Raw genomic sequence first — 56,190 nt, 5'->3', positions numbered from 1 at the left:
GAACCGATCCCACGGACAGTTTGTCGCTCATTTCGCCTGCCTCTTGAACACCAGGACTTCGGAAACCACCATCTCAGCATCATATGTCTGTGAAAGGTGGTGCTGCGTCATGTCGCGGGAGACCCCTGCCGCCGCGTTGCTGCCGTCCGGAGTCCCGGTGCGGTTCCTCGCCGAGGACGGCACGCGCGTCGACGAGCACGGCGGCTACGCCGAGCCGCCGTCCGATCGGCTCGTCGAGGCCTACCGGCTGATGGTCCTCGGCCGCCGGTTCGACGCGCAAGCGACCGCGCTGACCAAACAGGGTCGTCTCGCGGTCTACCCGTCGAGCGCCGGCCAGGAAGCCTGCCAGGTCGCGAGTGCGCTGGCGCTCACCGAAGCCGACTGGCTCTTCCCCACCTACCGCGATTCGGTCGCCTTGGTCGCCCGCGGGCTCGAACCGGGCGAGATCCTGACGCTGCTTCGCGGTGACGCGCACTGTGGCTACGACCCCGCCGAGACCCGTGTCGCGCCGCAGTGCACCCCGCTGGCCACCCAGACCCTCCACGCCGCCGGGCTCGCGCACGCGATGCAGCGCCGCGGCGAAGACGCCGTCGCGTTCGCGCTCATCGGGGACGGCGCGACCAGCGAGGGCGACTTCCACGAGGCGCTCAACTTCGCGGCCGTGTTCAAGGCACCCGTGGTGTTCTTCGTGCAGAACAACGGGTTCGCGATCTCGGTGCCGTTCGAGAAGCAGAGCGCCGCACCCGCACTGGCCTACAAGGGCGTCGGCTACGGCGTCCGCTCCGAGCAGGTCGACGGCAACGACGCCGTCGCGGTCCTGTCGGTGCTGGACGACGCCGTCGCGCACGCGCGTGCCGGTCGCGGACCGGTCCTGGTCGAGGCGCACACCTACCGCATCGACGCGCACACCAACGCCGACGACGCGACCCGCTACCGCGACCAGGCCGAGGTCGAGAAGTGGCGCGCGGCCGACCCGGTCCGCCGCCTCGAAACCTATCTGACCGGCCGGAACCTGGTGTCCGACAACGATATCGAGCGGTTCCGCGCCGAGGCGGAGACGTTCGCGGCCGGGGTGCGCGACACCTTGAACGCCGACGTGGAGCCGGATCCGATGTCGCTGTTCGAGCACGTGTACGCCGTTCCGACCCGCCAGCTGGCCACTCAGCGCGCGCTGGTGGCGGCCGAACTGGAAGCCGTGGAGGGCTGATGACCGAGATCTCGATGGCCCAGGCGCTCAACGCCGCCTTGCGTGACGCGGTCAAGGACGACGACCGTGTGCTGATCTTCGGCGAGGACGTCGGCCCGCTCGGCGGCGTGTTCCGGGTGACCGACGGCATCACCGCCGACTTCGGCGAGGAGCGCTGTTTCGACACGCCGCTCGCGGAGTCCGGCATCGTCGGCTTCGCGGTCGGAATGGCGATGGGCGGATTCCGCCCGGTCGTCGAAATGCAGTTCGACGCCTTCGCCTACCCCGCTTTCGAGCAGATCACCTCGCACGTCGCGAAGCTGCGGAACCGCACACGCGGCGCGCTGTCGCTGCCGATGGTCATCCGGATCCCCTACGCGGGCGGGATCGGCGGCGTCGAGCACCACTGCGACTCGAGCGAGGCCTACTACACCCACACGCCCGGCCTGCGCGTCGTCACGCCGGGCACGCCCCAGGACGCCTACGACCTGCTGCGCGACTCGATCGACTCGCCGGATCCGGTGATCTTCCTCGAACCCAAGTGCCGCTACTGGTCGAAGGAAACCGTCTCCTTCACCCGAGACGGCGCGGCGATGGACCGCGCGGTCGTGCGCCGCGAGGGCAAGGACGTCACGCTGATCGCGTACGGCCCGATGGTCGCCACCGCGCTGGAAACCGCGGAAGCCGCGAAGGCCGAGGGCTGGGACGTCGAGGTCGTCGATCTCCGGTCCCTGAGCCCGTTCGACGATGAGACCGTCACCGCCTCGGTGCGCCGCACCGGGCGCGCGGTCGTCGTCCACGAGGCGGCCGGCTTCGGCGGCTACGGCGCCGAAGTGGTCGCCCGTGTGACCGAGCAGTGCTTCCACCAGCTGCACGCACCCGTCCTGCGCGTCACCGGGCTCGACATCCCTTATCCGCCACCGAAGCTGGAGCGCCATCAGCTTCCGGACGTCGACCGGATCCTGGACACCGTCGCCCGGCTGCAGTGGAACGACGAACCGGTGGTGGCCGGTGCCTGACTTCCTGCTCCCGGACCTCGGCGAGGGCCTGACCGAAGGCACCATCGTCACCTGGCTCGTCGCGGAAGGCGACACCGTGGGCGTCGACCAGCCCGTCGTCGAGGTCGAGACCGCGAAGGCCGCGGTCGAGGTGCCGGTGCCGTTCGCCGGCGTCGTCACCCGTCTTCACGGCGAACCCGGTCAGTCGCTGCCGGTCGGCGCTCCCCTGCTCACGATCGGCCCGGGGTTCGCCGAACCCGGCGTGACGACAGCGAGCGAAGGCAGCGGCAACGTCCTCATCGGCTACGGCACGACCACCACGACGCGGCGACGCCGGACGCGCACCGTCGTCACCACCGCTCCGGAGAAACGGCCGAAAGCACCGGGCGTGATCTCGCCGTTCGTCCGGAAGATGGCCTCGGACAACAAGATCGACCTGACGAAGCTGACCGGCAGCGGACCGGGCGGCGTCATCCGCCGGGCCGACGTCGAAGCGGCGCTCACCGTCCCCGAGCAGCGCGACGGCGAGACGCGGATCCCGCTTACGGGAGTCCGGAAGGCGGTCGCCGACAAGCTCACGACCTCGCGGCGCCAGATCCCCGAGGCGACGGTCTGGGTCGACGTCGACGCGACCGAACTCGTCACCGCGCGCAAGGCGCTGAACGCGTCGGCGCCGGATCGCCCGGTGAGCCTTCTCGGCCTCGTCGCCCGGTTCGCCGTCGCGGGCCTGCGGAAGTACCCGGAGCTGAACTCACGGGTCGATGGCGACGAAATCGTCCTGCTGCGGGACATCAACCTCGGCTTCGCGGCCCAGACCGACCGCGGCCTCGTCGTCCCGGTAGTCCGCGACGCGGGTTCACTGTCCACAAGGGACCTTTCGGCGGCGATCGGAGAGCGGACCGCGCAGGCCAGGGAGGGCAAGCTCGGCCCGGCGGGGCTCACCGGCGGGACGTTCACGGTGAACAACTACGGCGTGTTCGGGGTGGACGGCTCCGCCGCGATCATCAATCACCCGGAGGCGGCGATCCTCGGCATCGGCCGGATCATCGACCGCGCCTGGGTGGTCGACGGCGCGCTGGTGGCGCGGAAGGTCTGCGAGCTCACGCTGGCGTTCGACCACCGGGTGTGCGACGGCGGGACCGCCGGCGGCTTCCTGCGGTTCGTCGCGGACTGCGTCGAGTCGCCGGTCACCGCGCTCGGGGATCTCTGAGCGGGTCGCACAACCCCCGGTTGTGACCCGCCAACGACCCGTTGTTCGACTTGGGCGCCCCGGCTTGCTTTGATCTCGCGGGTGGGTGGGAGATCGCTGGGGCGACGGTTCGGCTGGCTTTGGGCGGCATACGCGGCGAGCGCGTTCGGCACGAGGTTCGCGTTCGACGCGTTCAGCCTGATCGCCATCGTGGCTCTGGGCGCGGGCACCACCGAGGTCTCGCTGCTGGCGTCCGCCGGTCTCGTCGTGGGCGCGGCGGTCGCGCTGCCGCTCGGCCCTTGGGTCGAGTTCCGCCGCAAGCGACCGGTGATGATCGCGATGGACCTGGTCCGCTTCGGGGCTCTGCTGACCGTCCCGATGGCGTACGCGCTGGGACTGCTCGGCTTCTGGCAGCTGCTCGCGGTGTCGGTCGTCGTCTCGGCGGCCGACATCACGTTCCTGGCCGCGAGCGGGGCCTTCCTGAAAACGCTGCTGCCGCGGGAGGACCTGCTCGTCGCGAACGCCCGTTTCGAGTCGACGACCTGGACCGCGACGGTGCTGGGCCCGCCGCTCGGCGGGTTCGCCGTCGGCCTGTTCGGACCGGTGATCACGATCGCCGCCGACGCCGTCAGCTACCTGCTCTCGGCGGCCGGGATCCGCGCGGTCGGCGGCGCGGAGCCACCGCCCGCGAGGCCGGACGGCCCTCGACTGACCGGCCGCGACCTGCGGGAAGGCTGGCGGTTCATCCTCACCCATCCGGTGTTGCGGCCGCTGTTCGCCAACACGATCGTGGTCAACGGCCTGATCATGGCGACAGCGCCGCTGATGGCCGTGCTGATGCTCGGACAGCTCGGCTTCGCCCCATGGGAGTACGCGGTGGCTTTCGCCGTGCCTTGTCTCGGAGGCCTGATCGGATCGAGGATCTCCCGGAACGTCGTCGCCCGGTACGGCCGGGACCGGGTCCTCTTCGTCACCGGGTGGCTGCGCGTCTGCTGGCCCGTCGGGCTGGTCTTCATCCAGCCCGGTATTCCGGGGCTGGTCCTGGTCATCGTCGTCGAGTTCGCCCTGATCACCTGCATCGGCGTGTTCAACCCGGTGCTCGCCACCAGCAGGCTAGAACAGGTGCCGCTGGATCGCGCGGCGCGCACGCTGTCGGCCTGGTCGATCGCCGGGAAGCTCACCACCGCGGCCCTGACCGCGCTGTGGGGCCTGCTCGCCGCGTTCACCGGCCCGCGCGCCGCCGTCGGCATCGCCGGGGTGCTCATGCTCGCGACACCGCTCCTGCTCCCCCGAAAGCGTCGGACCCCTGTGCCAGGATCGGCGCATGTCGATCAAGAGAGTGGTCACCGACCTCGAAACCCGGACGCTGGAGCAGACGAAAGCCTTCTACGTGCGGGTTCTGGGGTTCACGGTGGTGATGGACCACGGCTGGATCGTGACCCTGGCGGATCCGGACCGGCCGGAGGTCCAGCTGAGCCTCATGACCCATGACGAAACCGCGCCGGTCGTGCCGGTCGCCTCGATCGAGGTCGACGACGTCGACGCGGCGTACGCGGCGGCCAAAGCCGCCGGAGCGGAGATCGTGCACGAACTGACAGACGAGGAGTGGGGCGTCCGGCGGTTCTTCGTCCGTGATCCCAGCGGCCACGTGGTCAACGTGCTCTCCCACTGACGCCGTTCGGCCCAGTTCGTTGGGCCTGACGGCGGGTTTCATCAAAATTTCATCACGCATCCCTAACGTTCGAACACGCACCGTAGTCGAGCGGAAGGGATGATGACTGTGAAGAAGTTCAGGGGGGTCCTGGCGGCGGCCGCACTGGCCACCGGGCTGGCCGGCGCCGTCGCGCCGTCGGCCCAGGCCGAGACGGCCGACCAGGCGCATTACTACATCCTCATCGGCGGCACCTGCGACGGAGCCGCGACCGTCTACAACGACGCCTGGTTGCGAGGCGGGATCAAGAAGGTGGTCCACTACCCGGCAGGGGCCGCCGGAGCACCCAACTGCGACCAGACACCGATGGACCAGAGCGTCGCGCGCGGCCACGAAGAAGCCCGCCGTGTCGTCCAAAGCTCCTTCGACGAGAACCCCGGCGCGGAGTTCACCGTCGTCGGGTACTCCCAGGGCGCGCTGGTCGCGAACAAGGTGCTGAACGACATCGCCGACGGGAAGCTGGCCGTCGACAAGTCCCGGTTCAGCGCGAAGATCTTCGCCGACCCGATGCAGCCCGTGGGGCCGCCCGGACGCGGGATCAGCGCGGTGCTCCCGGCGGGCACCGGGGCGCCGTCACCGTTCGGCGGCTACGTCTCGTTCGGGCCCGGCCGCACCGATTTCGGCGGTATCCCGTTCATCCGCTACTGCATCGAGACCGACGGCGTCTGCCACTTCGACACCCTCGAAGCGCCTGGCGGGTACTTCGCCCAGCACCTTTGCTACCAGTGGGCCCGTCCCACCGATCACCGCTCGATCATGGAGGACACGATCGCGGACGGCGTGTACACCAACGGTTCGCACGCCCTGCCGCGGCAGAACTGCCGCCCGCCGCATCCCGTTCCGTGACCGGGTGAGGACCGCTGTCACCCCGGCGCCCGATCGCCGGATGACACGGAGGAGCGCCGGCCCGCCCACGGGTTCCGTGAGCGGGCCGGCGTCCGTCTACCGGACCGGCTGCCCCGCCGGCGCCGGGGCGTGACCGGTCGGCCGGGCGGTGAACGTGCCGCGGCCCTGGGTCCGGCTGCGCAGCCGCGTCGCGTAGCCGAACAGTTCGGCCAGCGGCACGGTCGCGGTGACCACCGTCGTTCCCGCGCGCACCACCGATCCCAGCACCCGGCCGCGCCGCGCGGCGAGGTCGCCGAGCGCCACGCCGACGGCGCTTTCGGGCACGGTGACGGTCACTTCGGCGATCGGCTCCAGCAGCGTCATCGCTCCGGCCACCAAAGCCGCCCGGAGCGCGAATCGCCCGGCCGCCCGGAACGCCAGCTCCGACGAGTCCTTCGAGTGGGTCCCCCCGTCGGTCAACGTGACCCGCACACCGGTGACCGGATGCCCGCCGAGAGGGCCTTCGGCCAGCGCGTCACGGCAACCCGCCTCGACAGCGCGGACGTATTCCCGCGGCACGCGGCCACCGACCACAGTGGACTCGAACTCGAACTCCCCTTCCGCCAGCGGTTCCGTGTCGATCACGACCTGCCCGAACTGCCCGGCGCCGCCATCCTGCTTGACATGCCGGTACACGAAACCGGACACGCCGCGGGCGACCGTCTCGCGGTAGGCGACCCGAGGCCGCCCGACGCCGACGTCCAGCCCGTGGTCGCGCCGGATCTTCTCCACCGCCACCTCCAGGTGCAGCTCGCCCATCCCCGACAGCAGGGTCTGACCGGTCTCGCGATCGGTCCTGATGACCAGCGACGGATCCTCCTCGACCAGTCTCGCCAGAGCGGCCATCAGCCGTTCCGTGTCGGTTCCCGTCCGCGCCTCGACGGCGACCGACACGACCGGATCGGCCACGACCGGCGGTTCGAGCAGCAGCGGTTCCGACGGCGTGCACAGCGTCGCGCCCGCCCGGGCCGACTTCAGCCCGACCACCGCGACGATGTCGCCCGCGACGGCGCTGTCCACCCTGGTGTGCCGGTCTGCCTGGACCCGCAGGATACGGCCGACGCGCTCGCCACGACCGGAGCCCACGTCCATCACCGCCTCCGAAGTCCGGATCGTGCCCGAATACACCCGCAGGTAGGTCAACCGCCCGGTGGCCGTCGAGGTCACCTTGAACACCAAGGCAGCGAACGGCGCCGACGGATCGGCGGGACGTTCGTGGACCGTGCCGTCATACTCGCCCCGGACCGGCGGAACGTCCGACGGCGCGGGCAGATACGCCACCACGGCTTCCAGCAACGGCTCCACACCGCGGTTGCGGTACGCCGAGCCGCACAGCACCACGACGCCGTCGCCCGTGCGGGTGAGCTCGCGCAGCGCCGAGACCAGTGTCTCCGCCGAAACCGCCGACGACTCGCAGAACTCCTCCAGCGCGGCCGGGTGGACTTCCGCCACGGCCTCGTCGAGCAGTCGGCGACGCCGGTTCGCTTCGTCCACAAGGCACTCCGGAACCGGGCCTTCCTCGGCAGCCTCGGCCCCGTCCGCCCAGACGAGTGACCGCATCCGGACCAAGTCGACGACGCCGACGAAGCCGTCCTCGGCCCCGATCGGCAGCTGGACCACCAACGGACGCGGGTGCAGCCGGTCCCGGATGGACGCCACGGCCGCGTCCAGGTCGGCGCCCGCGCGGTCGAGCTTGTTGACGAACGCGATCCGCGGCACGCCGTGCCGGTCGGCCTGGCGCCACACCGATTCGCTCTGCGGTTCGACCCCGGCGACGCCGTCGAACACCGCGATCGCGCCGTCGAGGACCCGGAGCGACCGCTCGACCTCGTCGGAGAAGTCGACGTGGCCGGGCGTGTCGATCAGGTTGACGAGATGGCCGTCCCACGAACAGCTGACGGCGGCGGCGAAGATGGTGATGCCACGGTCTCGCTCCTGGGAATCGAAGTCGGTCACGGTCGTGCCGTCGTGGACCTCACCCCGTTTGTAGGTGGTTCCGGTGACGTACAGGATCCGTTCGGTGAGGGTGGTCTTTCCGGCGTCGACATGGGCGAGGATGCCCAGGTTGCGGACGGCGGACAGGGGGACGCGGTGCGGGTCGGTGCGCATGGCGCGGGCCTTTCGAGGTGTACTCCGGAAACTCCGACGGCGCGATTCCGGCGAACGCGGGCAGGCGCCCTCACCGTTGCGGCGCAACGGAAAGGACGCGAGAAAGCAGGCGTTCGTCAGGCGGGCCGGTGCGTGCCGCGCGGCAGGCACCGGGAGCGCGGAGACACCAGGATCACCTCGTAGCGGGCGGAGGGGACGACGACGGCGTGGTGATGACGCACGGTCCTGTCCTTCCTCGCCGGGATGATCCGTGGCCAGCGTAGCGGCTCCGAAGTGGACCGGAAACCGGTTTTCGACGGAGCCGGTGAGTGCCCGGGCCGTGACCCGGCCCGGGCACTTTCCTCACTTGCAGAAGGCAGTGTCCACAGTGGCCATGACGGCCTTCGAGGCCTTCGCCCCGTCGCCGAACGTCCCCGGCACCGCGGTCACCGCGAGCCCGACGCTACGGCCGTCTTCCGTTGCCCCACCGCGGGTTTCGAAGCCGGGAATGTCCCCGCCGTGCCCCCAGTAGACCCCGCCGCAGCTGAGCGGGTTGCTCATCAGGCCGAGGCCGTACTTCGCCCCCGGGAACACGGACGCGTCGACCGTCTTGCGCATCTCGGCCAGCTGCGCGGCGGGCAGCAGCTTCCCGTCGAGCAGCACCCGGATGACCTTGCCGAGGTCGCTCGGCGTCGAGATCAGCTGGCCGGCGGCACCACCCCAGGACGGATCCAGCTCGGTCGCGTCGACCACGGTGCGGGTGGTGGCGTTGCCGGTGGCGTAACCCTGCGGGTGCCGCCCCCGGATGGTCTGGTCGCCGACCAGCGGCCAGTAGGTGTTCTTCAGCCCGGCCTTCTTGATCACGCGTTCGGTGATCTGCTCGTGGAGCGGACGTCCGGTCACCTTCTCGATCACCATGCCCGCCAGCAGGTAGCCGGTGTTGCTGTACTCCCACTTGGTGCCGGGTGCGAACCTCGCCGGGTGGCTCAGGGCCGCGGCGAGCAGTTCGTGGTTCGGGATGTACCGGTGCTGAACCTGCTGCTCGAAGTTCTCCATGCCGATGTAGTCGGCGTAATCCGGCAGTCCGCTCGTGTGCTGCAGCAGCTGCCGGACGGTGATCCTGGTGCCGTCGATGCCCTCGCCGCGCACGATCCCGGGAAGGTACTTCTCGATCGGTGCGTCCAGCTCGACCTTGCCTTCGGCCACGAGCTGCAAGACGACGACCGCGGTGAACGTCTTGGTGTTGCTGCCCGCGCGGACCGTGCCGTCCCGGGGGACGGGGACCTGGCGATCGATACGCGAGGACCCCGCGACCAGCGACGTCGTGCGCCCCCGGTCGGTCACGAAGGCCAGCGCGGCTGGGAACTTCTCTTGACGCACCAACGAGTCGAGGCTTTTCTGCAGCTCCTGGCCCTTCGCCGGGGCCGCGTCCGCCGTCGTGGTCCACGCGGCGCCCACCAGCCCCGCCACCGTGAGGACCACGACCCCCTTGCGTACTGTCATTCGCACTCCTTGCTCGCTCGGATCGACATCGACAACCCTGGTCGGATCGGCCACGAAGGTCAGGAGTGCACGCCGCCGAATCGCGGGTAGCGCCAGCGCTACCCCGGGAAATATTTTCGGGCCATAATTCGTCCCACCATTGTCCGCACAGGACATGGCTCGCTAAAGTCAGTTAGATAAGTGGACTAGACCACCCGAGGCCGGGAGGCGACGATGCCCCTCGACGAACAGCAGACCTGGGCACTACTGCGAGAACTGGACGAACCCGGTCACTGGGAAGTGCCGCACGACTTCGACGGACCGGCCGCGCGGGCACGTTTCGAACGGCTGGCCGCGGGACTGGAACGGCGGTTCGCCTGCTCGTGCGAAGTCGACCGTCATGTCCAGGACGCCAGCCACCTCGGCAGGATCGTGATCCCGGCGAGCGCGACCTCCGCACAGGACCAGGTGACCGTCACGGTCAGCAATTTCGGCGGCCTCGTCGCGGTGACGCTGGGCAATCCCGGCAGCTACGACGAAGACGAGGAACGCGACCTCTTCCCGGCACGGGATCGAAGACGGGTGGAGGACGAGCTGGAAACGCTCGGCTACCTGCCCGTCTCCGAACACCCGCTGTGGACGAAGTACACCGGGATCAGCGGATTCGACGCCCTCTACCCGCCGGACCGGCCACCGTCGTGGTGGGACCGGTTCTTCGACTACCTCTAGGCGTTGCTCGGCACGAGCGCGCCGGCGAGTTCCGCCGCGTTCCCCACACTGACGAGCACCTCGTCGAAGGGGAGCCCGGCGGCCTGACGATCGATCGCGATCCGCAGCCCCGGAACTCCTCTGCGGACCGACACCAGCTGACGGACGCCGGTGCCCAGCCCCCAGTAACCCACCTTCAGCACTCCGCTGACCAGCACTCCGGCCCGTCCCCCGCGCGCCCGCCCCACCGGCTCGTCGACGAGTTCGACGGCCTTGATCGCCGCCTGCGGCACGACCGCTTCGTCACGCCACACCGCCAGCCTCTCCCAGGCCGAGAACCTCACTCGCACGCCGCCATCGGCGATGTCGATCGTCGCCATCCTGACCACCTTCCCCTGATCGCTAGCTGATCTAGTTGTTATAGCAAGTGTATAGCAGATATCCTTGCTGGGTGTTGCTGACTCTCGACCTCGACAGCGAGGTTCCGATCTACCAGCAGATCCGCGACCGGATCGTCGAAGCCGTCGCCGACGGCACGCTGGCCGAAGGCACCGCCCTGCCCTCCACCCGGCAGCTCGGCGCCGATCTCGGGATCAACTTCCACACCGTCAACAAGGCCTACGACCTGCTGCGGACACAGGGATTCATCCGGATCAACCGCAAGACCGGCGCCGTCGTCCGGCGGGACGCGTCGTCCGGACCGGCGGAGGACGGCTACGCGGACGAGTGGCAGGAACGGCTCCGCACCCTGCTCGCGGAAGCCGTCGCGCTCGGCCTGGGCCCGCGCGAGGTGACGAACCGCTGCGAGACCGTGCTGGACTCCTTCGCGGTGAGCACACGGCGATGATCGGGCCGGTTTGGCTGCACCTGGCCCTGATCGCGTTCATCGCGGCCGCGTTCGGCTCTGGACCCGCACTGGCCCGGCCGACGCTCCCCTTCGGCGTCCGGATCCCCGCCGGACGCGTCGGCGAACCCGCCATCGCGCTCGCACGCCGTCGCTACAACCGGGGTGTCACGGCGGGCGCGGTCGCGGCCTGTGCCGTCGTCCTCTCCGGCTGGACGGCACGCATCGACCTCGTCATCGTCGGTCTCGGTGTGCTTTACGCGGTGCTCGGCAGCCTGGCGCATCGAACTGTCGCCGCCGCGAAACGCGACGGCGATTGGTATGCCGGAACACGGCAGGCGGTCGCCACCGACACCTCGCTGCGGTCGGATCCCGTTCGTCCACAGTGGATTCTTCTGACGCCGTCGGTGTTGCTCGCCACCGTCACCGCAGTCATCGGCCTGGCGAACGACACGGCGAGCTTCTCGACGGTGTTCGCGCAGGTTCTGGTCGTCGTCCTGGTCTCGCTCCTGACCTTCGCGATCTCCCGTGCCCGCCCCGAGATCGACGCAGCGCGGCCGTCGCGGTCGGCTTCGCGGTACCGGGAGTACCTGCACGGCGTGCTCAGCCTGCTGCTCGTCTCGGCCGGATGCGTCAACGCGACGCTGCTCGTCGTTTCGCTCCAGCTGTGGGAGGTGATCGAAACGACGGTGCCGGTCACGATCGTGGCCTACCTGCCCCTTCTCGCCGCCTCCATCGCCTGGCTCGGCTTCTCGCTCAAGTCCGGTGACGCCGGGCACCGCCTGTCTCCCGCCGACGGCGAACCCGAAACCCGGTACGAACAGCGGGACGACGACCGCCACTGGTACGCGGCCGGGATGGTCTACCTGAACCGGGACGATCCGGCGCTGCTGGTGCACCGGCGGGTCGGGACCTACTGGACGCTCAACCTCGGGCATCCGGTGTCCTGGCTGGTTCTCGCCGCCGTTGCCGTCGTCGGGGTGCTCGCCGGATTCGGCTTCGTGGCCCTCCCGAGCAAGGGCGGCTGACGGTATCCCGGCCGTGGGTGAGGGTTCATGGCCGTGGTGCCGGACTTCGTGGGGAAGCAAGCGCTCGATGCCTGGTTGTCCGGGCACGACGCGGGCTTCCTGCTGCAAGGCCCGGATCCCGACAGCCCGTACCCCCTTTTGAACGGCGTGGTCGTCGCGCAGCTGCCGGCGCCGGGGACGCGCCTGCCGCGATGGAGCGTGGTGATCGTCTGGGTCGCCGGAGGCGGGGACCCCGCCGGCGATCGCGAACCACGGCGTCCGCTGCCGGACCACCTCGAAGACCAGGGCGAGCCCGGTCACCGGGTGTGATCAGCGGTGCCCGGGCCGCTCGTTACCCTGGTGCAATGACGTCGCAGAAAACCCCTCAAACGATGAAGCCCGCGACAGCGGCGAAGAAGCTGGGTGTGTACCTCGAAGCCACCCCGGCGGAGTTCCAGGAGGGTGTCGTCTCCCGCGACGAGCTGAACGCGCTGCAGGCCGAGCCGCCCGAGTGGCTGCGCGAGCTGCGCCGCAACGGGCCGCACCCGCGTCCGGTGATCGCGGCGAAGCTGGGCATCTCCATCAGCGGCCTGGCGCGGGGCGGGATCACCGACGCCCTCACCACCGAGCAGATCGACGCGGTCAAGACCGAGAACCCCGATTGGCTGAAGCGGGAGCGCGAGACCCAGGCCGAGGTCCGCAAGGAAGAGGCGCGGGTGAAGGCCTCCCGTAGCGAGAGCTAGCCGCGGCGGCGTTTCCCGCCTTTGGGAGCGCCACGCTTCCCGGGCGGCGGCTTCCGGCCGTCTGCCTGGGGGCGCTTGCTCTTAGCCGGAGGCTTCTTCTCCGGTGCCTTCTTTTCGGGCTTTTCCTGGGACTCCTGCCGTCCCCGCGTGCTGTTGACGGTCCGGCCCCGGACGATCCCGATGAACTGTTCCATCAGGTCGGTGGTCTCGTCGTCCGGCCAGGACAGCGCGACGCCGGACTCCGGCGTGCCGGCGATCGGACGGTAGGTCAGATCACGCCGGTGATGCAGCCGCGCGAGGGACTGCGGGACCACCAGGAGCCCGATCCCGGCGGCGACCAGCTCGATGGCGTCCGCCGTGGTGGCGGGGCGCTCCAGCGCGGGTTTCCCGGGCGGGCGGGCCCAGTCCAGCGTGTCGTCGAGCGGATGCAGCACCACGTCGTCGGCGATGTCGTCGACCGAGACCTCGTCCGCGGCGGCGACCAGATGGTCCTTGGGGACGACGACCACGGTCGTCTCGGTGTAGAGCGGGATCGCGTGCAGGCCTTCGCGGTCGATCGGGAGACGCAGCAGGACGGCGTCCACCTCGCGGTCCCGGACGAGCCCCGGGGCGTCGGCGGCGGTCGTCTGGACGAGGTCGAGCGGGATGCCGGGCGACCGCTCGGCCCAGATCCGGGCCCACTTCGAGGGCGTCACGCCGGGGACGTACGCGAGCTTGAAGGAGGCGGGGGTGTCCGGGCCGATCATGGGGGCAAGGTTACCGGGCGTGATCTGGGTGTTCGCGGCGGTCGTGAGTGGCGATTCGGGTTCTAACCCTCGTTGCCACTCACGACCTCCGTGTGGCCGGGTGCTTCGGTACTTTCGCGTGACCACCTGGACGGCACACGTGATCAGACGGACGACACACGTGACTGGACGGACGACACTCGGCCACGGCCGAGTCCGCTGCGTGTCGTCCCGCCGGTCACGCGTGTCGTCCGTCTGATCACACGTGTCGTCCCGCCGGTCACGCGAAACCGCCCGACCGTAGGTGTCTAAGACACGGTTGGTCCTAGCCCGACTCTTCACTCACGACCGCACAGGCCCGGCGTGCTCCGGTGGGTCGGCGGTTCGGTACCGCCTGCCTCGTACGTGCTCAGGGCAAGTCCGTGAAGGCCTCCTTGCCTACCCTGAAGGTAGTGAAGGAGGCCTTCACGGACTCGACACCCGCTACGGGGCCCAGGCCGCGGAGACCGCCCAGGTGACGTCCTGGTCGTACGAAGCCGGGTTGTCGAACGCGTGGCCACCGCCGCTGGCGGCGACGAAGACCTCCTCGGCGTAGTGCCGCATGTTCGTGCCCAGTTCGTTCACCGACGCGAGCCGCACTCCACCGGCCGCCGGCTGGGCGCAGAACGTCGCGTCCCTCCGGAACAGGTCGGTGTTCTCGTTCGCGGCCAGGCGCACCCGGAAGTCCGCGTGCCGCAGGAACTGGCCCGGATAGTTGCGTGCCTCCAGCGAGTAGCACGACGGATCGGCGAGACCGCGCCGCACGACGAACGTCGCGTCCGCCTTGAGCAACGCCGCGCTCGACGCGTTCACCACGTCCGTCCGGGCGAGACCGTCACGGTGCCGCAGGAAGCGATCGGTGAAGCCGGGCGTGGTCACCTTGAACGAACGCGTCTGGTCCAGCGGCAGGTCGGCGCCGCTGCGCCAGAGCGGGACCGAAGCCGCCCAGGTCGTGTCCTCCGCGAAGCTCGACGGCGTGTCCCACGGGTTCGGCCCGCCGCTGCGCGCGAGATAGACGGTCTCCGCGTAGTGGCGGATGTAGGCACCGCGCTGGTTGAACGACTCCAGCGCCGTACCGCCCGCCCCTTCCCGAGCGCAGAAGGTCGCGTCCCCGGCGAACAGGGCCGAGCCGTCATTCGCGTCCTTGCGGATCCTCGACGACGCGTGCCGCAGGTACTGCCCGGGGTAGTTCCGCGATTCGAACGACAGACACGACGCGTCGGCCAGCCCATTCCGGACCCAGAACGTCGCGTCCTTCTTGGCGACGTCCGCGCTGCCTTCGCCGAGGACGTCGGTGCGCACGAAGTCGTCCTGGTGCCGCAGGTAGCGATCCGTGTACCCGGCCGTGGTGACCCGCAGCGAGATCGGCTCGCCCCGGCCCACCTCGGTGCCCTTGGCGATGGCGAGCACCTTCTGGTTGATCTCGCGCACGCGCGCCTCGGTCATCTTCAGCACGCGCCGGTCGTAGGTGTAGAAGCCGTTGACCTCGTTCTCCACGTCGTACGGCTCGGTGTAGACGGACGCGGAGAGCCCCCGGCCCTGCACCATCCGCCCGACCTGTTTGGTGATCTCCACGTACCGGTTCGTCAGCGACGTCTCGTCCGGGTACAACGCGCCGTACGCGAAACCCTTGCCGGGTTCCCATTCGTGCCCGGTGACGCGTCTGCCGAGGCCGCCGTACTCCCCCAGCACCGCGACCCGTCTCGCGTCGGGTTGCCTGGTGCCGGTGGAGATCTGATAGGCGTGGTCGTCGATCACGTCGCCGTTGCCCGGATCCGGATCGGACACGCAGCAGTTGGATCCCGAGTTGTGGTTGATCAGCCGCGTGTCGTCGATCGAGCGGACCAGATCGACGATCCGGCCGGCGTCGTACTCACCCCAGCCCTCGTTGAACGGCACCCATTGCACGATCGAGGTGATGCCCTTGTGCTGGTCGATCATCCGCCGCAGTTCGGATTCGTAGTTCGCGTGCCCGTTCGGGACCTCGTCGACGGCGTCGAGCGCGGGCATGTCCTGCCAGACCATCAACCCGAGCTTGTCGGCGTGGTAGAACCATCGCGCCGGTTCGACCTTGATGTGCTTGCGGACCATATTGAAGCCCAAGGCCTTCTGGCGTTCGAGGTCGAACCGCAGCGCCTCGTCGGTCGGCGCGGTGTAGATGCCGTCCGGCCAGTATCCCTGGTCCAGTGTGCCGAGCTGGAAGACGAACTTGCCGTTGAGCAGCGGCCGCATCACCCCGCCGACCATCGCCTTGCCCAGCGAACGCATCCCGAAGTACCCGGTGACGACGTCGCCACCCGGCAGGCGCACCCGCAGGTCGTAGAGGAACGGGTCGTCCGGTGACCAGAGCCGCGCGTTCGGCACCGGGACCCGCAGATGAGCTCCGACGGCACCGGTGGCGGTGCCGACCACCTGCCCGCCGGACAGCACTTCGGCGGTCGCCTGCTGTCCGGCCGTGCCCTGCACGACGAGGTCGAGCGCGCCGCCCGGGACGTCGGGTGTGGTGTCGAGCCTGGTGATGTGCTCGGCCCGGACCGGTTCCAGCCACACGGTCTGCCAGATCCCCGACGCCGCCGTGTAGAAGATCCCGCTGGGCGTCTTGCGCTGCTTCCCGACCGGGTACCGGCTACCGTCCACAGGGGACGCGACGCCGACGACGATCTCGTTCTCCCCCGCCTTCAGTGCCTGGGTGATGTCGAACGAGAAGGCGTCGAAACCGCCGGTGTGGCTCCCGATCGACGTCCCGTTGACCCAGACCCGGGTCTCCCAGGTGACGGCGCCGAAGTTCAGTTTCACCCGGCGGCCGTCCCAAGTGGACGGAACGGTGAACGTCCGGCGGTAGAACATGTTGTCCTCGTGCCGTTTGATGCCCGAAAGCATCGACTCGACCGGGTAGGGCACGAGGACGTTCTCGCTCAACGGCCTGCCGATCGGCGGCGAGTTCAGGTTCGGCGCGCCGGCGAACCCCCAGGTCCCGTTGAGATTGAGCCATTCCGAACGCACCAGTTGCGGGCGCGGGTACTCGGGCAGCGCGTTCGACGGCGAGACCTGGTCCGTCCACGGGGTGGGCAGCGGGACCGGCGCGGCTTGGGCGACGGGGACGAGTGTCGTCGCGGCGGCGAGCAGGCCGGCCACGACGCTCAGGGCGCGTGCGGTTCTTCGGTGCATGCGATCTCCCTATCTCCGGGCGGTCGTACGGGCCAATGACCGTTGCAGCACAACGACCACCAAGAGGAACGCACCGCTGACCACCGACTGGTAGTTGCTGTCGAGGGTTCCTATCTGGTTGATGACGTTCTGGATCACCGTTCGGATGCCCACCCCGATGACCGTTCCGAGAATCGTGCCCATCCCGCCGGTCAGCAGGGTGCCTCCGATGACGACGACGGAGATGGCGTCCAGTTCGAGGCCGACCCCGATCACCGTGACGCCGGATTGCAGGTAGGCCGCGGTGAGCGCGCCCGCGAGCCCGGAAAGGACACCGCTCATCACGTAGACGGTGACCTTGGTGCGCGCCACCGGCAGTCCCATCAGCTTCGCGGACTGCTCCGCGCCGCCGGTGGCGAACACCGACTGCCCGAACCGGGTCCGCCGCAGCAGGAGCCCGCCGACCAGGCACAGCGCCGCGGCGATGAACACCGGATAGCCGAACCCGAAGAGCGTGCCGCGACCGAGTTCGACGAACGCCTCGCCTTCGGGGATCTTGTACGTCGTCGCACCCTCGGTGGTGATCGCGAGCAGCAACCCGCGGGCGAACAGCAGCGACGCCAGCGTGACGATGAACGGCGCCATCCCGGTCTTCGCGACCAGCAGGCCGTTGATCAGGCCGATCAGCCCGCACACCGCCAACGGCAGCAGCAACGCGACGAGGAAGCCCCATTGCGACCCGTACGCGGCGAGGACCCCGCCGAGCGCGTAGACCGAGCCCACCGACAGGTCGATCCCGCCGGTGATGATCACGAACGTCATCCCGAGCGCGATGATCGCGAGGAACGAGCTCTGCAAGGCGATGTCGCGCAGATTGTCCAGGCTGCCGAAGCGCGGGAACAGCAGCCACGCGACGGCGACCATGAGCACCAGCGCGATCGCCGCGCCTTGTTTCTGCAGGACCCCGGCCATCAGCTCGCGCCGGGTGGAGTCCTGGGCGGCCATCGTGGGCGCCGCGGTCATCGGCTGCTCCGTTCCCGTGCGACGTACACCGCGCCGACGATGATCGCGGCCTGGATCATCTGCGCGGTCGAATCCGGCAGGTTGTGCTTGATGAGCGTGGCGCGGACGAGCTGCATGAGCAGGACACCCATCACCGTGCCGAGGATGCGGACGCGTCCGCCGGTCAGCGGGGTGCCGCCGACCACGACCGCGGTGATCGCGGACAGTTCCATCAGCAACCCGGCGTCCGCGGGGTCGCCGGCGCCGAGCCGGGCGGTGGAGAGCACCCCGGCCAGAGCGGCGAGCACGCCGCAGATCGCGTAGACGCCGATGAGGACGCGGTTGACCGGCAGTCCGGCGAGCACGCTGGCCCGGCGGTTGCCGCCGATCGCGACCAGCCGCCTGCCGAACGCCGTCTTCCCGACCAGTGCCGCCATGAGCACGGCCAGCACGGCCGCGATGAGCACGCTCACCGGGATCCCGAGCACCTCGCCGTTGCCCAGCGCCAGGAAGTCCGGATCGTGCAGCTGGACGAGCTGGCCGTCGGCGAGCACCAGCGCCAGCCCGCGCCCGCCGACGAGCAAGGCCAGGGTCGCCACGATCGGCTGGATCCCGATCCTGGCCACGAGGACACCGTTCAACGTCCCTGCGGCCAGCCCGGCCACGAGCGCGATGGCGACCGCGGGCAGCGTTCCGGCGCCGAGGTACAGCGGGATGATCGCCGCCGACAGCGCCATCACCGCGCCCACCGACAGGTCGACGCCCTCGGTCCCGATGACCAGCGCCATCCCGAGCGCGACCACCAGTACCGGCGCCGCCTGGATGAGCTGGGTCCGGAAGTTGCCGACGGTCAGGAAGTTCGCGGTGAACGCGATGTTGAACAGCACGAGCGCGACGACGGCGACGTACACGCCGTACTCCTGCAGCCACCGCGCCACCTTGGTCCGGTCCACCGTTTTCGCCGTGTCCGTCATGGTGGTTCCCGGTTCCTCCGTTCTCCGCTGGGTGCTGGTCATTCCGCGCCGCCCGAGGCGATCGCGGCGAGCACGTGGTCCTGGGTCAGCCGGTCCCCCGCCAGTTCACCGACCACCGAGCCGTCCTTGAGCACGACCAGCCGGTCGGCGCCGTCGAGGAGTTCCTCCATCTCGGACGAGATGAGCAGGACCGCGAGCCCGTCCTTGGCGAGTTCGTCGATCAGCGCCTGCACCTCCGCCTTCGCGCCGACGTCGATGCCCCGGGTCGGCTCGTCGAGCAGGAGCACCTTCGGTTCGGTGCACAGCCAGCGGGCCAGCAGCACCTTCTGCTGATTTCCGCCGGAGAGTTCGGCGACCTTCTGATCGGGGCTGGACACCTTGATCCGCAGGCGTTTCACGAACGTGTCGACGATCCTGTCCTGGCGGGCACGGCTGACCAGCCCGAACCGGGACAGCTTCGGCAACGCGGCGAGCACGATGTTCTCCCGTACCGAAAGATGCGGGATGATCCCTTCGGTCTTGCGGTCCTCCGCGAGCATGCTGACCCCCGCGCGCATCGCGGCGGCCACATTCCCTTGCGGCACTTGCTTCCCGCCGACGAGGACGGTGCCGCCAGACAACGACAGGTCGCCGACGATCGCCCGTGCGGTCTCGGTCCGGCCGGAGCCGAGCAGTCCGGCCAGGCCGACGATCTCGCCGGGCCGGATGTCGACCGAGACCCCGCTCAGCCGGTTGCCGCTGGTGAGGTTCTCCGCGCGCAGCACCGGTTCCCGGCCCGCCTCGTGATCGCCCTCGAAGGCCGTCGCGCCGTGCGACCGGATGTCGCCGACACTGCGGCCGAGCATCATCGACACCAGGTCCAGGCGCGGCAGGTCGGCGAGCGGTCCGGTGTGGACCCGCTTGCCGTCCCGCAGCACCGTCACCCGTTCGCAGATCCGGTACAGCTCGTCCATCCGGTGACTCACGTACACGATCGCGATCCCGCGTTCGTGCAGCCTGCCGATGACCTCGAACAGCGTCTCGACCTCACGCGGCTCCAGCGAGGACGTCGGCTCGTCCATGATCACGACGTCGGCGTCGACCGACACCGCACGGGCGAGCGCGACCATCTGCTGCGCGCCGACGCCCAGTGTCCCGAGTGGACGGCGGACGTCGGCTTCGATGCCGTAGTCCGCCAGCAGGGCCGCCGCGTCGGAGTTCATCCGCGCCCAGTCGACCAGCCCGAACCGCTTCCTCGGCTCACGGCCGAGGTACACGTTGCTCGCCACGCTCATCAGCGGGATGAGGTTGACCTCCTGATAGATCGTGGAGATCGCGCCCCGCGCGTGGATCGTGCCGGAATCCGGCTTGTGCACGCCGGTGAGCACCTTGATCAGCGTCGACTTGCCGGCGCCGTTCTCGCCCACCAGCGCGTGCACCTCGCCCGGCCGCAGCGCGAACGACACGTCGTCGAGCGCGCGCACCCCGGCGAACGTCTTCGTCACGCCTTCGACCTCGAGAACCGGTTCCATCGTCAGTACGCGTTCCCGAGCTTCTGCGCGGCGTTCGCAGAGTCGTACTGGTCGTCGGAGATGACCACGGTCGGCGGGATCTCCTTGCCGGCGGCGAAGTCTTGCAGCGTGGAGAAGGCGAGCGGGCCGAAGCGCGGGTTGGACTCGATGACCGCGTTGTAGCTGCCGTCGGCGATGAGCTGGACGGCGTTGCGTGTGCCGTCGATCGAGACGATCTTGACGTCCTTGCCCGGCGTCTTGCCCGCGGCCTTCAGCGCGGTGACCGCGCCGATGCCCATCTCGTCGTTCTCGGCGTAGACGGCGGTGATCTCGGGGTTGCTCTGGATGAGCTGCTCCATGACCGCCTGGCCCTTGGACCGGTCGAACTCACCGGTCTGCTCGGCGACGATCTGGACGCCCGCGGTACCGGCGATCTCGTCCTTGAAACCCTTGGTGCGGTCGGTGGTCACGTTGTTGCCGGACGCGCCGAGCAGGATCGCGACCTTGCCGGTGCCGCCGGTCGCCTTCACCATCTCCTGCGCCGCGCGCTTGCCCTGCTCGACGAAGTTGGAGCCGATGAAGGTCAGGTAGTCGGAGCACGGCTGCGACGTCACCTTGCGGTCGATCGTGATGACCGGGACCTTCTTGGCCTTCGCCGCGTCGAGGGCGGGCTGGAGGCCGTCGGAGTTCAGCGGCGCGACGATGAGCAGCTGCGCGCCCCGGTCCAGCAACGACTTGATGTCGCTGACCTGCTTGTTGAGATCGCTCTGCGCGTTGGTGACCAGGAGTTTGTCCGCCGGGACACCGAGTTTCGCCGCTTCGTCCTTGATGGACTGCGTCTCGGCGATCCGGAACGGGTTCGCCTCCTTCTCCGACTGGGAGAAGCCGACGACCGCGTTCTTCACGTCCACCTGCGGGTAGCCGGTCTTCTCGCGGGCGCATCCCGGTCCGGCGGCGGCCTGGCTCGGCGCCGCCGAAGCGGCCGGTCCCGCGCCCGACGGGGCGGATTGCTGGGTCTCACGGCTGGTGCAGGCCGTCAGCGCGAGCGCGAGGCCGGTCACCAGGAGCAGGGTGCGGCGGATGGGCAGGGACATCGATCGCTCCTCGGGGAAGTCGAGCACACGGGTCTGCGGTGACCCATGTCACTCATAGGGACGATGCCAGATTTACATCGTTGGTACAACGTTGTAAATCCGCCGTTCGCGGGGCTAGGCTGTGCCGAATCTGTGCCGGACCATGCAGAGGGGAGCGAGGGTGGCCACGCTCAAGGACGTCGCCAAGATCGCGGGCGTCTCCGTCAAGACCGTGTCGAACGTGGTCAACGGCTACGACTTCGTGAAGCCGGAGAATCGCAAACGCGTCGAGGAGGCACTGGCGTCGACCGGCTACCGGCCCAATCTCGGCGCCCGCAACCTCCGTCGCGGGCGCACCGGGTTCCTCGGGCTGATGCTGCCCGAGCTCAGCATCCCGTACTTCGGCGAGCTGGCGGGCCTGGTGCTGCAGGCGGCGCAGGAGCACGAGTGGAACGTGCTCATCGAGCAGACGCTCGGCACCCGGGAGCGGGAGCGCAACACACTGTCCGCGCTGGGCCCGCATCTCATCGACGGCGCGATCATCAGCCCGGAAGCGTTGCACACCAACGACTTCGAGGACCTCGCGCCGGGTGTGCCGCTGGTGATGCTCGGCGAGCACGTCGTCGACGTCCCGATAGACCACGTCGGCATCGACAACGTCCAGGCCGCCCGGATCGCGGTGCGGCACCTGATCTCGCTGGGCAGGCGGCGGATCGCGGCGATCGGCGCGCATCCGCAGCGCCACACCGCCGCGCAACGACTCGACGGGTACCACTCGGCGCTCGAAGAGGCGGGGCTCGCGCCGATTCCGGAACTGGTCCTGCCCGCGTTGCGCTACCACCGCGCCAACGGCGCCGAGGCCATGGCGCACCTGCTCGCGTTGCCGGAGCCGCCCGACGCGGTCTTCTGTTTCAACGACCTTCTCGCCATCGGCGCCCTTCGCGCCGCGGCCGAACGCGGTGTCCAGGTGCCGTCGGACATGGCGATCGTCGGTTTCGACAACAACGAGGAGAGCGCGTACAGCCTCCCGTCGCTGACGACGATCGCACCGGACAAGGCGGCGATCGCGCGGACGGCGGTCGATCTGCTGCGGCGGCGCATCGCGGGCGGGACCGACCTGGCGCCCGAGGACGTCCAGACCCCCTTCTCGCTCGAAATCCGGAACAGCACGGTCGCCTGACAACGCGAGTAGGTGACTACTTGCGGGAGTTGTACGGAGTCGAGCATTGTGTGTCCGTGAACCGGGCCCTGGCCGTGCTGACCCTCGTCGCGTACGTGACGTTGCCCCTCGGCTCGGCCAAATACGAGACGCTCGTGCTGCCGACGCTCCTCGCCGGGCTGGTCTACGCGGCGATCGCGATCGTCGGCTTCCCCTGGGTCCAGAAACACGGACCCCCGTGGGCGATCGCGTACGTCTGCGTTCAGTTACCGCTCGGCTTCACGCTGTTCTCGCTTTCGGGCGCCGCTGTCGGGGCCGTCCTGCTTCTCGTGGTCCTCGTCTGCCACACCGTCTTGCTGCTGCAGGTCCGCGTGGCGTTCGGGGTCGCGGTGCTGATCCCGCTGATCCACCTGCCGATGGCGCCGATGGACGGCCTCCGCGAGGGGCTCGGGACGCTGGCGGTCATGGTGTTCGCCGCCGTGGTGACCGAACTGGTCGTCCGGGAGAAGCGGGCGCGGGAGGAACTCGCCGAGGCGCACGAACGTCTTCGCGATCACGCCGCGCAGGCCGAGCAACTCGCGACGATCCAGGAGCGCAACCGGCTCGCGCGCGACATCCACGACGGGCTCGGTCATCACCTCACGGTGGTGCAGATGATGTTGCAGGCCGCCCGCGCGGTGATCGGCACCGGCGACACGGAACGCGCCGACGGGATGCTCGCCAAGGCACAGGACCAGTCGCGCGAGGCGCTCGCCGAGGTCCGCCGGTCGGTGTCGGCGTTGCGGGAGCCGCGCTCCGAACCACTCGCGGACGCGTTGCGCGCCTTGGCGGAAGAGGCGTCGGCCGCAGGCGTGCCGACCGGGCTGGAGGTCAAGGGCACGGCACGGGACACCCGCGCCGAGGTCGAGGAGTCGCTGTTCCGGGCGGCGCAAGAAGGGCTGACCAACGTGCGCAAGCACGCGCGGGCCCAGGCCGCGACCGTGGTGCTCGACTACGACGGCGCCGACCGGGTCCGGCTCGAAGTCCGCGACGACGGCCTCGGACTCGCCGGGGATTCCCCGTCGGACAAGGGTTTCGGGCTCGTGGGGCTCCGCGAGCGGGTCGCCGGTCTCGGCGGCCGGGTCTCGATCGACTCGGCGGAAGGCCACGGCCTGACGCTCACCGTGGAGGTGCCGGGATGAGTGTCCGCGTCCTGATCGTCGACGACCAGGCGTTGTTCCGCGAGGCGTTGGCGACCTTGCTGGAGGTCCAGCCGGAGATCGAAGTCGTCGGCGAGGCGGCCGACGGCGAGCAGGCCGTCCGGCTCTGCGCCGAACTCCGTCCCGACGTCGCGCTGATGGACCTGCGGATGCCGGTGCTGGACGGGATCGCGGCCACCACCCGGCTCCGGGCCGAGCAACCCGGCGTGCAAGTGCTGGCGCTGACCACGTTCGACGACGACGAGGACGTTTTCGCCGCGCTACGGGCGGGCGCCGTCGGCTACCTGCTCAAGGACGTCTCGTCGACAAGGCTGGTGGAAGCGCTGGTCGCGGCCAAGCGGGGCGAGTCGGTGTTGCAGCCGTCTGTGGCGGCGAAGCTCGTCGCGAGGGTCGCGCGGCTGCCGGCCGAGACACCCCGGGCCCAGCCTCTGATGACGCCGCTTTCGGAGCGGGAACTGGAGGTGGTCCGGCTCTTGTCGGACGGCCGCAGCAATCGCGAGATCGCCAAGACGCTGTTCCTCGCCGAGGGCACGGTGAAGAACCTCGTGACGAGCGTCCTGTCCAAGCTCCAGGTGCGGGACCGGACCCAGGCCGCCCTGCGCGCGAGGGAACTCGGCCTGTTCTGACCGCGGTCACATGACCTCGCGCATGACTTCCGGCACCTGCCCTAGTGCCCTGCCCCGGCCGAACATTGCTCCCGTCGAACCGAACGAGGGAGCCGGAAATGCGCCACACGACAGAAGAACCGAAGACCCGCAACCGGGCCGTCCCGCACTTCGTCCGCCACGCGGTCGAGATGGTCCTCGCGATGGTCGCCGGGATGATCGTCCTCGAACCGGTCTGGTCGTTCGTGTGGCCGGATCTGGCGAAGAACGTGACCGCGAGCGCGCTGGTGATGGCCACGAACATGTCGCTCGGCATGGCCCTGTGGATGCGGATCCGGCGCCACGGCTGGGCTTCGATCGCGGAGATGTCGGCCGCGATGTACCTGCCCTATGTCCTCTTCCTGCCGTTCTTCTGGACCGGCCTCGTCTCCGGGATGACCTTGATGACCGCCGGGCACGTGCTGATGGTGCCCGCGATGCTCGCCGCCATGTTCCGCCGTCGCGCCGAGTACGGAGCCTGACATGCGTGCTTTCGTCCGTGTCACGCTGACCGTCCTGGCGTTCACCGTCGCCGCGCTGGCCTTGCCGCTCACCTTGGGCGGCATCACGCTCGGTGCCGGCTTCGAAAACCGCTACGCGGCGAGAACCGACGGGGTCGCGCCGCAACCGGTACGCCGGGCGCACGATCCCGCCAAACCCACCGCCGTGATCGTCGTGGGCAACCAGGGCGCCGTCGTCTCCGACACGCTCGTCCCGTACGAGATCCTCGCGGCGAGCGGCGCGTTCAACGTCTACACCGTCGCGCCGGAGGCCCGGCCGGTCACCCTGACCGGCGGGCTCGACCTGATCCCCGACCTGGGTTTCGCCGATCTCGACAGGCTGCTCTCCTCCGCCGCCCCCGACGTCGTGGTGGTGCCCGCCCTGCCGGACCTCGGTGAGCCGACCACGCGCCCGGTGACCGACTGGCTGAAGCAGCAGTCCTCGAAGGGCGCGCTCCTGATGAGCGTCTGCAACGGTTCGGGCGTCCTCGCTTCCGCCGGTCTCCTCGACGGGCGGAAAGCCACCGCGCACTGGATCCGCATCGGCGGTTTCGACGACGAGTTCCCCGCTGTGGAGTGGATTCGCGGCACCCGCTACGTCGACGACGGGAACATCGTGACCACGGCCGGGATCCTGTCGGGCATCGACGGGGCGCTGCGCGTGACCGAGCGGTTCGCCGGCACCGAAACCGCGCGGAAGGCCGCCGAAACGATCGGCTGGACCCATTACTCCCCCGGCGCCAGCCCGCCGATGACGCAGAACACCTTCGAGGCGGCGGACACCGTCGTCGGCTTCAACACCGCCTTCAAATGGGACAAGCCGATGCTGGGGATCCTGCTCACCACCGGGATCCGGGAGCTGGAACTCGCCGCGGTGTTCGACACCTACGGCCAGTCGCTGGCGGTCGAAACCACGGCGATCGGTCTCGACGGCTCGCCGATCCGGTCCCGGCACGGGCTGAGCTTCGCCCCGCGCGGCACGCCGGCTGCGCATGACCTCGACAGGCTGATCGTGCCCGGCGCCGACGCCGCCGCGAAGCACGCGGCCGATCGGTACTCCGCGCTCTCGCCCGTGTACCTGCACGCCAAGCCGGGATTCCCGTTCGACGCCGTGCTGGAAGACCTGGTCCGCACCACGGACGCCGCGACCACTCGATGGACGGCCAGGACACTGGAGTACCGGCCCGATCACCTCGCGCTCGACGGCGCGGCGTGGCCATGGACGATCGCGCTCCGGCCGTTCGGGCTGGCCGCCCTCGGGCTGCTCGCGGCGTTCGGGATCCGCGCCCTCTATCGCCGTCGCGCGTGATGGACGCCGACCGCCAGCTGCGGGATACCGGGCAGCCCGGCGAGCCCGAACAGCGAGACCCGGACCTTCGGCGGATCGAACGGCTCGGTGACGGTCGAGCACCGGAAGCCGGACTCGGTGACGAGCAGCCGGATCCGCTGCGCGACCTGTCCCGCCCGCACGAGGTGGTGGCGTGCCTCCGACTCGGTGGTGATCAGGAAGGCCGACCACGGATCGCCCGGTTCCTCGCCGGGTGGCGCGATCGTCCGGGCGATCGCGCCACCCACCTTCGGCAGGGAACGGATCTGACGCGGCGAAAGCGGCTTCACGCGGACGCCGTCGGCCGGTTCCTCGTCCACGCCGAGGATCGGCAGGCCGTGGGCCGAGTACGACGCGCGCCCGGACATCGCCCCGAACGAGGCGAGATCGCCGGCGTCGGGACGTTTCCGCGTGGCGGCGGTGATCCGGGCGATCCGCCGCGGATCGGCGTCGTCGTGCGAAAGCTCGGTTTCCGGCAGCCAGCCCAGCGCCCGCATCGAGACTTCGAGGTGGACGAGCAGCATGCCGCACGCGACGAGTCTTCCCCGGCTGTCGTCACCGGGCCGTTCGACCAGGTCGACGCCATCGCCCCGGACCTCCAGCGGCCATTCGCCACGCAGCCATCGGCGCGGCGCCCAGTGCGCCGCCCGCACCAGGATCCGCGTCTCTTCGGCCGTCCAGCGGTGCGCGCCGAGTACGGCGGCCGCGCTCACCGCCGGTCCTCCCCTGGTCTGGTCCGGATGACCGCGTCGACCGGGCGACGCGGCGTGGTGGAGCCCGGGAAGCCATAGCCCAGGCGGAAAACGACCTGCGGGTTCTCGCGCTCGCAGAGCAGTGACCGCAGGACGGCGTGAGCGGACGGGATTTCCATGGGCTGCGAGTAGAACGACGCGCTGAGGCCGAGCGAAGTCGCCGTCAGCAACGCCCGCTGCATCGCCCGCCCGGCGCGGATCTGCGCGAGCGGCCCGTCGGTCGGCGTCGTCAGCACCGCGACGACCGGATCGCGTTCGAACTCCCTCGCCTGGTCACTGGCCCCGCGATACCGGACCGGCAACAACCCGCCGGAGGGACGAGGCCCGCCCGCGTAGGCCGGGACACCGTCGCGGCTCCCGTTCTCCTTGGTCCACGCTCGTAGTTCCGCCTGGAAGTCTTCGTCGAGCGTCTGCAGGTGATCCGACCGCCGGATGAGCCCCGCGACGGCCTCCAGCAGCCCCACCTCGTCGAGCAGGACCAGCTTCGCGCCCTCTTCGCGGGCCGCCTGCCGCACCGCGTGCCGGAACCCGGCCGGGACCGGGGTCGAGGCGAACGGCCGGCGGTTGCTGTAGCGGGCGCGGATCGACGCCGCCAGGCGCTGCTCCCCCGCCGTCGCCCGGTGCCGGGCCCCGATGGCGACCCTGGCCAGCAGTTCCGGCCGGTCCCTCCGCGGCAGGAGCTCCACGTCGCAGGACCGCCCGGCGACGGCGATCGCGAGTTCGAGGTTCAGCAGCGCCGCTCCACAGGACAGCCGTGCCTCCCGCCGGTCCGGATCGCACACCTCGAGCACGCGGTCCTCGTCGAGGACGATGTCGATGACGTCCGGCCCGAGCTCGAAGAGCCACGGCTGGCTGTTGTGGGGCGAGGGCGCCCGGACGGCGGCCTCCAGGGCGGCGGTGACGACCGGTGTCTCGGTGAGGATCATCGCGGCTCCTAGCCGGAGAGGTCCCCTAAGACTGGCCTGCGGAAGCCGGGATCGGCAGTGGCCGTGGTCCTTTTCGGACCGGGACTTTCGGCCTCTCCCCGCCGGTGAACCTTCGACACCTTTCCCCCGCGGTCGGTCAGCGGCTCGCGGGCCGACCCGGAGCCTGGGTAGTGATCTGGCCGACAAAGCGGACACATTGCTCCGGCCGGGTCTGGTGGAACGCCGCTCATCCGGCGAGGATCGCCCGATGCGTGAGAGCAGGACGTTCGGCCTGATCGCCCGGGGCGGGCTCGTCTGCTACGCGCTCGTGCACCTGCTGGTCGCGTGGCTCGCGGCGCAGGTCGCCCTCGGTGACAAGGCGAAGGCGGACAAGGCCGGAGCGCTCCAGATGGTGGTCGCCGAAGGAGGCGCGTGGCTGCTCTGGCTCATCGCGGCGGGTCTCGCCGTGCTGGCGTCGTGGCAGCTCGGCGAGGCGATCACCGGACACCGGCACGTCAAGCCCCGGCGCCGTGCCGTGCGCAGGATCGTGAGCGGGATCGAGGTCGTGCTGTACGGGCTCGTCTCCTACAGCGCGGTGAAGATCGCCATCGCGGGCGCCGACGACGGCCAGACGTCCTTGGTCGCCGGGATCCTCGCGCGGCCGTACGGACCGGGGCTGGTGACCGTCATCGGGATCGGTGTCGTCGCGGTGGCGGTGTTCCTCGCACAGCGCGGAATCCGGAAGACCTTCGTGCGGGAGCTCGATTTCGGCGGCGCCTCCGGCCCGACCCGCACCACGACGATCCGGCTCGGGCAGGTCGGCTGGATCGCACTCTCCGTGGCGTACGGCACCGTCGGCGTGCTGACGGTCATCGCCGCCGTCACCTTCGATCCGGCGAAGGCGGGCGGACTCGACGCCGCCCTGAAGACTCTCTCCGCCCAGCCTTACGGCGGTCCGATGCTGCTCACGCTCGCGGCCGGGATCGCGGCTTTCGGTGTCTTCGCGCTCTTGGACGCGCGCTTCCGGAAAATCTGATCTGCCCGGCGAACCGACCTGTGGCACCGTGAAAGCCGTCTGGAGGTCGTGATGACAGGTGTGGTCGAGGGGATCCGCGAGCGGGGCGAGGACGACCGGCAAGCGAGGATCGTCGAGGTGCTGGTGGAGGCGTTCGACGACCTCATGCGCGCGGACGCCGACGCGTTCCGCCGCAAGTTCCGCAAGATGGCCGCCGCCCCGTTCGCCTTCTACCGGGGTTCGGCGTGCCTGTTCTACGCGGATATGGCGGATGAGGACGACCCGTGGGCGAACGACGAGACCAGCCGGGTGTGGATCCAGGGTGATCTCCACGCGGAGAATTTCGGCAGCTACATGGATTCTTCCGGGACGCTGGTGTTCGACGTCAACGACTTCGACGAGGCCTACCTCGGCTGCTTCACCTGGGATCTCAAACGGCTGGCGGCCAGTGTCGCGCTGCTGGCGTGGAGCAAGGCGATCTCGGACGACGACATCGAGACGCTGATCGGCACGTATCTGCGCGCGTACGTGAAGCAGGTCCGCGAGTACGCCGAGCGGCCCGGCGACGAGCTCGTCCGGCTCCAGCTCGACAGCACCGAAGGCGTGCTGCACGACGTCCTGCTCCGGGCCCGGCTCAAGACTCGGATCGACCTGCTCGACGAGCTGACCACCGTGGTGGACTACGACCGCAGGTTCCGCCACGGCCCCGGCGTCCGGGTCCTGGAGAAGGCCGAACACGAGAGCGTGCTCGCCGCCTTCGAGTCCTATTTGGACACCATCCCGGAGAACAAGCGGTTCGGCAGCATCAGCTACCGGGTCAAGGACATCGTCGGCCGGTCCGGGTTCGGCATCGGCTCGGCCGGGTTGCCCGCGTACAACATCCTCGTCGAAGGCCGGACCCAGGCGCTGGAGAACGACGTCGTCCTGTCGATGAAGCAAGGGAACGTCGCGGCGCCGAGCCGGATCGTGTCCGAGGAGAGCATCCGCGAGTACTTCACGAACGAGGGCCATCGCACCGCCGTCTCCCAGCGCGCGTTGCAGGCGCACGCGGATCCTTGGCTCGGCCACACGGAGATCGACGGGACCGGGTTCGTCGTCTCGGAGCTGTCGCCCTACGTCGACGACCTGGACTGGTCGGAGCTGACCGAGCCGTCGGAGATGCGGCCGGTCCTCGACTACCTGGGCCGCGCCACCGCGAAGATGCACTGTGTGTCCGATTCGGACTCCGAGCAGACGCTGGTCGATTTCCAGAGCGAAGAGGCCATCGCCGACGTCATCGGCGACCGCGAGGACGAGTTCGTCCGCGCGCTGACCGAGTTCGGGATGGCCTACGCCGAGCAGTCGCGGGAGGACCACCGGTTGTTCGTGGACGCCTTCCGCGGTGGGAAGATCCCCGCCGTCCGGCCGGCCGCCGAGGGCTGACCGGACGACGGGGGCACGCTACTCGCGGAGACCGATCGCCTCGATCGGCTTCGACCGCAGCGCCACCCTGGTGGCGAGCCCGAGCGACACCAGGCCGAGCAGGATCGCGCCGGCGATGACCCCGCCGAAGACGGCGAGGGTGCCCGACGGCAGCGGTGTCCCGCGCAGGCCGAGGTTCAGCAGCGTCAGCGGAATCGCCGCCACCACGGTCCCCAGCAGCGCCGCGACCCCGACAGTGGCCAGCGCTTCGAGGCGCATCATGCGCACCACCTGGCGTTTCGTCGTGCCGATCAGGCGCAGCAGGGCGAACTCCCGTGACCGCTGCGCCGTGCTCATCACCAGCGTGTTGGCCACCGAGATCACGACGTAGCCGAGGATCACGCCGACCGCGACCAGGTTCACGTAGAACTGGGCCTGCTGCTGGCCGCCGCCGGGTGCGGCGATCGCCGATCCCGGTGTCACGACCAGGCCCGGGTAGCGGGCGGAGAGGTCGCGCAGCGCGGCGGTCACGGTCGCGGGATCCGCGTCGGGCTGCTGCCGCACCAGCACCGAATCGTCCATCCGGTCGCCGGTGTGCGCCCTGGCCAGGTCCGCGGGCAGCACGTAGCGGCCGAAAGCCTGGTCGCGGGTGTAGGTGGCGACCAGCCGCAGCTTCGCCGGAGTGCCGTCACCGAAGTAGAACTCGACCTCGTCCCCGACCTTCTTCTCGTACCACTCGGCTTCCGATTCGCTCATCGCCACGGTGTTCCCGGTCAGGTCGGCGATCTTGCCCGACACGACGCCCAGGTCGAGGTTCCCGCGGATCTGCGCGCCGTCCAGCCCCTGCGCCCCGTACTGCTCGACGCGCACCGTCTCCTGCTCCCGGACCGTGTTCAGCACGTCGGTGCGCACGACCGAGGTCGCGGCGGCGACGCCCGGGATCCGCCGAGCCGCCTCGGCGACCTCCGGGGACAGGCCGCCGGTGGTACTCGCCAGCACGTGGTCCGCGGTGGTGGACTCGACGGTCTCCTCCTGCCTGGCGGCGGCCGCGGAAGTCTGGGTGTAGAACATCGAGAGCGCGAAAGCGACCGCCAGCATCACCGGGGTCACCGCGGCGGCGAGGCGCCGCGCGTTGGCCTGGCTGTTCGCGGCGGCGAGGTAGCCGCTGATCCGGGACGTCCGGTTGAGCACCGGGGCGAGCAGCCGCGTCATGAACGCGACGACCTTCGGGCCGAGCACGGCCAGCCCGATCACGATGACCAGCGCCGACATCGACGAAGCGGCGAGCCCAGGTTCACCACGGACGAAGGCCGGGATCAGCGCGCCACCGAGACCGGCCGCCACCAGCGCGCAGCCGGCGATGACCCGCCCGCGGCCGAGCTCACTCCGCTCCACCGCCGCTTCGCCGAGGGCCTCGACCGGCCGGATCGACGACGGGCGCCGCGAAGCCGACCACGCGGCCAGCCGGGCGGTGCCCAGCCCGAGCAGCAACGCGACGACGAGCGGGATCGGCCCGACCGCCAGCTGGAAGTCCCGCGGGATCACCCCGATGGCCCCGAAAGCGTTCCTCAGCCCGAAACCGACCAGCACGCCGAGGCCGCTGCCCAGCACCCCGGCGACCACGGCGATCAGCGTGGTCTCGGCACCGATGAGCTTGCGGATCTGCTGGGGTGTCGCCGCGATCGCCCGCAGCAGGGCGAACTCCCGGCGGCGCTGATTGATGACCAGTGCCAGCGTGCTGGCCACGACGAACACCGCGATCATGAGCGCGAAGCCGCCGAACGAGCCCGCGAGCGCCATCAGCAGCATGCGCGTCTGGCTCACGTCGAGGAACTCGACCGTGCTGCGCTCGACCCCGGTCGTCACCGTCACCTTGTCGGTTCCCACCGCCTCGCGGATCCGGTCGGCGAGGCCATCCGGCGTGACACCGGGGTCCGCCAGAACACCGATCGCGTGCGCCTGCCCGGGTGTCCCGGCGAGTTCGACGGCCTTCTCCTGCGAGAAGAACACGGCGGACTGCCGGGCCAGGCCGTCACCCGATTTCGGGGCGGCGATCCCGGAGACCACGAAGTCCACCGGAGTCGACCGGACGGCGATCTTCACGTGCCCGCCGACGGTGGCCTTGCTCCGGGACGCCAGGTCCGCGTCGAGGACGACCTCGTCGGCGCCCTGGGGCGCCCGGCCTTCACGCATCGAGAACGGCGCCAGCGCGGCGGCGTCCCAGTTGTGCCCCAGCGACTGACCGCGTTCCGGCCCGTTCAGCGCCTGCCCGTCGGCCGTCACCACGTTCGCCGGGAAGCTCTGCTCCGTCACCACGCCGCGGACGCCCGGCACCGCGGTGATCACTCCGGCGAGCGTCACCGGCACCGAGGCCTGCTCCGCGACCTGCTTGCTGTCGAGCGGTCCGGCGCCGGGCGCGTCGACCGTCTGCTGCCCGCCGACGACGACCGCCGCGTCGGCGTAGCGCTGGGTCGGGACCCCCGCCCGCAGGCCGGATTCCATCAGGATGCCGCAGCCGGCGACCAGCGCCGTACCGCAGAGGATCGCGACGAACGCGCCGACGAAACCGCTCAACCGGGTCTTCGTCGTCTGCCATGCCAAATCCCACATTCCGTCACCACTCCCCGAGGTGGGTCATGCGCTCGGCGACCCGGTCGGGCGTCGGCTGCGGGAGGTGGCCCGCCAGCTTGCCGTCGGCGAGGAACAGCACGCCGTGCGCGGCCGAGGCCGCGACCGGGTCGTGCGTGACCATCAACACTGTCTGCCCCATGGTGTCCACAATGGAACGGAGCAGGTCGAGCACCTGGCGCGCGGTGCGCGTGTCCAGGGCCCCGGTCGGCTCGTCGGCGAGGACGACCTCCGGCCGGGTGACCAGCGCGCGGGCGATCGCGACCCGCTGCTGCTGGCCGCCGGACAGCTCCGACGGGCGGTGTTCGAGCCGCTTCGCGATCCCGACACCCTCGACGATCTCGCGCAGCCACTGCGGATCGGGCTTCTTCCCGGCCAACCGCATCGGCAAGGTGATGTTCTGCAGAACGTTGAGCGACGGCAACAGGTTGTACGCCTGGAAGACGAACCCGATCCGGGTCCTCCGCAGCTCGGTGAGCGCCTTCTCCCGCAGCCCGCTGAGCTCCGTGTCCCCCAGCAGCACCCGGCCCGAGCTCGGCTTGTCCAGCCCCGCCGCGCAGTGCAGGAAGGTGCTCTTGCCCGATCCCGACGGCCCCATCACCGCGGTGAACGTGCCCCTGCGCACCCCGACGGTCACCCCGTTCAACGCCGTGACCGCGCCGTCACCGGATCCGTAGACCTTGCTCACGGATTCCAGCGCCAAGGCGCACGCGCCCCCTGAATTCATCATTTCCCCTTATGCGGTGGTGATCTCTCTCGAAGAAATCTACGGTCGCCAGGGGCGCGGATCGATCCCGCGAGAGGGAAGACTCGTGGTAGCGCTGGCACCACCATGACGCCTGCCGGGGTTTGCTCGCGACGGCGGGAAGACGACGTGAGTAACAGCCCTTCCCAGGGTTCTCCGGAATCTCCAGCCGCGTCGAGGTGGACCACGCGAAACACGACCGCGCCGAGGAGTGATTCGCGACGTGTGCGCTCGGCCTCACAGGAGCAAGACCTGTGGCGATGCTGTCGTGGGCCGGATGCGAGACTGGGTGACGTGATCACCCGGCTCCGGTCCTGTTGGTCCGCGATCCGGTACCTGGCGGTCGGCGCGGCCTCTTCGATGCTCTCCTGGTTCGTCCTCGTCGGCATGCTGTTCGTGCTGCTGATGTGCCCGTTCGGCGTCGGGATCCCCGCGTTGCCGATCGCGCTGCGACTGATCCGGCGGCCCGTCGGCTTCGAACGCCGCCGGGCCGCCGGCCTGCTGAACGAGTCGATCCCCGAGCCGTACCGCTCCGGGAACCCGGTGACCGATCCGGCCTCGCGCCGGGACCTGGGATGGCTCGTCTTCCACGGCGCCACCGGTTTCCTCTTCGGGATCCTCGCCATCGGGCTGCCGCTCGGAGGTCTCCGGCAGATCGTCACGGCGTTCGTCTGGCAGACGGTGCCCGGCGGGATGGAAAGCTCACTCGGGTTCGTGGTGACGTCCTGGCCGCTGGCGGGGCTCAGCCTGATCAGCGGGGTGGGCCTGATCGCGCTCACCTTCCTGGCCCCCAAGGTGGCACGGTGGCAGGCTTCCGTCGCGCGCAAGCTGCTCTCGCCCGCTCCCGGTGTCGTGCTGACCGACCGCGTCGTCGAACTGGCCGCGTCCCGGGCCGCCGCGCTGGAGGCGCACGGCGCCGAACTCCGCCGTCTCGAACGGGATCTGCACGACGGGACACAGGCGAGGATCGCCGCGGTGGTGCTGCAACTGGGCATCGCCGACTCGATTTTCGAGCAGAATCCGCAAAAGGCCCGGGAGTTGCTGGGCAAGGCGCAGGACACCGCGACCGGCGCGCTGGCCGAACTGCGGACCGTCGTACGCAGTATCTACCCGCCGCTGCTGACCGACCGCGGCCTCGACGGCGCTGTCACCGCGCTGGCCGATCGCTGCCCGGTTCCGTGCACTGTGGACATTCGCAGCGACGACCGCCGTCCCGCCGCCGTCGAGGCGGCCGCCTACTTCGTCGTCGCCGAGATGCTGACCAACGTCACCAAGCATTCCGGCGCCGAGCACGCCTGGGTCACGCTCGACGGCGCCGCGGACACCCTTCTCATCGAAATCCGTGACGACGGCCACGGCGGCGCCGACGAATCCGGCGGCAGTGGCCTGTCCGGGATCCGCAAACGCGCCGAGGCGTTCGACGGGACCTTGAAGCTGACCAGCCCACAGGGTGGGCCGACCGTACTGAAAGTGGAGTTGCCATGCGGGTCGTGATCGTCGAGGACGACGCGCTGCTGCGCGAAGGCCTGGTGCTGCTGCTGAACACCTCGGGCATCGACGTCGTCGCGGCCGTGGACGACGTGGAGGCGTTCCTCGAACTGGTCGCCGAGGACCGGCCCGACGCGGTGATCACCGACGTCCGGCTGCCGCCGACCCACACCGACGAAGGTCTCCGCGCCGCCGTCAAGGCCCGGAAACTGCACCCCGGCCTGCCCGTGCTCGTGCTGTCGGCCCACGTCGAAACCGGGTACGCGGCGGAACTCCTGGCCGACGGCAAAGGCGCCGTCGGGTATCTGCTCAAGGAGCGGGTCGGGAAGGTCGAGAAGTTCCTCGACGCACTGGACCGGGTCGTCAAGGGCGGGACGGCCATGGACCCCGAGGTCATCACCCAGCTGATGGCGCACCGCCGGGCGACCGATCCGCTCGAAGGGCTGACCGCGCGGGAGCGCGAGGTGCTCGGGCTGATGGCCGAGGGCTACAACAACGCGACCATCGCGGAGCTGCTGGTGGTGAGCGACGGCGCGGTGCACAAGCACATCCGGAACATCTTCGCGAAGCTCGGGCTGCCGGAGGACAGCGGGCATCGGCGGGTTCTCGCGGTGCTGGCCTACTTGAGCGGGAAGAGCTGAGGCGGGACCTGCTCAGCGGGCCCGGTTCGCGGCGCGCTTGACGGTCTTGATCACCGGCGCCGTCTCGGCGTGGGTGATGGCGGGCAACGCGGCCACCCGCGTGGTCAGATATCGGTACAGATCCAGGACGCGCTCAATCTCGGGTGGAAGCTGGGTGGCGCCGTGCGTGGCTGGGCGTCGGAGGACCTGCTGGACACCTATCACGCGGAACGGCATCCGGTCGGCGCCGCCGTGCTGCGCAACGTCCAGACACAGAGCCTGTTGATGGACTGGGTGGGCGCCCGCGATCCGGAAGTGCTGGCCGCCAAGGAACTTTTCGCTGACCTGACGCGACTTCCGGAGGTTCAGCGGCATCTCGGCGACCTGCTGTCCGGCCTGGCCATCCGTTACCCGATCCCGGGCTCCGAGGACCATCCGCTCGTCGGCCGTTCCGCGCCGGATCTGGACCTGGGCCCGATCCGCACGCATGAACTGCTGAGGTCCGGACGCGGTGTCCTGCTCGACCCGGCCGACGGATTCGCCAAGGTCGCCGGCCCCTGGTCGGACCGGGTCGACCGCACGGGTCAGGGCGCCGACACCGAACCGATGCTCGTCCGCCCGGACGGCTACGTGTGCTGGGCCGGTGCCCCGGACGACCTCGAAGCGGCGCTCGGCCGCTGGTTCGGCCCGCCCCGGTGATCTAGCTGGGCGGCTGCTGCTGGGTCGGCGGGGCGGACTGCTGCGGCTGCTGGGCAGGCTGGACGTTGCCAGGCTGCGGAGCCGGGAAGCCCGGCTGCGCGGCCATCGGGTATCCGGCCGGTGCCGCGTACGGCGCGGGACCGGGCTGCCGCAGCGAACGGCCGCTCTTCACGACCCCGATCGCGACCAAGAACCAGGAAAGCACCGCGCCGACGTCGAGCGGGATGCCGACCCCCATGAAGATCAAGCGGATCTCGCCGGCGCTGAGTTCACCGGCCCAGGACGACAGGTTCATCACGACGAACTGCCAGATGATGCTCGCCGCCGTCGTGACGATCATGATGACGAAGGCGGCCACCATCAGACCGGAGACTCCCCTGGAGCGACCTTTGATCGAAAAGATCACGCCGAGAATCCCCACCACGAGCAGCAACACTCGCGGGATGGTTTCGATGATGGTGCTCGTAAGGGGTGTCATGCCTGCCTTCCACGAACTCTCCGCCGGGCAACCGGCTACGCCAGGCAGATCCTAGGCGGTGACGACGTCCCGCGCGGCGAGTTCGGCAAGGAACCCCACACGGTCCTGAAGCCGGAGTCGGCAGGTGAACGATGCTTCGGTGCGAGTGGTGCTTTCGGTGGCGAGGGCGGCCGGACCTCGGAGTTGCAACGGTTGCCGGCGCTGAGGATTCCCGTTCGAGGCGGCCGATCGTGAACGTCGAATAGTCGTCCGGGCAACCCAGCCCCCGGCGATCCCGAAGATGCTGGCTCCTCCTGTGCCCGTACGAGCCGACCCGCAGCGGGCCGGACGAAGTACCGCCCGAAGACCATGCCGATCCGACCATCGCACCGCCACCCGGCAGTGTGTCGATTCCGCCGTCCCGGCACCCTTCACCGGGGCGTATCTCCGCGCGTTGCTCACCGGCGCGGACAAAGAGGCGCTGGGCTTGTCCGGCCCGGGCAGCCATGGACCGGCCGTACAAGATGGGCGGGTCCCGTCGTTCCCGGTGCGCCTGGAGCGACAGCGCGGCCGAGGTGGACATCGCCTTCCACGACGGTGCCGCGACCCACCTGCAGATCACTTCGGCTCCCCCGTCCGAAGACGGGGACGTGGAGGAGAGCTGCGCGCTCGCCAAGCGGGTGGCGCAGGTCGCCATCTCGAGAATCTCTCGCTAGAACGGCGAGTCATGGCCTCGGCGAGCCCGATGAAGGCGCTCGCGGGTCATCGTCGAGGTCGATCGCCGGCATCGCGGCGATGTCTTGGGCCCAGGTGTCGCGGAACCCCGGTTGGACCGCGAGGTCAACCAACTCGATCCGGGCACCGATGCTGTCGAGCCGGTGATAGGTGAAGGAGCGACCGTAAGGACAGGAGTCGAACTCGATCGGTGCGCCTCGGCCCGCCAGGCGTTGTTTGTCCGCCACGACGTCCTTGGACCAGTAGCCGATGTGGTCGAAACGGGAACCGTCGGTCGCATCCCATGGACTGCCGGCGGGCCCCTGGATCACTTCGAAGAACGGTGGCCCCTCAGCGGAGAACACGATGTCGTAGTCCCAGTCCCCGAGGGTGCCCGCGCGGACCGGACTCCAGGTCACGCCCAGAGTGCTTGTGAGGTCCTCGGTCGCGCGTCCGATGTCCTGAACGACGAAGCACAGGTGGTAGAAGGTGTTCACCTGTACTGTCTACCAACAGGTGAGCGCACACGACGACGCGTTCGCCGGCTGATGCTTCCGCGGTCAGAAGCATCAGCCGGCGTGCCACTCCGAAGTGGACGGTCGGGCATTCGTAGCCGACGGTCGACACCATTCCGTCCGGCCCGGTGAGCACGGCGGTGACGGCGATGTCCCCGGCGTCGTTGATGCCGGTGGCGCCCCCCACTCGCACGTTCGGGGTCGGTTTGATCAGCGAGTTGAGCTCGGTCGCGTGGCCGTTGCGGTACACGAAACCATTGCCGATGCCCGACACGTCGGGGAATACGGAGTCGTCGCCGACGATCACGCCGGCGGTGTTGATCGCGGTGGCGTGCGCGGTGCCCTGGTTGACGCCACGCGGCACGTTCAGGTCGATCGCCTTGCCACCGCTGAACATCACCGCATGGGAGTCGAGGAGCGAGCTGCCGGCGGGCGCCGCCGACCCCACCGCCTGGCCGGCGGTGTTGATGGCCAGCGCCTCGCTCCAGGCTCCACCGTCGAGCTGGCCGAGCGTAGTGAGCTTTCCGTTGGCCCACTCCAAGGCCACTTGGTCGCCGCCGGGCAGGGTGCCGCCGGGGACCGTGGCGTCGCCGACGACCACTCCGTTGCTGTTCTCGCCGAGCGCCTCGGTGTCCTTGGAGCCGCCGAACGGCGGCAGGTTGGTCACCGTGGTGCCGTTGCGCTGCCACGGTGTGATCGAGGTGGGGCCGCCCTGCCAGCCCACGATCTGCTGTTGACCGTTGATGCCGAACGCGTCCGCCGACCCGGTGGGGTTCACGCCGAGGTCCGATCCGGCGCCGCCGGGCCCTGGCCAGATCGCCGGGCGGGTGACCTCCATTGCCCCACCGGGGACCACGACGTTTTTCAGGTAGCGCCCCACCACCACGCCCTGGTCATCGATGGACCGCGGCACGGAGTTCTGGTTGTTCGTGCCGGGGTCGGCCAGGAAAGTGGGTGTCGTCGTACCTGCCTTGATGACGAAGCCCTCCTCCCGCCCGAAACGCGCCGGGTCGGGACTGACACCGATGATGTCGCCGCGCGCGTTGATCCCGCGGTATTCCGAATCTTTCGCGGTGCCGAGCACGAGTCGGTACTGCGGAGCGGGCGCGGCGGCTGCGGCGGGCGCGGCCATGCCGGCACCCATGGTCGCCGCGCCTGCGGCCGCCGCTGCCACGCGGAAAGGCAAACGCATGGAAATCCTCCCTCGACAAAGACGTTAAGGCTTTGTCAGGTGATACGTGCCGGGGTTACGCGCCATGGCTCGTTCGATGCGGCGGCAAAGACCCTTCGGAAGCTGTAACCCCCTTGCGTATCAACACAGGTAAGCATCCACGCAGTGTGGGAGGATGTTCGATGCGCAGGACAATGGTCGGGATCGCCGTCGCCCTCAGTGGTCTGGCGGTCGTCAGCAGCGTGACAGGCGGAGGCGTAGCGCAAGCGAGTAACCGGAGGTGCGGTCCGCCGGTCAAGACTGACGGCGTCGGCACACTGGGGACCTCGTGGAAACTGAAATCCCAGTACGACGACGGACCGGTCGGCAACCCGCTGGTCGCGGGCGAGGAGTTCGAGATCGCCACCGCCGCCGGGCAACACTGGTCCGTGTCCTTCGCGGACAACGGTATCGGGTTCTTCAGCAACCCCGATGACGTCTCCGTGGCAGGAGGAATCAGAGAAGTCCACCCGAACCCGGCCAAACACAACCAGACCAACCGCATGTCGGTACACGCCAAGCGGTCGGACACCGGTGAGACCATCGACGGCTTCGTCGACCTGCCCTTCGCACCGCCCGACTGCGGCTAGAGGAAGAATGGCGACGGGGTGACGATGCGGCCCGCGTGCTGTCGGGCATTCAGGACAGCAGCGTTTCGGCTGCGGCCCGGACACCTCGGTCGTCGTTCGTCCTGACAGCGTCGCGGTTCGTGGTGCACTCAGTCGCCTTCTTGCATGGGAGTGAGGACGAGAAACGCCACGATCGCCGAGACTCCTAGGCAGCCCAGAGTGGCCCACGCACCGGGCTCGGGCAACATCCCGACCTGGCTGAAGAACCGGAAGAAGCCTGCGCAGGCGAAGCAACCGGCCAGAAATCCGGCGAGGAGGCCGCAGCCGGCGGCGACGGAACTGGCCACTCCCAATCCACCACGAGCCTCGATGGCAGCCTTGCGCAACGCGAAACTGCAGGTCAGGGCCAGCAGCACCATTTCGATCAACGCGATCGGCCCCGCGATCACGAACAGCGAGGACATGCTCTTGCTGTCGAAAAGGGCGTTGAACGTCCAGAAGTTCCCGAAGATCGCCCCGTAGACGCCGACGAGGCCGATCCAGACGAGGATCCCGTAGCCGACTTTCCGGGACGCGTCCGGCCCTTTCTCCGAGGGCGGCACGGGCCGCGGCTTGGGCAGTCTGCCGTCCGGTCCCCGCAGGGTGTGGACCACGGCGACGACGTCGGCCCTCCGGATACGGCCGCCGACACCGGTGCCTTTCACCGTCGCCAGATCGATGCCGAACCTTGCGGCCAGTTCACGCACGCGAGGGGTGACGTACGGCTCCGTTGTCGGCGGCGGAGTCCGTTTCGTGCCCCGGGGTCCTGGCGGCCGGACCTGCGGACGAGTCGCCACGAACTCGACTCCTGGATCATCGGCGGCGACCAGTCCTTCGACGGCTCGCCGCGCCTCGGCGACGGTCGGCCGGTGTTCCGGATTCTTGTGCACCATGCTCATGAGCAGCGGCCCGAGCGGCCCGGCGCGTTGAGGAGCCGGGGGCTCGTCGAACAGCAGCGCCTTCAACGTGGCCGTGGGAGTGTCGCGGTGGAACGGCGACGCCCCCTCCACCGCTTGATACAAGGTGGCTCCCAGGGAGAACAGGTCGCTGGCGGCCGTCGCCGCCTGCCCGTGCGCCCGCTCCGGGGCGGTGTACTCCAGAGACCCGATGAACATGCCGGTGGCGGTGAGGGCCGTGTCAGCGTCGTGCACGGCGATCCCGAAATCGGCCAGCAGCACCTGCCCGTCGGACGCCAGCATGATGTTGGCCGGCTTGACGTCACGGTGGGTGACCCCAGCCCGCTCTGCGGCTCCCAGGGCCCGCAGCACGGCGACGGCGACCCGGATGGCCTCGCTCACCGGTAGCGCACCGCTCGCCGCCAGGCGTTCCTGAAGCGACCAGCCGGCCACCAAGTGCATGACGATCCACGGCGTGTCGTCCACGGTCAGGACGTCGAGCACGCCGACGACGTTCGGGTGCTCGCGCAGCTTGGCCGAGTGGCGGGCCTCCCGCACGGCGCGGACGGACCGTTCGGCGCGCTCAGCCTCCGACGCCGAAGGCGGCAGAAACACCTCTTTGATCGCCACCTCCACGTCCAGGGTCTCGTCGTGAGCCCTCCAGACGCGGCCGAACCCACCGGAGCCCAGCTCACCGGCCAACCGGTACCGGCCGCCCACCAGCCGGCCCGGACCTTCCTGACGCGTCACAGCCACCCCCTGTCCGAGCTGCCCGATCCGCGACAGCGGAGTCACCTGTTCACACAGCCCAAGTCGTGGAAAATCCTCCAGGACGCCACCCGGCGATTGTCACGACTGACCGGAACCGGCCGTTCGCTCATGCCGCGGAGCGATCGAACGGACCGACCTGGAGGCAGGTTAGGCTTCGTCTCCGAAACTGCGGACGATGAGGAGCAGGCCCGATGACCACGATCCCTTCGTTGTCGGAGGACGGGGCCCTGGGGCTGTGGGCCGGAGATCGGGCCGGACGCGACGAGTTCTTCTTCACCACCGTCGCGGCCACCGGGACGGTGTGGGCATGGGACTTCGAGACCGGCCTGCTGGAGATCGACGACCAGGACAACGCCCTCGTCCCGTTGTGGCCGCACCCCAGATTGGCCGTGATGGCCGCCGAGGCGATGGGGTTCGAGGATGCCGGTCCGGCGACCCCGGTCGACGTCGACGTGCTGCTTGACGAGGTGTTCGAACGCTTCCATCGGGAGGGGCACGAGATCGCCGTCCTGCCCACCGACGGCCACTTCACCACCATCCTGTCGCTGGAGCGGTTCCGGGTGAAGGTCTTCGAGGCGAGACTGGCGGCCGCAGGGCTGACCGACCAGGCCGCGCGTATCCGGCGGGAGGAGTTCCACGCGGACCGAGTCCGGCGCGCGGACCGCCGGCTCGGCCTGACGCCGGACGACCGCGACGCGCTCGTGGCGCACCTGCGGGAACGCCTGGCGAGCGCGGCGTGCGACCACCGGTTCACCTTTCCCGCGACCAGGGACTGGATCGAAGCCCGAGGGTTGTCCTGGGACCTGCTCTCCCGATCCGCGGTGAAGGTGCTGGGTTCCTGCGACTGCGAGACCCTCGACCACTTCCGGTGAAGCTCAGCCAGGCCGATGCCGGTCTGCTCGTCAAGATCAGGTGATCACTGAGGGAGTACTTCTGCTCGTCGCGAGAGCCGAGGCCGCGGCAGAGGGGACTCCTACGACGACTACCGCGGGGTGAGCGCCGGAACACCGGCGCGAAGCCGACATGGTCGACCTGCGCTCCGCGTACGCCGTGGTCGACGAGTTGCTGCCGGAGCACCGTCACGCGTTGTCGCTGGCGCCGTTCGAGCGGGACAGCCTTGCGGGCATCGTCGCTCTGCCGGCGGCACGGCGGAGTGCTCGGTCGATTCCGGCGTCGGCCGTCAAAGCGAGGTGATCCTCGACGGTCCAGCCCGGCCCTGCTCGTCGGTGTGGATGTGCGCGTCGATCACCAGTTCCGCCATGCCACGCTCCAGGACTGTCTCCGGAAGCAGGACCGTGGAGAACAGCCGTGACTCATCGGTTCGGATCGAGGACGACCGCCTCGTGGACACCGTCCCTGCCGCCGAGTTCATCGACCTCCTCTCGCGTCAGGAACCATGCCTCAGTCTGAACCGTCTTCCGTCAGGTGATCGCGCTCGGTCGCCAGTCGCTCAATCTTGGCGCGGACGAACATGAGCGTGGCCCCGGCCCGCATGGGCCGAAGCTTTCCTTGCGCGACGAGGTCCATGACGAGCGCAGGAGACGTGTGGAGCGAATCCGCCGCCTCGGCGAGTTCGAACATCGGACGAGGCGGCGACGAGGAAAACCGCTCAAGGTCCAGGTTGAACGACGACTGCTTTGGCACCAGAGGAAATATTCGTGGTGGATTCGCCTGCTGCCGGCCGCGGCCGTCTCCGCGAGAAACTCGTCAAGCAGGTCCCACAGGCCGTCGACCAGGACTTGGTCGTCCTTGTCGGCCATGGATCGATGGTCACGCCCATGCACCACGATGCGGACCAAACTCGACCAGACGAGGTTCGCGCCCACGTCCGCCTTGAGCACCAGGAACTCGCGGAAGCCGTCGAGCAGACGGCCGTTCGTCCCCAGGTCGAGTCCGGTGACGAAGGTGACCGCTTGCCGGTAATCGAGGTCGCTGCCGTCGAGCAGGTACAGGCCAGGGCGTTGTCTAACGCTGCGAAGCAACTCGCGGAATTCCTGCACGGCACGACACTAGTGCGCGCGGATTCCGGGGTAGCGCCAGCACCACCGGCGATCGGGGGTCACTCCCCTGGTTCCCGGCCTCGCCGGTCCCTAGCGTCTTTCCCATGAACGACAGCAAAAACACCGGCGGCGCACTGGTCACCGCCTCGCTCTGGCTCGTCCTCCTCGCCGGCGCCGCCACCAACTCGGTCGGCCAGTTCGCGGGGTTGGACTTCACCCTCCGGATGGTCGCGGGCGGCGTCTCGGTCGTCTGCATCGTCCTTCTGGTGATCCGTCACCTAGCGCGGCGCAAGGCATGAACCCTGGCCCGCCCGGAAGGAAACGTCCGGGCGGGCCAAGGACTTTAAGAGACCTTCGGCGTCGCGCGCACGCCGTAGTGCAGGTACGGCTCCCCCGTCGACAACGTGTAGAACGTGACCGGCATCCAGGTCTGGGCACCCGGCTCACGGTAGACGTAGAGCGAGTCGGTCACCGGGATCAGGTCGAATTCCAGCGTCTTCTCCGGCATCAGCTCGGCGAGCGGGCCCGTGACGGTCTGACGGAGCCGGAGTCCGTCCCCTTCGGCCAGGACCTCCATCTCCACCCCTGCCCGTTCGTAGACGCCGACATGCCTCGAACCGTCGACGGTGACCGGGGTCGTGGGCGGTTCCAGCGGCTTCGGCATCGCCACGTCGGCGAGTTCCGCGAAGATCTCCCGGTACAGCTCCTGGAACAGGTCGCGCGTGTTGCCGCCGTTGGTGAGCAGCGTGACGGCGAGCCCTTGAGCGGGCAGCAGCCGCAGGAACGCCGACTGCCCGATCGTGTTGCCGTCGTGGCCGATGACCCGCTGCCCGCTCCAGTCGTCGCGGATCCAGCCGAGCCCCCAGGAATCGCCGAGCGAGTGCTTGTCGGGGAGGTCGGCCTGTTTCGACGCCATCGCGGTCGCGGACGCCGTCGTCAGGATCCGTTCACCGGCCGGGGTGAGCCCGCCGGTCAGGTGCAGCCGGGCGAACCCGAGGACGTCCTTGGTCGTGGCGGTGATCAGGCCCGCCGGGCCCATGTTCCGGGGCAACCCCCAGATCGGCGCGGGCCGAGGCTCCTTGTCCGCGTCGGGGACGTGCCCGACGGCTGCGCGGAACATCAGCGCTTCCTCGGGCAGGGTCACGGTGTGGGTGAGCCCGAGCGGGGCGAACAGCTTCTCCCGCATCGCGGCGTCCCAGGTCTGCCCGGTGAGCTTCTCGATCACCCTGCCCATGAGCACGAAACCCGAGTTGCAGTAGGAGAAAGTCTCGCCGAGCGGGTGATTCTGCGCGGCCTGGTCGAGGATCTCGACGTAGCGCTCCAGCGTGTCGTCACCACGGCCGGTGTCGGTGAAGACGTCACCGTCGATCCCGCTGGTGTGCGTCAGCAGATGCCGCATGGTCACCTGCTTGGCGACGTCCGGATCGGCCAGCCGCAGTTCCGGGACGACGTCGGCGATCGGCGCGTCCAGGTCGAGCAGCCCTTCGTCGACCAGCTGCATCACCACGGTCGAGGTCCACACCTTGGAGATCGACCCGATCTGGAACACCGAATCCTCGGTGACCTCGACCCCGGTCGCCGTGTTGAGCACGCCGTAGGAGGCGTGCACCTCAGCGTCTTCCACGTCATCGCCGACCCGCGTGATGCCCAGCGCGGCGCCGGGGACGCCGTGCTTGCGCGCGAGTTCGGCCAGACGCCGCTGCCAGTGCGCCGCTTCGATCGGCACCCGCGACGCCTCGCCCGCCGGCACGGCGTACTGCTCGACCCAGTCGAGGATCCGCCGGTTGTAGTCGAGCCGCTGCGAGGGCGGGCCGTCGAGGATGAACAGATGCGACGCGCCCGGGTACAGCACCATCCGGGACGGGACGCCGCGCGCACGCAGGGCACCGAACCACTGCTCGGCCTGGCCGACCGGGCACCGGTCGTCGTCCGCGCCCTGGATGACCAGCGTCGGCGTCCGCACCTGGTCGACCTGGGCGAACGGCGTGAAGCGCTCGTTGGCCTCGTCCCACGACGTGCCGCCGAGTTCGGCGACGGCCAGGTAGTACCCGAGGTCGGAAGTGCCGCCCATGCTGGTCAGATCGCTGACGACGCCACCGGTGACGGCGGCGGCGAACCGGTTGTCGCGGCTGGTCAGGTAGCAGGTCATGTACCCGCCATAGCTGTAACCGGACACGGCGAGACGGTCCGCGTCGGCGATCCCTTCGGCGACCAGCTGGTCCAGCGGTTCGAGGAAGTCGGGCGAATCGGCGGTGCCCCAAGCGCCCACGGCGCCCGTGTAGAAGTCCTCGCCGTAGCCGTCGCTGCCTCGCGGGTTGAGCAGCAGCACCGCCCAGCCTCGCGCGACGAGCGCCTGGTGATAGAGATGGACCCAGTCGGCAGCGCCGTTCCAGGCGTTGTGCGGGCCGCCGTGGATGTCGAGCAGCAGCGGCGCGGCGCCGGACCGGGCCGGATCCCGCAGCAGCCAGCCGTGGACGACGGTGCCGTCGCCGATCGTGAATTCCCTTTCCTCACGAGGAAAGAGCTCGATCTCGGCGACAGCGGCGCCATGCCACGTACGCACGTCGACGTCGCCTGTCTCGGGATCGACGACCGCGATCTCCCCGAACGAGGTGTCCGTGGCCAGGGCGACCACCGCCCTGGCCCCCGTGGTGTCCATTCCGGACACCACGTTGCCGGCGCCCGCCAGGACGGCACGCGGATTCCCGCCGTCGATGTCCACTCGGTACAGGTGGGTACAGCCACGATCGCGGAGACCGAACAGCACGGAACCGCCGTCCGCGGTCAGCTTCGGAAGGGCGCCCGGGTATCCCCCGCCGCCGGCCATGACGTTGCGGTCCAGCGAAGCCGCCAGATCGACGGTGGCACCGCCGTCGATCTGGACGCTCAGCAGTCCGAAGTGGCCGACGCGGGTGTCCGCCCGGCCGACCACCAGCAGCGCCGCGCCATCGGCGGTCCAGCAGGCCGGGCCCGCCATCCCCTCACCCGAGCCGACCAGCCGCGGCTCGGAAGTCTTCGTGGTGACGTCGAGGACGTAAGCGCCGGAACGGAAGGTCAGGTCCGCGTCGGCGTCCCGTCCGGCGGAGAAGGCCAGGTGCGTGCCATCGGGCGACCACGCCGGATCGCTGGCGTGCCAGTCGCCGAAGGTGACCTGCCGGACTTCCTTCGTCGCGACGTCGAGGACGTGCAAGTGCTTGCGGATGGTCTTGATCAGTCCGGCGCCGTCGGCCTTGAAGTCCAGCCGGTCCGCCACCACCGGCGCGTTCGGCGCGGATTCGCCGCCCGCCAGGTCGATCGCGGCCGAGAACGCGATCTTGCCGCCGTCCGGGCTCCACACCGGCGCGCCCGCCCCGAGCGGCAGTTCGGTGATCTGTTCGGCCTCCCCGCCCGACGACGGCAGGAACCACACCTGCGGCGGGCCGTCCTTGGCGCGGAGGAACGCGATCCGCGTGCCGTCCGGCGCCCAGCTCGGCGCCAGGTCGGCGGTTCCGCGCGTCAACTGCCGGGCTTCACCGTTGGTGGCGCCGACCTCCCAGAGCGTGTGCGTGTTCCGGTCCTCGTCGCGGTCCGCAGTGCGCAGGACGTAGACGATCCGTTCGCCGTCCGGCGACAGCGAAGGCTGGCTGGGGACGGCGATTCCGTACAGGTCGTCGAGACCGAGACGTCGGGTCATGGTGCGCTTGCTCCTCTGGGGATCGCGAGCTGGTGGCTCTCGTTTTCGCTGAAATGGCAGGCCGCCGAGTGACGTCGGTGTGCCGAGCCCTCGGTGGGATCCGCCTGCAGGCAGAGTCCGCGGTCGGCGCGCACGAGCGGGCCGACCGGACACCGTGTGTGGTACCGGCATCCGGCGGGCGGATGGTGCGGGTCGGCGGGTTCGGCGTCGGCGGTCGCCTCGTCCGCGCCGGTGTCGAACAAGGACGTGTGCGCGGAAGGCGCCGCGGCGAGCAGGTCGCGGGTGTAGGGATGCCGGGGATCCGTGAGCACCTGCTCGGCCGGGCCGACCTCGACGATCCGGCCGAGGTACATCACGGCGACGATGTCGCTGAGGTAGCGGATGACCGCGAGGTTGTGCGAGATGAACAGCATCGACAGGCCCAGCCGCCGTTGCACGGACCGGACGAGGTTGAGCACCGCGCCCTGCACCGAGACGTCGAGCGCAGAGGTGATCTCGTCCGCGATCAGCACCTCGGGCCGCCCGGCCAGCGCGCGGGCGAGCGCCACCCGTTGCCGCTGGCCGCCGGACAGCTGCCCCGGCAGGTGCCCGGCTCGCTCCGGGTCGAGGTTGACCAGTTCCAGCAGCCGCGCGACCTCGTCCCGGCGCGCGCGGCGGCCGGAAAGGGCGCCACGCGGGATCGCTTCGGTGATCGACTCCCCGATGCTCATCCGGGGGTCCAAAGAGGAATACGGATCCTGGAACACCATCTGCAACGGCGGGCGCCGGGGCAGCTTCCGGACGTCCAAGCCGCCGAGCAGGACCCGCCCGGCGCTGACCGGGGAAAGTCCGACCGCCGCACGCGCGAGCGTCGATTTTCCCGAGCCCGATTCGCCGACGAGACCGACGACCTGTCCGGAAGGGACGGTCAGCCCGACCCGGTCGACGGCGGTGAGACCGCGTCGTCCGCCGTACCGCACGCTCACCGTGTCGAAGACGAGATCACTCACTCCGCACCTCCGGCGGTCACGGTTTCCTTGATGGGCAAAGAAGAAGCCTCCCAGCACGCGACGCGGTGCCCGGATTCCACGCGTTCCAGCACCGGGTCTTCGAGACGGCACCGGTCGGTCACCGCGGGACACCGGTCGGCGAAGGCGCAGCCGGTGGGCACGCGATCCGGTTCCGGCGGGCGGCCCGGGATCACCGCGAGCGGCGCGTCGCGATCGGTCTCCAGGTCGAGCGTCGCGGCCAGCAACGCCTTCGTGTAGGGATGCCTCGGCGTCCCCGCCGACGGCAGGTCCTCCACCACCCTGCCCGCGTACATGACCAGCATCCGTTCGCAGGTCTGCGCAACGACCGCGATGTCGTGGCTGATCAGGATGATCGCCGTGTTCCGCTCCGACCTGGTCTGGGCCAACAGGCGCAGCAGCTGCCGCTGCACGGTGACGTCGAGCGCCGTGGTCGGTTCGTCGGCGATGATCAGCCGCGGATCGCCCATCAGCCCCATGCCGATCATCGCGCGCTGCCGCATCCCGCCGGAGAACTCGTGCGGGTACTGCTTCGCCCGCCGTTCCGCCGCCGGGATCCGCACCGCGCGCAACCGGTCCACGGCCCGGTCGAACGCCTCGGCCCGCGGCAGACCCTGGTGCTGTTCGGCGACCTCGGCCAGCTGACGGCCGATCCGCTTGGTCGGGTTGAACGACGTCATCGGGTCCTGGAACACCATCGCCAGCGACGTGCCGAGCAGGCCGCGCAACTCCCGTTCCGGAGTCGTCAGCAACGGCTTCCCGGCGAAATCGAGCCTGTCCGCGGTGACCACGGCCGGTGCTTCGACCAGCCGTGACACCGCCAGCCCGGTCAGGCTCTTCCCCGAACCCGACTCGCCGACGACGCCGATCACCTCGCCCGCGCGGACGGTGAAGCTCACCCCGCGCACCGGGACGGTCCAGCCCGCCGGACGCGGGAACGCCACCTGGAGGTTCTCGACCACCAGCACGTCGTCGTCCCGGTTTTCGGCGACGGGCACCCTGGCGGGAACGACCGGCCGCGGCGCGAGCTTGCGCAGCCCGGTGCGGACACCGATCACGCCCGCCACGGTCTCCCCCGCCAGGTTGAAGGCGAGCCCAGCCAGCACCACCGCGACACCCGGCGCGAGCGCCGCCGCCGGATTGACGTAGATCCCGTTGAGCCCCTCACCGAGCAGCCGTCCCCAGTCGTACTCCGGCGCCTGGACACCGATGCCGAGGAACGAAAGCCCGGCGAACGCCAGCAGTGAGGCGCCCGCGCCGATGGTCGCGTTCACCACCAGCGGTTCACCGATGTTGGGCAGGATGTGCCGGACCAGCAGCCGGACGCGGCCGACCCCGGAGATCCGCGCGGCGGACACGAAGTCCTGGCCCGCGAAGGAAGCCGACAACGTCTGGGCCAGGCGCGCGAACGCCGGCGCCAGCGCGAAACCGACCGCCAGCACGGCGCCGTGCGTACCGACCCCGAAGATGACCGAGAAGAACAGCACCAGCAGCAGTCCGGGGAACGCGACCGCGATGTTCACCGCCGAGGTGAGCAGGCGGGCGGCGGGCCGAGGCAACAGCGACGGCAAGGTGCCGAGGACGAGTCCGGTCGCCACCCCGATCACCGTCGCGAACACGGCCAGCAGCACCGAAAGCCGGGTCGCCACGAGGACACGGAACAGGATGTCGCGGCCGAGGTCGTCGGTGCCCAGCCAATGCGCCGCCGACGGTGCTTGCGCGATGGCTTCGGTATCGATCTCGAAAGCTTTGTCGTGCCACAGGATCGGGGCCAGCACCGCCAGAAGGAGCACCAGGACCAGCAAGCCCGCCGAGAACGCGCCGACCGGGGTGCGCAGGGCCGCGAGCCATTTCGCTCCGCGCCGATTCGCCATCTCAATTCTCCCGGATCGTCGAACGCGGATCGAGGACGGCCAGCAGCACGTCCACCGTCAGGTTCACCAGCAGCACGCCGATGCCGTAGACGAGCACGATCGCCTGCACCAGCGGATAGTCCTTCTGCAGGATCGACTGCGCGATGGTGGAGCCGAGACCGGGCCAGGCGAACACGTTCTCCACCAGCACCGTCCCGGCGACCATGCCGGTCAGCATCAGTCCGCCCATGGTCAGCGTCGCGGTCAGCGCGTTCGGGAGCGCGTGCCGCAGGTAGACCAGCCGCGCGGGCAGCCGTTTCGCCCGCGCGGTGCGGATGAAGTCGTTGCCCAGCACGGAAAGCGTCTCCACCCGGACGATGCGGGACAGCACCGAGGCCGGGCCGAGCGCCAGCGCGATCACCGGGAGCACGAACGAACTCGCGTCCGCGTTCCCGGCGACCGGGAACCAGCCGAGCTGCACCGCGAAGAACGCGACCAGCGCCACGGCGAGCAGGAACTCCGGGATGGCCGCGAGCAGCACGGTCGTCGAGGTGAAGGCCAGTTCGCCACCCCGGCGCCGTCCGCCCCGGGTCAGCACGGCGAACAGCAGCCCCAGCGGGATCGCCACCGCGATGACCACCGCGAAGGCGGGCAACGCCAGCTGGAGGGTGGCGGGCAGCCGGTCCCCGATCACCTCGGAGACCGGCTGCCCGCTCGTCATCGACGTCCCGAAGTCACCGGTGAGCAGCCCGCCGAGGTAGTGGACGTACTGCGACCACAACGGATCGTCGAGACCGAGCGCCGCCCGCCGCGCGTTCACCAGTTCCACCGGCGCGGTCAGCCCGAGCGCCGCCCGGACCGGGTCGCCGGGGATCAGCTGGATCATCAGGAACGCCATGGTGACCAGCACCCACAGCGAAACCGCGAACCGGCCGAGGCGGCGCACCGCGAACGAGAGCCAGGGGCTGCCGCGCAGTCCCGCCGGGGCGAGCGCGACCGCCATCAGCTGTACATCCGGACGCTCGACGGTTCGATGGTGCCGAAGTTGACCTTGAACCGCGCGTTGCTGCCGAAGATCGGGATCACCGAGTTGACGTACGGCACGACGTCCAGCCGCTCGATGAGCGCCGATTCCGCGGCGAGCCAGGTCGCGCAACCGGAGTCACCCGGCATTTGCGCCGCCTTCGCGGCCTCCGACGTGTACTTCTCGTTCTCGATGTGCGCGAAGTTCGTCCCGGCGGGCGGTTTCGGCCCGGACACGAACGACGTGACCTGGCTCGGCAGCAGCAGGGTCACCGGCGCGAGCGAGATGTCCCACTCGCCGGTGTTGAAGAGCACCTGACTGGTGCCCGGGCTGTCGAGGGCCTTGAGCGTGATGTCCGCGCCGGCGGACTTCCACGACTGCTGCATCAGTTCGGCGGCGGACGCCATCGTCGGCCCGAGCTGGGAGCCGTAGATCGCGGTGAGCGCGAGCCGTTTGCCGTCCTTGACCCGGACGCCGTCCGCACCCGCCTTCCAGCCTGCCGCGTCGAAGGCCGCCTTGGCCGCGGCGACGTCGAACGCGGGCAGCTTGCCTGCCACCGCGTCACCGGCGCACGCCCTGGGTTCGATGGTGACCATCCCCTGGCTGGGCGCCCCGGTGCCACTGGTGAGCACCTTGCCGATCTGGGCCAGATCAAGGGCCTGCACCAGCGCGCGGCGGACGGCCTGATCGGCACCGGCCCGGCCGGGCGCCTGGTTGAAGAACATCTCGCCCATCGGCACGACCTGCTCGCCGTGGAACAGCTTCTGCGCCCGGAGGCGCTGCTGGTCCTGCCCGGTGATCCGGGCGGCGTTGAGCTCACCCGACAACAGCAGGTTCGACGTGGTCGTCATGTTCTGGATGACCCGGAAGGTCACCTTCTCCGGCAGGCCCGGCTGCTCGCTCTTCCAATCCCCCGGCCCCCACGCGTAATCCTTCCGCCGTGTGAGGGTGTAGTGGTCGTTCGGCACGGTCTCGGTCATGGTGAACATGCCGGTGCCGTACTTCCCCTTGGCCAGCGCCTGCCGGTCGGTCACGCCCTTGCCGCATACGATCGGCATACCGCCGAGGTTGCGCAGCAGGAACGCGTCGGGCGCCCCGCTGGTGAGGGTGATCGTCCGGGCCGCGTCGTCGGCGGTCGCCTTGGTTCCCGGCGTGACGGTGAGCCCGGACATCGGCGACTTGTTGGCGGGATCGCCGACGAAGTTGATGTTCGCGGCGACGGCGCTCGCGGTCAGCGGGGTGCCGTCGTCGCAGGTGACCCCGTTCCGCAGGGTGAACGACGCCGTGGTCGTGGTCGCCTCGAACTTCTCGGCGAGCCCCGGGATCGGTTTCCCGGTCTCGTCGAGGTTGATCAGGCTGTCGTAGAGATAGCGGCCGATCTCGAGGGCGGTCGAGAGCACCGTCATCGCCGGGTCCAGCGAACCGGGGTCGGTCCCGATCGCCATGGTGAAGGTCTTGCCTTCGGTCAGTTTCTGATTCGCGGTCCGGTCCTGCCCGGATTGCGACGTCCCCCCGCACGCGCTCACGGTCAAGGCCACCACGCTCGCGATCGCGGCGGTGAGCCGGGCTTTCTTCATGCGGTTCTCCTACTGGGTGACGGTCTGCGCACGGAGGTGTTCGACGGCGAGCCGGGCGGCCTCGCCGATGGCGGAATCGACCGCGGGCAGGCGATCGGCCAGGGAGTCGGCGCGGGTGAACACCGCGACGGCGTAGCGGCGACCGTCCACAAAGGTCACCACTCCCGCTTCGTTACGGACGGCGGGAAGCGTCCCGGTCTTCGCCGCGATCGCCACCCCAGCCGGGAAACCGGACGAGATCCGGTGGGGCCAGATCTGCTGGGCCATGATCGTCCGCACGCGTTCGCAGGCGGCCGGGTCGCCCGCGCGGTCGGTCCAGATCGCGTCCAGCAGTTCGGTGATCTCCCGCGGTGTCGACGCCGTCGTGCGTTCGGGGTCGAGCACCGCGAGCTTCCACAACTGTTCCTCGGTGGCCGCGGCGAAGACGGCTTCCAGATCGTCGTCCGGCTTCGCGCCGAGATCGGCGATCACGGACGCGAAGAGGTCTTCGCAGCAGCCGATCAGCCGCGTCCTGGCCAACCCGAGGTCGGCGAGGACCTTGTCGACGGCGTCCTGCCCGATCCGGTGGTAGACGACGTCGGTCGCGGCGTTGTCGCTCATCGTCAGCATGAAATGCGCCAGGTCGCGCCAGCTCATCTCGACGTCGTCCGCGCAGCCGGCGGTGCCGATCCCGCCGATCCGGTAGCGCGAGGTGACACGGGTCCGCTCGGTGTCGTCGAGCCGTCCGGCGGCCACCTCACGGGCGAACGCGACCGCCACCGGGATCTTGAACACCGACGCCAGCACGACCGGGTCGTCCGCGCCGACGCCGACTTCGGGGCCGCCGGTGACGCCGACCTCGCGCGCGTGCACGAACCCGCGCGCCCCCGCGTTCGCGAAGACCGCCTCGATCCGTTCGGCGATCGCCGTCACCGGCTCACCCGCCGGTCGGCGCGTCCGGTGTGGACGTACAACGCGCGGCCGCTGCCGTCGTCGCCGACGAACGCGTGCGGCATGTGCAGGCCGAGCCCACCGTGCTCGGCGACCAGCGTGTCGCCCTTGTAGCCCAGCAGCCTGCTCTTCTCCGGCGCCGAGCCGAGGTCGGCGAACATACCCTTCATCGTGCGTTCCAGCCACAGGCCGCCGTCCTCGTCCTGGCTGACCACGATGTCCGCGACCTGCGACGAGTACGTGCCCACGTAACGCGACGGGTCGGCGGGCGCCTCGGCGGCGTTCGGCTCGGGCAGCGAAGGGACCTCGACTCCCGCCAGGTCGCCCAGTACCTTCCGGAAGACGTCCAGGTAGAGGTGCAGCGGCTTGCCGCCGTTGGTCAGCAGCGCCACCGCGACGTTGCTGCCCGGCACCACCCGCAGGAACGCCGACTGGCCGATGGTGCCGCCGTCGTGGCCGATCACCGGGCCACCCGTCCAGTCGAAGATCATCCAGCCGAGGCCCCACGCCCCGCCCATCAGGCCGAGGTAGGGCAGCTCGACCTGACGTTCCCACATCGCACGGGCGGTTTCGGGCCGGAGGACCTGCGTGCCGTCGTCGGCGCGGCCCTCGTCGAGGTGCATGCGCACGAAGGTGAGCAGGTCGCGCGGGCGCATCGCGAGATGCGAACCGGCGGGGACGTTCGACCGGGTGAGCGCCCAGGCCGGAGCCGGTTCCGGCTCGTCGTCCGGCTTGGCCTGGAGGTGGCCGATCGCGGCGCGGTAGCGGATCGCGTCGTACGGTCCGGTCGCGGCGTGGGTCAGCCCGAGCGGCGCGAAGAGGTGATCGCGCAGGCATTCGTCGTAGGACTTGCCGCGCAGGACCTCGACGATCCTGCCGAGCACGCAGTACCCGGCGTTGTTGTAGGAGAACATCTCGCCCGGCTCGAACAGCTGGGGCACGTCGGCGAGCGTGGCCACGAGCTTCGCGACGCAGTCGTCGCCCTGCCCGGTGTCGGTGAAGATGTCGCCCTCGAAGCCGGAGGTGTGACAGGTCAGCTGCCGTACGGTGATGCGCCCCGCGGCGGCGTCGTCGGAGAGGGCGAACTCGGGAAGGTAGTCGCGGACGGGCTTGTCGAGGTCCAGCCAGCCTTCGTCGACGAGCTGCATCGCCAGGGTCGTCGTCCACACCTTGGTGATCGACCCGATCTGGAAGACGGAGTCCACTGTGGACTCCACGCCGGTGTTCCTGTTCAGGACGCCGGCCGCGTGGTCGATCACCTCGCCGTTCGCGAAGACCGCGACGGCCGCGCCGGGCACCTGATGCTTCGCCAGGAGCGAGGAAAGGTTCTCCGCGAGCCAGGTATCGATTTCGGAAAGTTTCGACATGGGCATCCTTGTCCGTGAAGAGAGTGGACCGGCAGTTCCCGGAATGCTAGGACGGTGACGGGCGTCACCGGTTCGTGCGGAACGACGAGAGCGGCCGGAAAATTCATCCGGGCGGACGAATCATTCGCCCCCGGCCTCGGGAAGCCTGAGCCATTCGACGGCCTGTGCCGCGGCGAAGCCGATAAACGCGTCCCGCTCCGGCACCCGCGACCGCCCGTCGACGGCGTCGGTGAAAATCCCCACCGCGTAACGGCCGCCATCCGGGTACTCGACCACGCCGACCTCGTTGCGCACCGACGGCAGCGTCCCGGTCTTGCCGCCGACGCGTATCCCGTCGTCCGGGAATCCCGACCGCAGCCGGTGCGGCCACACCTGGAGTCCCAGCCAGCGCCGGATGTCCGCGCACGCCGTCGACGACGCGGCCTCGTCACGCCAGATCAGCCCGAGCAGCCGGGTGATCTCCTCGGCGGTCGTGGCGCAGGTGTGCTCCGGTCGCAGCGCGCGCAACGCGGCGATCCGCTCCATCGGGAGCTCCGTCAGCGCCTTTTCGTCGTCCTCGTAGGAGATCCCGAGGTCCTCGCCGATGCTGTCGAGCACCTCTCCGCAGTCCTGCGGGACGGTGGTGTGCTCGAAACCGAGCCGCCGCAGCGTTTTCGCCGTCTGCTCCTTGCCGACGCGGGCGAGGATCAGGTCGGTGGCGACGTTGTCGCTGATCCCGATCATCAGGATCGCGAGGTCGTACCAGGACATCGTGATCTCGTGCCGGAAGGTCGCCAGGCCGTACGGGCTCGGCGTGGGATGTCCCGGTGGGACGGTGACCGGTTCGCTGAGGTCGAGCTCGCCGTCGGCGCCCTGCCTCGCCAGCTCCAGCGCGACCGGGACCTTGAAGACCGACGCCGTGACGACGGGTGTGGTCTCGTCGATCCCGATCCGGCGGGTACCGTCGATTTCCGCCGCGTGCAGCCGGACACGGACACCGGCCTCCTTCGCGCGGGCGTTGATCGTTTCGATGACTTCGGACGCGGTGGGCATGGAACTCCTGTCTACTGAGGACTGGTCTTGGGGCAGGTTCACGTGCCGGGTGAGCGTCGGGTCGAGGTGGTCGTGAGTGGCGTTTCGGGTTCTAACCCGCGTCGACAAAGAGACCGGGATCGTCGACATCGAGGAGATCGAGCGCCTCGCCAAGGAGCACAAGCCGAAGCTGATCATCGCCGG

The 56,190-nt window shown here is 69.7% G+C and carries 53 protein-coding genes and 1 pseudogene; 26 read left to right on the top strand and 28 right to left on the bottom strand.

Translation table 11 applies throughout. The features are described from left to right. Positions 1–109 precede the first annotated feature (109 nt). From pdhA to AB0N89_RS06865, 6 genes are all read left to right on the top strand, one after another. Complete coding sequence (gene pdhA / locus AB0N89_RS06890) at positions 110–1,207, top strand: pyruvate dehydrogenase (acetyl-transferring) E1 component subunit alpha (protein WP_364200983.1); 1,098 nt, start codon at positions 110–112, stop codon at positions 1,205–1,207. Then, positions 1,207–2,205: an alpha-ketoacid dehydrogenase subunit beta gene (locus AB0N89_RS06885; protein WP_364200981.1), complete on the top strand. Its 999-nt coding sequence runs from the start codon at positions 1,207–1,209 to the stop codon at positions 2,203–2,205. Before pdhA ends, AB0N89_RS06885 begins: the two co-directional genes overlap by 1 nt. After that, a complete protein-coding gene (locus AB0N89_RS06880) occupies positions 2,198–3,394 on the top strand; it encodes a dihydrolipoamide acetyltransferase family protein (RefSeq protein WP_364200979.1) in 1,197 nt (398 codons plus the stop codon). The genes AB0N89_RS06885 and AB0N89_RS06880 overlap by 8 nt, the downstream gene beginning before the upstream one ends. 81 nt (positions 3,395–3,475) lie before the next feature. Next, positions 3,476–4,864 carry an MFS transporter gene (locus tag AB0N89_RS06875; protein ID WP_364200977.1) on the top strand — a complete coding sequence of 463 codons (1,389 nt, stop codon included), beginning with the start codon at positions 3,476–3,478 and terminating at the stop codon, positions 4,862–4,864. Continuing rightward, on the top strand, positions 4,764–5,045 hold the full coding sequence (locus AB0N89_RS06870; protein WP_364200976.1) for a VOC family protein: 282 nt from the start codon (positions 4,764–4,766) through the stop codon (positions 5,043–5,045). Before AB0N89_RS06875 ends, AB0N89_RS06870 begins: the two co-directional genes overlap by 101 nt. A gap of 102 nt (positions 5,046–5,147) precedes the next feature. Beyond that, a complete protein-coding gene (locus AB0N89_RS06865; protein WP_364200974.1) occupies positions 5,148–5,930 on the top strand; it encodes a PE-PPE domain-containing protein in 783 nt (260 codons plus the stop codon). 96 nt (positions 5,931–6,026) lie between these two features. Here AB0N89_RS06865 and fusA read toward each other — a convergent pair whose 3' ends face one another. Next, positions 6,027–8,078 carry an elongation factor G gene (gene fusA / locus AB0N89_RS06860; RefSeq protein WP_364200972.1) on the bottom strand — a complete coding sequence of 684 codons (2,052 nt, stop codon included), beginning with the start codon at positions 8,076–8,078 and terminating at the stop codon, positions 6,027–6,029. Positions 8,079–8,420: 342 nt separating this feature from the next. Next, positions 8,421–9,560: a serine hydrolase domain-containing protein gene (locus AB0N89_RS06855; protein ID WP_364200970.1), complete on the bottom strand. Its 1,140-nt coding sequence runs from the start codon at positions 9,558–9,560 to the stop codon at positions 8,421–8,423. 213 nt (positions 9,561–9,773) lie between these two features. Between AB0N89_RS06855 and AB0N89_RS06850 the strand changes: the two genes are divergently transcribed. Further along, complete coding sequence (locus AB0N89_RS06850; protein WP_364200968.1) at positions 9,774–10,268, top strand: hypothetical protein; 495 nt, start codon at positions 9,774–9,776, stop codon at positions 10,266–10,268. Here the strand turns inward: AB0N89_RS06850 and AB0N89_RS06845 are convergent. Then, entirely contained in the window at positions 10,265–10,627 is a 363-nt protein-coding gene (locus tag AB0N89_RS06845) for a hypothetical protein (protein ID WP_364200967.1), read from the bottom strand. The two genes, AB0N89_RS06850 and AB0N89_RS06845, sit on opposite strands and share 4 nt — an antisense overlap. A gap of 71 nt (positions 10,628–10,698) precedes the next feature. Here AB0N89_RS06845 and AB0N89_RS06840 point away from each other — a divergent pair, with 71 nt between their 5' ends. The 4 genes from AB0N89_RS06840 (at position 10,699) to AB0N89_RS06825 (ending at position 12,841) form a co-directional block, all read left to right on the top strand. After that, on the top strand, positions 10,699–11,094 hold the full coding sequence (locus AB0N89_RS06840; protein ID WP_364200965.1) for a GntR family transcriptional regulator: 396 nt from the start codon (positions 10,699–10,701) through the stop codon (positions 11,092–11,094). Beyond that, on the top strand, positions 11,091–12,119 hold the full coding sequence (locus AB0N89_RS06835; RefSeq protein WP_364200963.1) for a DUF5808 domain-containing protein: 1,029 nt from the start codon (positions 11,091–11,093) through the stop codon (positions 12,117–12,119). The genes AB0N89_RS06840 and AB0N89_RS06835 overlap by 4 nt, the downstream gene beginning before the upstream one ends. Positions 12,120–12,146: 27 nt before the next feature. Continuing rightward, a complete protein-coding gene (locus tag AB0N89_RS06830) occupies positions 12,147–12,428 on the top strand; it encodes a PASTA domain-containing protein (protein WP_364200961.1) in 282 nt (93 codons plus the stop codon). Positions 12,429–12,490: 62 nt separating this feature from the next. Further along, complete coding sequence (locus AB0N89_RS06825) at positions 12,491–12,841, top strand: DUF5997 family protein (protein WP_364201182.1); 351 nt, start codon at positions 12,491–12,493, stop codon at positions 12,839–12,841. Here the strand turns inward: AB0N89_RS06825 and AB0N89_RS06820 are convergent. The 6 genes from AB0N89_RS06820 to AB0N89_RS06795 form a co-directional block, all read right to left on the bottom strand. Next, entirely contained in the window at positions 12,838–13,587 is a 750-nt protein-coding gene (locus AB0N89_RS06820) for a LysR family transcriptional regulator substrate-binding protein (RefSeq protein WP_364200959.1), read from the bottom strand. The two genes, AB0N89_RS06825 and AB0N89_RS06820, sit on opposite strands and share 4 nt — an antisense overlap. A 462-nt stretch (positions 13,588–14,049) precedes the next feature. Further along, complete coding sequence (locus AB0N89_RS06815; RefSeq protein WP_364200957.1) at positions 14,050–16,773, bottom strand: AbfB domain-containing protein; 2,724 nt, start codon at positions 16,771–16,773, stop codon at positions 14,050–14,052. 9 nt (positions 16,774–16,782) lie between these two features. Next, the gene (locus AB0N89_RS06810) at positions 16,783–17,775 is read right to left on the bottom strand and encodes an ABC transporter permease (protein ID WP_364200955.1); all 993 of its coding nucleotides are present in this window, start codon (positions 17,773–17,775) and stop codon (positions 16,783–16,785) included. Next, positions 17,772–18,728, bottom strand: coding sequence for an ABC transporter permease (locus tag AB0N89_RS06805; RefSeq protein WP_364200953.1), 957 nt, complete (start codon positions 18,726–18,728; stop codon positions 17,772–17,774). Before AB0N89_RS06805 ends, AB0N89_RS06810 begins: the two co-directional genes overlap by 4 nt. Positions 18,729–18,766: 38 nt before the next feature. Then, entirely contained in the window at positions 18,767–20,239 is a 1,473-nt protein-coding gene (locus AB0N89_RS06800) for a sugar ABC transporter ATP-binding protein (RefSeq protein WP_364200951.1), read from the bottom strand. 2 nt (positions 20,240–20,241) lie between these two features. Next, on the bottom strand, positions 20,242–21,312 hold the full coding sequence (locus tag AB0N89_RS06795; RefSeq protein ID WP_364200949.1) for an ABC transporter substrate-binding protein: 1,071 nt from the start codon (positions 21,310–21,312) through the stop codon (positions 20,242–20,244). Positions 21,313–21,472: 160 nt separating this feature from the next. On the opposite strand from AB0N89_RS06795, the gene AB0N89_RS06790 reads away from it, so the two are divergent. The 5 genes from AB0N89_RS06790 (at position 21,473) to AB0N89_RS06770 (ending at position 26,102) form a co-directional block, all read left to right on the top strand. Further along, positions 21,473–22,471, top strand: coding sequence for a LacI family DNA-binding transcriptional regulator (locus AB0N89_RS06790; RefSeq protein WP_364200947.1), 999 nt, complete (start codon positions 21,473–21,475; stop codon positions 22,469–22,471). Positions 22,472–22,527: 56 nt separating this feature from the next. Then, positions 22,528–23,631: a sensor histidine kinase gene (locus AB0N89_RS06785; protein ID WP_364200945.1), complete on the top strand. Its 1,104-nt coding sequence runs from the start codon at positions 22,528–22,530 to the stop codon at positions 23,629–23,631. After that, complete coding sequence (locus AB0N89_RS06780; RefSeq protein ID WP_364200943.1) at positions 23,628–24,275, top strand: response regulator transcription factor; 648 nt, start codon at positions 23,628–23,630, stop codon at positions 24,273–24,275. Before AB0N89_RS06785 ends, AB0N89_RS06780 begins: the two co-directional genes overlap by 4 nt. A gap of 98 nt (positions 24,276–24,373) precedes the next feature. Beyond that, on the top strand, positions 24,374–24,775 hold the full coding sequence (locus AB0N89_RS06775; RefSeq protein WP_364200941.1) for a hypothetical protein: 402 nt from the start codon (positions 24,374–24,376) through the stop codon (positions 24,773–24,775). Position 24,776: 1 nt separating this feature from the next. Beyond that, on the top strand, positions 24,777–26,102 hold the full coding sequence (locus tag AB0N89_RS06770) for a DJ-1/PfpI family protein (protein ID WP_364200939.1): 1,326 nt from the start codon (positions 24,777–24,779) through the stop codon (positions 26,100–26,102). On the opposite strand, the gene AB0N89_RS06765 is transcribed toward AB0N89_RS06770, so the two are convergent. Beyond that, a complete protein-coding gene (locus tag AB0N89_RS06765; RefSeq protein ID WP_364200937.1) occupies positions 26,084–26,833 on the bottom strand; it encodes a hypothetical protein in 750 nt (249 codons plus the stop codon). The two genes, AB0N89_RS06770 and AB0N89_RS06765, sit on opposite strands and share 19 nt — an antisense overlap. Next, positions 26,830–27,798, bottom strand: coding sequence for a nitroreductase (locus AB0N89_RS06760; protein WP_364200935.1), 969 nt, complete (start codon positions 27,796–27,798; stop codon positions 26,830–26,832). The genes AB0N89_RS06765 and AB0N89_RS06760 overlap by 4 nt, the downstream gene beginning before the upstream one ends. A gap of 247 nt (positions 27,799–28,045) precedes the next feature. On the opposite strand from AB0N89_RS06760, the gene AB0N89_RS06755 reads away from it, so the two are divergent. Continuing rightward, a complete protein-coding gene (locus AB0N89_RS06755) occupies positions 28,046–28,813 on the top strand; it encodes a DUF1206 domain-containing protein (RefSeq protein ID WP_364200933.1) in 768 nt (255 codons plus the stop codon). Between the two features lie 51 nt (positions 28,814–28,864). Continuing rightward, the gene (locus AB0N89_RS06750) at positions 28,865–30,214 is read left to right on the top strand and encodes a DUF2252 domain-containing protein (RefSeq protein ID WP_364200931.1); all 1,350 of its coding nucleotides are present in this window, start codon (positions 28,865–28,867) and stop codon (positions 30,212–30,214) included. An 18-nt stretch (positions 30,215–30,232) separates the two neighbouring features. Here the strand turns inward: AB0N89_RS06750 and AB0N89_RS06745 are convergent, their stop codons facing one another. Further along, positions 30,233–32,803, bottom strand: a complete 2,571-nt coding sequence (locus tag AB0N89_RS06745; protein WP_364200929.1) for an ABC transporter permease — start codon at positions 32,801–32,803, stop codon at positions 30,233–30,235. Between the two features lie 4 nt (positions 32,804–32,807). Further along, positions 32,808–33,548, bottom strand: coding sequence for an ABC transporter ATP-binding protein (locus AB0N89_RS06740; protein WP_364201180.1), 741 nt, complete (start codon positions 33,546–33,548; stop codon positions 32,808–32,810). Positions 33,549–33,860: 312 nt separating this feature from the next. Here AB0N89_RS06740 and AB0N89_RS06735 point away from each other — a divergent pair, with 312 nt between their 5' ends. Then, on the top strand, positions 33,861–35,060 hold the full coding sequence (locus AB0N89_RS06735) for a sensor domain-containing protein (protein WP_364200927.1): 1,200 nt from the start codon (positions 33,861–33,863) through the stop codon (positions 35,058–35,060). Further along, positions 35,048–35,695 carry a response regulator transcription factor gene (locus tag AB0N89_RS06730; RefSeq protein ID WP_364200925.1) on the top strand — a complete coding sequence of 216 codons (648 nt, stop codon included), beginning with the start codon at positions 35,048–35,050 and terminating at the stop codon, positions 35,693–35,695. The genes AB0N89_RS06735 and AB0N89_RS06730 overlap by 13 nt, the downstream gene beginning before the upstream one ends. A gap of 12 nt (positions 35,696–35,707) precedes the next feature. Here AB0N89_RS06730 and AB0N89_RS06725 read toward each other — a convergent pair. After that, positions 35,708–35,818, bottom strand: a pseudogene (locus AB0N89_RS06725) (AsnC family protein); the annotation flags it as partial. A 39-nt stretch (positions 35,819–35,857) separates the two neighbouring features. On the opposite strand from AB0N89_RS06725, the gene AB0N89_RS06720 reads away from it, so the two are divergent. Next, a complete protein-coding gene (locus AB0N89_RS06720; protein WP_364200923.1) occupies positions 35,858–36,373 on the top strand; it encodes an FAD-dependent monooxygenase in 516 nt (171 codons plus the stop codon). 1 nt (position 36,374) lies between these two features. Here AB0N89_RS06720 and AB0N89_RS06715 read toward each other — a convergent pair whose 3' ends face one another. Next, positions 36,375–36,851 carry a hypothetical protein gene (locus AB0N89_RS06715; protein WP_364200921.1) on the bottom strand — a complete coding sequence of 159 codons (477 nt, stop codon included), beginning with the start codon at positions 36,849–36,851 and terminating at the stop codon, positions 36,375–36,377. Positions 36,852–37,336: 485 nt separating this feature from the next. Here AB0N89_RS06715 and AB0N89_RS06710 point away from each other — a divergent pair, with 485 nt between their 5' ends. Next, positions 37,337–37,546: a hypothetical protein gene (locus tag AB0N89_RS06710; protein WP_364200920.1), complete on the top strand. Its 210-nt coding sequence runs from the start codon at positions 37,337–37,339 to the stop codon at positions 37,544–37,546. A gap of 9 nt (positions 37,547–37,555) precedes the next feature. On the opposite strand, the gene AB0N89_RS06705 is transcribed toward AB0N89_RS06710, so the two are convergent. Next, positions 37,556–37,969, bottom strand: a complete 414-nt coding sequence (locus tag AB0N89_RS06705; RefSeq protein WP_364201178.1) for a VOC family protein — start codon at positions 37,967–37,969, stop codon at positions 37,556–37,558. Continuing rightward, complete coding sequence (locus tag AB0N89_RS06700; RefSeq protein ID WP_364200918.1) at positions 37,896–39,233, bottom strand: hypothetical protein; 1,338 nt, start codon at positions 39,231–39,233, stop codon at positions 37,896–37,898. Before AB0N89_RS06700 ends, AB0N89_RS06705 begins: the two co-directional genes overlap by 74 nt. Positions 39,234–39,412: 179 nt before the next feature. On the opposite strand from AB0N89_RS06700, the gene AB0N89_RS06695 reads away from it, so the two are divergent. Continuing rightward, on the top strand, positions 39,413–39,859 hold the full coding sequence (locus AB0N89_RS06695; protein WP_364200916.1) for a hypothetical protein: 447 nt from the start codon (positions 39,413–39,415) through the stop codon (positions 39,857–39,859). 128 nt (positions 39,860–39,987) lie between these two features. Here the strand turns inward: AB0N89_RS06695 and AB0N89_RS06690 are convergent, their stop codons facing one another. Then, positions 39,988–41,523, bottom strand: coding sequence for a protein kinase (locus tag AB0N89_RS06690; protein WP_364200914.1), 1,536 nt, complete (start codon positions 41,521–41,523; stop codon positions 39,988–39,990). 212 nt (positions 41,524–41,735) lie between these two features. On the opposite strand from AB0N89_RS06690, the gene AB0N89_RS06685 reads away from it, so the two are divergent. Together AB0N89_RS06685 and AB0N89_RS06680 are read left to right on the top strand one after the other, a co-directional pair. Further along, positions 41,736–42,416, top strand: coding sequence for a DUF2695 domain-containing protein (locus AB0N89_RS06685; protein ID WP_364200912.1), 681 nt, complete (start codon positions 41,736–41,738; stop codon positions 42,414–42,416). A 151-nt stretch (positions 42,417–42,567) separates the two neighbouring features. Continuing rightward, a complete protein-coding gene (locus AB0N89_RS06680; protein WP_364200910.1) occupies positions 42,568–42,738 on the top strand; it encodes a hypothetical protein in 171 nt (56 codons plus the stop codon). On the opposite strand, the gene AB0N89_RS06675 is transcribed toward AB0N89_RS06680, so the two are convergent. Beyond that, positions 42,725–42,916, bottom strand: a complete 192-nt coding sequence (locus AB0N89_RS06675) for a hypothetical protein (RefSeq protein WP_364200908.1) — start codon at positions 42,914–42,916, stop codon at positions 42,725–42,727. The genes AB0N89_RS06680 and AB0N89_RS06675 overlap by 14 nt on opposite strands. A 49-nt stretch (positions 42,917–42,965) precedes the next feature. Continuing rightward, a complete protein-coding gene (locus tag AB0N89_RS06670) occupies positions 42,966–43,544 on the bottom strand; it encodes a hypothetical protein (RefSeq protein WP_364200906.1) in 579 nt (192 codons plus the stop codon). A 104-nt stretch (positions 43,545–43,648) separates the two neighbouring features. On the opposite strand from AB0N89_RS06670, the gene AB0N89_RS06665 reads away from it, so the two are divergent. Continuing rightward, on the top strand, positions 43,649–43,843 hold the full coding sequence (locus AB0N89_RS06665; protein WP_364200904.1) for a hypothetical protein: 195 nt from the start codon (positions 43,649–43,651) through the stop codon (positions 43,841–43,843). A gap of 44 nt (positions 43,844–43,887) precedes the next feature. Here the strand turns inward: AB0N89_RS06665 and AB0N89_RS06660 are convergent, their stop codons facing one another. The 8 genes from AB0N89_RS06660 to AB0N89_RS06625 form a co-directional block, all read right to left on the bottom strand. Next, positions 43,888–47,217: a serine hydrolase gene (locus AB0N89_RS06660; protein ID WP_364200902.1), complete on the bottom strand. Its 3,330-nt coding sequence runs from the start codon at positions 47,215–47,217 to the stop codon at positions 43,888–43,890. Continuing rightward, positions 47,214–48,206 carry an ABC transporter ATP-binding protein gene (locus tag AB0N89_RS06655; RefSeq protein WP_364200901.1) on the bottom strand — a complete coding sequence of 331 codons (993 nt, stop codon included), beginning with the start codon at positions 48,204–48,206 and terminating at the stop codon, positions 47,214–47,216. Before AB0N89_RS06655 ends, AB0N89_RS06660 begins: the two co-directional genes overlap by 4 nt. Further along, positions 48,203–50,098 (bottom strand): dipeptide/oligopeptide/nickel ABC transporter permease/ATP-binding protein, encoded by a 1,896-nt coding sequence (locus tag AB0N89_RS06650; protein WP_364200899.1) that lies wholly within the window; start codon positions 50,096–50,098, stop codon positions 48,203–48,205. Before AB0N89_RS06650 ends, AB0N89_RS06655 begins: the two co-directional genes overlap by 4 nt. A 1-nt stretch (position 50,099) precedes the next feature. Then, positions 50,100–51,080: an ABC transporter permease gene (locus AB0N89_RS06645; RefSeq protein ID WP_364200897.1), complete on the bottom strand. Its 981-nt coding sequence runs from the start codon at positions 51,078–51,080 to the stop codon at positions 50,100–50,102. Beyond that, positions 51,080–52,678: an ABC transporter substrate-binding protein gene (locus AB0N89_RS06640; protein WP_364200895.1), complete on the bottom strand. Its 1,599-nt coding sequence runs from the start codon at positions 52,676–52,678 to the stop codon at positions 51,080–51,082. The genes AB0N89_RS06645 and AB0N89_RS06640 overlap by 1 nt, the downstream gene beginning before the upstream one ends. Before the next feature lie 9 nt (positions 52,679–52,687). Continuing rightward, positions 52,688–53,590, bottom strand: coding sequence for a serine hydrolase (locus AB0N89_RS06635; protein WP_364200893.1), 903 nt, complete (start codon positions 53,588–53,590; stop codon positions 52,688–52,690). Next, entirely contained in the window at positions 53,587–54,975 is a 1,389-nt protein-coding gene (locus AB0N89_RS06630) for a serine hydrolase domain-containing protein (protein WP_364200891.1), read from the bottom strand. The genes AB0N89_RS06635 and AB0N89_RS06630 overlap by 4 nt, the downstream gene beginning before the upstream one ends. A 120-nt stretch (positions 54,976–55,095) precedes the next feature. Next, positions 55,096–56,007 carry a serine hydrolase gene (locus AB0N89_RS06625; protein ID WP_364200889.1) on the bottom strand — a complete coding sequence of 304 codons (912 nt, stop codon included), beginning with the start codon at positions 56,005–56,007 and terminating at the stop codon, positions 55,096–55,098. Positions 56,008–56,190 lie beyond the last annotated feature (183 nt).

This window comes from Amycolatopsis sp. NPDC089917 (assembly GCF_040684635.1).
Classification (GTDB): Bacteria; Actinomycetota; Actinomycetes; order Mycobacteriales; family Pseudonocardiaceae; genus Amycolatopsis.
The sequence above is the reverse complement of the archived record's forward strand: the minus strand, read 5'-3'. Positions and strand labels throughout refer to the sequence as shown.

What these genes read in the sequence shown, in the direction of transcription:
- AB0N89_RS06695 (WP_364200916.1), top strand. Translation starts at nt 39,413, where the DNA reads ATGCGCAGGACAATGGTCGGGATCGCCGTCGCCCTCAGTGGTCTGGCG.
- AB0N89_RS06845 (WP_364200967.1), bottom strand. Translation starts at nt 10,627, where the DNA reads ATGGCGACGATCGACATCGCCGATGGCGGCGTGCGAGTGAGGTTCTCG.
- pdhA (WP_364200983.1), top strand. Translation starts at nt 110, where the DNA reads ATGTCGCGGGAGACCCCTGCCGCCGCGTTGCTGCCGTCCGGAGTCCCG.
- AB0N89_RS06665 (WP_364200904.1), top strand. Translation starts at nt 43,649, where the DNA reads ATGAACGACAGCAAAAACACCGGCGGCGCACTGGTCACCGCCTCGCTC.
- AB0N89_RS06855 (WP_364200970.1), bottom strand. Translation starts at nt 9,560, where the DNA reads ATGACAGTACGCAAGGGGGTCGTGGTCCTCACGGTGGCGGGGCTGGTG.
- AB0N89_RS06715 (WP_364200921.1), bottom strand. Translation starts at nt 36,851, where the DNA reads ATGACACCCCTTACGAGCACCATCATCGAAACCATCCCGCGAGTGTTG.
- AB0N89_RS06810 (WP_364200955.1), bottom strand. Translation starts at nt 17,775, where the DNA reads ATGACCGCGGCGCCCACGATGGCCGCCCAGGACTCCACCCGGCGCGAG.
- AB0N89_RS06780 (WP_364200943.1), top strand. Translation starts at nt 23,628, where the DNA reads ATGAGTGTCCGCGTCCTGATCGTCGACGACCAGGCGTTGTTCCGCGAG.
- AB0N89_RS06750 (WP_364200931.1), top strand. Translation starts at nt 28,865, where the DNA reads ATGACAGGTGTGGTCGAGGGGATCCGCGAGCGGGGCGAGGACGACCGG.
- AB0N89_RS06830 (WP_364200961.1), top strand. Translation starts at nt 12,147, where the DNA reads ATGGCCGTGGTGCCGGACTTCGTGGGGAAGCAAGCGCTCGATGCCTGG.
- AB0N89_RS06820 (WP_364200959.1), bottom strand. Translation starts at nt 13,587, where the DNA reads ATGATCGGCCCGGACACCCCCGCCTCCTTCAAGCTCGCGTACGTCCCC.
- AB0N89_RS06795 (WP_364200949.1), bottom strand. Translation starts at nt 21,312, where the DNA reads ATGTCCCTGCCCATCCGCCGCACCCTGCTCCTGGTGACCGGCCTCGCG.
- AB0N89_RS06825 (WP_364201182.1), top strand. Translation starts at nt 12,491, where the DNA reads ATGAAGCCCGCGACAGCGGCGAAGAAGCTGGGTGTGTACCTCGAAGCC.
- AB0N89_RS06740 (WP_364201180.1), bottom strand. Translation starts at nt 33,548, where the DNA reads ATGAATTCAGGGGGCGCGTGCGCCTTGGCGCTGGAATCCGTGAGCAAG.
- AB0N89_RS06660 (WP_364200902.1), bottom strand. Translation starts at nt 47,217, where the DNA reads ATGACCCGACGTCTCGGTCTCGACGACCTGTACGGAATCGCCGTCCCC.
- AB0N89_RS06710 (WP_364200920.1), top strand. Translation starts at nt 37,337, where the DNA reads ATGGACCGGCCGTACAAGATGGGCGGGTCCCGTCGTTCCCGGTGCGCC.
- AB0N89_RS06745 (WP_364200929.1), bottom strand. Translation starts at nt 32,803, where the DNA reads ATGTGGGATTTGGCATGGCAGACGACGAAGACCCGGTTGAGCGGTTTC.
- AB0N89_RS06865 (WP_364200974.1), top strand. Translation starts at nt 5,148, where the DNA reads ATGACTGTGAAGAAGTTCAGGGGGGTCCTGGCGGCGGCCGCACTGGCC.
- AB0N89_RS06730 (WP_364200925.1), top strand. Translation starts at nt 35,048, where the DNA reads ATGCGGGTCGTGATCGTCGAGGACGACGCGCTGCTGCGCGAAGGCCTG.
- AB0N89_RS06675 (WP_364200908.1), bottom strand. Translation starts at nt 42,916, where the DNA reads ATGAACTCGGCGGCAGGGACGGTGTCCACGAGGCGGTCGTCCTCGATC.
- AB0N89_RS06760 (WP_364200935.1), bottom strand. Translation starts at nt 27,798, where the DNA reads ATGATCCTCACCGAGACACCGGTCGTCACCGCCGCCCTGGAGGCCGCC.
- AB0N89_RS06770 (WP_364200939.1), top strand. Translation starts at nt 24,777, where the DNA reads ATGCGTGCTTTCGTCCGTGTCACGCTGACCGTCCTGGCGTTCACCGTC.
- AB0N89_RS06630 (WP_364200891.1), bottom strand. Translation starts at nt 54,975, where the DNA reads ATGTCGAAACTTTCCGAAATCGATACCTGGCTCGCGGAGAACCTTTCC.
- AB0N89_RS06815 (WP_364200957.1), bottom strand. Translation starts at nt 16,773, where the DNA reads ATGCACCGAAGAACCGCACGCGCCCTGAGCGTCGTGGCCGGCCTGCTC.
- AB0N89_RS06885 (WP_364200981.1), top strand. Translation starts at nt 1,207, where the DNA reads ATGACCGAGATCTCGATGGCCCAGGCGCTCAACGCCGCCTTGCGTGAC.
- AB0N89_RS06755 (WP_364200933.1), top strand. Translation starts at nt 28,046, where the DNA reads ATGCGTGAGAGCAGGACGTTCGGCCTGATCGCCCGGGGCGGGCTCGTC.
- AB0N89_RS06800 (WP_364200951.1), bottom strand. Translation starts at nt 20,239, where the DNA reads ATGGAACCGGTTCTCGAGGTCGAAGGCGTGACGAAGACGTTCGCCGGG.
- AB0N89_RS06650 (WP_364200899.1), bottom strand. Translation starts at nt 50,098, where the DNA reads ATGGCGAATCGGCGCGGAGCGAAATGGCTCGCGGCCCTGCGCACCCCG.
- fusA (WP_364200972.1), bottom strand. Translation starts at nt 8,078, where the DNA reads ATGCGCACCGACCCGCACCGCGTCCCCCTGTCCGCCGTCCGCAACCTG.
- AB0N89_RS06640 (WP_364200895.1), bottom strand. Translation starts at nt 52,678, where the DNA reads ATGAAGAAAGCCCGGCTCACCGCCGCGATCGCGAGCGTGGTGGCCTTG.
- AB0N89_RS06850 (WP_364200968.1), top strand. Translation starts at nt 9,774, where the DNA reads ATGCCCCTCGACGAACAGCAGACCTGGGCACTACTGCGAGAACTGGAC.
- AB0N89_RS06805 (WP_364200953.1), bottom strand. Translation starts at nt 18,728, where the DNA reads ATGACGGACACGGCGAAAACGGTGGACCGGACCAAGGTGGCGCGGTGG.
- AB0N89_RS06625 (WP_364200889.1), bottom strand. Translation starts at nt 56,007, where the DNA reads ATGCCCACCGCGTCCGAAGTCATCGAAACGATCAACGCCCGCGCGAAG.
- AB0N89_RS06645 (WP_364200897.1), bottom strand. Translation starts at nt 51,080, where the DNA reads ATGGCGGTCGCGCTCGCCCCGGCGGGACTGCGCGGCAGCCCCTGGCTC.
- AB0N89_RS06685 (WP_364200912.1), top strand. Translation starts at nt 41,736, where the DNA reads ATGACCACGATCCCTTCGTTGTCGGAGGACGGGGCCCTGGGGCTGTGG.
- AB0N89_RS06680 (WP_364200910.1), top strand. Translation starts at nt 42,568, where the DNA reads ATGGTCGACCTGCGCTCCGCGTACGCCGTGGTCGACGAGTTGCTGCCG.
- AB0N89_RS06775 (WP_364200941.1), top strand. Translation starts at nt 24,374, where the DNA reads ATGCGCCACACGACAGAAGAACCGAAGACCCGCAACCGGGCCGTCCCG.
- AB0N89_RS06835 (WP_364200963.1), top strand. Translation starts at nt 11,091, where the DNA reads ATGATCGGGCCGGTTTGGCTGCACCTGGCCCTGATCGCGTTCATCGCG.